Below are 44,862 nucleotides of genomic sequence, written 5' to 3' on the forward strand. Positions count from 1 at the left end.
TCTTTGGCGAAGGCGCGAACCCGGTGGGCCAGAAGCTGCGCCTGGGCAGCGTGAACTTCACGGTGGTGGGCGTGCTGCCCGACAAGGGCAACAGCGGCTTCGGCAACGCCAACAGTCAGGTGCTGATTCCGCTGAGCACCTACCTCCAGCGCTTCGCCCGCACCAATAGCGCGAGCGGCCAGCCCACCGTGAACAACGTCTACCTGCAGGCCGCCGACGCGAAGGACCTCACGCAGCTCCAGACGGACGTGACGGACCTGCTGAGCGTGCGGCACAAGCAGACCGATCCCGACAACCTGGATTTTCAGGTGCAGAACCAGGCGGACGCGCTGGAGAGCCTGAGCAGCGTGACGACCACGCTGACCGTCCTGGTGGGGGCCATCGCGGGCATCAGCCTGCTCGTCGGCGGCATCGGGATCATGAACATCATGCTGGTGTCGGTCACGGAGCGCACCCGCGAGATCGGCGTGCGCAAAGCGCTGGGAGCCAAACCGCGCGACATCCTCACGCAGTTTCTGGTGGAGGCCAGCCTGCTCTCGGTGGGCGGCGGGCTGATTGGCCTGCTGCTGGGCGTCGCTGCCGCCTACGCCGGCAAACTCTTCGGCATTGCCCCCGTCTTCAGCCTCACGCCCATGCTCGTTGCCTTCGCGTTCAGCGCGCTGGTGGGGGTGTTTTTCGGGTATTACCCCGCCGCCCGCGCGGCGCGGCTCGATCCGGTGGACAGCCTGCGGTACGAGTGAAGCCCTCAGCGTTCGGCCATCCGCCTTTTGCTTTCAGCCCCCTTAAGGAGTTCAAGATGCGTTTTTCCAAGATCAACCCGGCCCTGCTCGCCCTGCCCTTCGCCCTGACCCTCGCCAGCGCCCAGCAGGGTGGCGGGGGAACGGGAACGGGGCAGCGCCAGATGACGCCCGAGATGCGGGCCCGCATGGCGCAGATGCGGCCCATCATCGACCTCTCGCAGACGGTGCGGCTGCTCCCCGAGCTGGAGAAGAATAAGACCACGGCCGTCACGAAGGCCCAGGCCAAGAGTCTGCTCACCATCCTGACCGCCCTGCAAAAGGCGAGCGCCGTGCAGCCGAACGACGCGAAGAAATACCTGGCGCAGATCGAGGACAAGATCCTGACCGACAAGCAGCTCACGGCGATGGACACCCTGATGCTGAACGCCGAAAAGGAGCGGGCGGCGCAGCGGGCCAAGCGCCAGCAGGGCGGTCAGACGGGTCGGGCCCGCATTCCCGGGATTCCCGGCGGTCTCCTGCCCGGCCAGGGTGGACAGCGTCAGGGCGGCCAGAACGGTCAGGGTCAGAACGGACAGGGACAGCCCGGCCAGTTCAACCCCTTCAAGGGAGGGCGTGGGTCCGACGAGCTGAAAGCGTACATCTCGGTGTTGCAAAAGAAGTAGTGGCGGCAAAGGCCAGGGCCAGCGGAGAAAGCGTCCCGCTGGCCCTGGCCTTGTGCGCCGTGTTGCTACCGCGTGCGCGTGACCTTGCTCAGGAGGGGCGGCTGATCGGGATTGAGACCTTTGTGAAGCGCGAGGTGGGCGGCGAACAGGTAAAAGGCCAGGGCGCTGGGCACCGGATCGGTCAGGGCGTGGCCGGTTCCCGGCGTGTGCAGGGTGCTGCCCGCCGCCGGGCCGAGGGTCCTGAGGTCCGCGCCGCCCGATTGCAACTCTGCGTAGGCCGAGGCCGCCGCGTCCGCCGCTGCGTCGCTGGGCGCGAAACCCAGCAGGGGCACCCCCTCGGCGAGGAGGCGCTTGGGACCGTGGCTGAACTCGGCGGCGGAATACGCCTCGGCGTGAATGCCGCACGTCTCCTTGAGTTTCAGCGCTGCCTCCTGCGCCACGCCGAAGTGCAGGCCCCGCGCAAGCACAAGCAGGTTTTCCGCGAAGCGGTAGCGCTCGGCCAAGCTTTGCGCCGACTCTTCCAACCCCAGCGTGGCCTCCAGCGCGGCGGGCAGGGCCTCGAGCGCGTCGGTGAGCGCGGCGTCTCCCGTGAGCTCCGCGATCACCGGCAACAGGGCGGTCAGGCTGGCAAGGTAACTCTTGGTGGCCGCCACCGCCCGCTCCTCGCCGCAGCGCAGCGGCAACACGAACTCCGCCTCCCGCGAGAGGTCGCTGCCTTCCACATTCACCAGCGCCACCGTCAGGGCCCCGCCCTCCCGCGCCATCCGGACGTTCTCCACCACGTCCGGGCTGGCCCCCGACTGCGACACGGCGATCACGAGCGCGCCGCGCAGGTCCAGATTCGCGCCGTACAGGGTATGCACGCTGGGCCCCAGGCTGGCGACGGGCAGCGCGAGGTGGGTTTCGAGGGCGTATTTCAGGACTGTGCAGGCGTGGTCGCTGCTGCCGCGCGCCACCGTGACGGCGTAGAGGGGACGGCGCTCCCGCAGGGCGGCCACCAGCGCCGAGACGGTGGCGGCGTTCTCCGTGAGCTGGCGGCGCACGACGTCAGGCGCCTCGCGGGCTTCTTGCAGCATCAGGGGAGCGGCTTTCGGAATGGCGGACGTCAGGGGGTCAAGGTTCATGGTCGTTCCTCCAGGACGGGTTGGCCGCCCACATACACCTGCTGCACGTTCAGGTCCCGGTCCAGCACCGTCACGTCGGCGCGCAGCCCCACCTCCAGGCGGCCCCGGTCCTCCAGGCCCACAGAGGCGGCAGGTACGCCGCTCAGCATGGCGCTCGCCTCGGGCAGCGGCAGGCCCAGCGCCACAGCGTTTCTCAGGGCCGCGTCCATCGTCAGCACGCTTCCGGCCAGTGTGCCGTCGGCCAGCGTGGCCTTGCCGCCCCGCACCGTGACGTGCTGCCCGCCGAGTTCGCTCTCGCCGTCGCCCATTCCGGCGGCGCGCATGGCGTCGGTGATGATCAGCACGCGCCCGGGGGCCGCCGCCCGCGCCAGGTTCACGCTCACCGGGTGAACGTGGATGCCGTCGAGAATGATCTCCAAAAAGGCCTGTGGGTCTGCCATCAGCGCCCCAGGCGGCCCGGGAAGCCGGCCCTCTACCCCGCCCATCGCGTTGAAGAGGTGGGTGGCGCAGCCCCGCCCGCCCGCGGCGTGAACCCGGTTGAGCAGCGCCGCGACCGTCTCCGCGTCTGCCCGCGTGTGCCCGAGGCCCACCCGCACCCCCGCAGCCACAAAGGCGAGCGCCGCCGCCTCCGCGCCTGGTAACTCTGGGGCGAGCGTGACTGCCCGGACCACGCCCGCCTCCAGCACCTGCGCCACCCGCTCGGGCGTCGGGTCCACCGCGTGGGGAGGCTGTGCTCCCAGCCGTCCCGGGCTGATAAAGGGCCCTTCGAGGTGCGCGCCCACGATGTCTGCCCCACCGGGAACGCCCCCGGCGTCCATCACCTCGCGTACCCCCCATAGCGCGCCCAGCACCCGCGCCCACTCGTGCGTGATCGTGGTGGGCAGCAGCGTGGTGGTGCCGCGCTGCGCGTGCAGGCGCGCCAGGGTCCGCACCCCCTCCGGGCCGTCCATCGCGTCTCCGCCCCCGCCGCCATGCACGTGGGTGTCCACGAAGCCGGGCAGCAGGAACACGCCCTCCGGGGCCGAGTCTTCGGCCGTCACGGCCTCCAGGTGTGTGCCGAACGCCACCCGGCCGGGCCGCACACCCTCCGGCAAGACGAGTTGCCCCCGGAGCGTGCGCGTCACGCGAGGACCGCCGGGGTGGCGCTGAGGAAAACGGAAACCATATCCTGCTCCTTTGCTGAGCGCTGACCGCCGAACGCCAAGCGCTCCATCAGTACTTCTTCTCCACCACAGACTCTGCAGTTTCGCGCAGCAGGGCGTCGGCTCCCGGCAACCGGGGCAGCAGCGTGAGGTAGAGCGCCTCGATAATCAGGACCTGGCTGACCAGACTGCTGATCGCGCCCCCCGCGAGGGGCGCTTCCGGACTCGCGGTGGACAGCACCTCGCGGGCGTAGCGCGTGACCGGCGACGAGGCGCGGTGCGTGACCGCCACCGTGAAGGCCCCCCGCGCGGCGGCGAGCTTGAGGGTCTGCACCGTGTCGATGGTGCTGCCCGAACGCGTCAGTCCGATGACCACGCCCCCCGTCCGCTGGGTGGCGGCGGCCACCGCCGCGAGGTGCGGGTCGGTGTGGGCGATGGCCATCACGCCCACCCGCGCGAGCTTGTTTGCCAGAAACTGCGCCGAGAGCCCGCTGTTGCTCTGCCCCGCCACGTCGACCCGGCGCGCATCGGCGATGGCCGCCGCCACCCGTTCCAGCGCGGCCGGGTCGACCAGGTGGCGGGTCCCCTGTACGGCCTGGGTGACCTGATGGGCGGCCAGCGACAGGGGATCGGTCTCCCCCACTGCCGTCTCCCCCACCGACGTCAGGACGTCTCCCGACAGCGCGATCTTAAAGGCGTGAAAGCCGGAAAAGCCCAGGCGGCGGCACAGCCGCGTGACGGTGCTCTCCACCACCCCCGCCGCCGTCGCCAGTTCGGTGATGGTCTGGTAGATCACTTCCTCCGGGTGCGCGTTGACGTACGCCGCCACCCGGCCCAGGGTGGGCGGCAGCTGCGCCTGTTCGGCCATCAGGCGGCTCAGGGCACTTGGCCTGCCATTGCCAGTCCGGGTGGCGGCCTGGGTCCCGCTGGGTTTGGAAGTAGGGGTAGGCGGCGAAACGAACAGATCGGTCAAGCGCGGACCTCCAGAGCAGGATGCTCCCGGCGGATGACCTGTCTGGAAACCGTCTGGGATGGCTTCAGAGTAGGAATGAAAATAATTTCTGTCAAGTGGCTTGTGGATGCAATTCTTTTGCGGCAATGCCGAAACTGCTTGCGTCCTGCGCTCCTGCTTTCCAGATTTCGGGCGCACTATTACGCTATAAACGTAATAAGTCCTTTGTCCTCAGGGCTTGGCGCTCCGGGAAAACCCGGGGTCGAAAACTGTCAGGAAAAAACCGAAAGAACCCTTCGTCACCTGCGCAGGTAGGCGCGCCCGCGGTGTTCACGGTTCTCGTCTCCTTAAGGTGATGAAAGGCCGGGCAGAACAACGCGCTTCAGCGTTGTTCTGCCCGGGGGATGCGATCCGTAGGCCTACCAGGCGTAGGCCTCTGGGGCCTGGCCGCCGGGACCGGGCCAAATGGCGTCCAGGGCTTCGAGCGTTTGCGCAGACAGCGTGATGTCCAGCGCACGCACGTTTTCCTCCAGCTGCTCCAGGGTACGCGGACCGATGATGGGGGCCGTGACCGCCGGACGACTCAGGAGCCAGGCGAGCGCCACATCTGCGGGCCGCTCGCCCAGGTCGCGGCACAGGTCTTCGTAGCGCTCCAGCTGCGAACGGTGCTTCTCGATCTGGCCCTGCATCCGTTCGCTGGCGCGCCGGCCCTCACTGACTTTTTGCAGCACGCCGCCGAGCAGGCCGCCGCCGAGGGGACTCCACGGAATCAACCCCACCCCGAACGCCTGACAGGCGGGGATCACTTCCAGTTCGATCATGCGGGCATTGAGGTTGTACAGGCTCTGTTCGGACACCAGGCCCACGAAGTGCCTCGCCTGCGCGAGGGTGTTGGCCTGGGCGATATTCCAGCCCGCGAAGTTGCTCGACCCCACGTACAGCACCATGCCCTGCGCGACCAGCCATTCCATCGCCTGCCACACCTCTTCCCAGGGCGTGGCGCGGTCGATGTGGTGCATCTGGTAGAGGTCGATATGGTCGGTCTTGAGACGCCGCAGGCTGTCCTCGCAGGCCCGCCGGATGTGATACGCGGAAAGCTTCTGGTCGTTGGGCCCCTCGCCCATCTTGCCGTACACCTTGGTTGCCAGGACGATCTGGTCACGCTTGCCTGGATTTTTCTCCAGCCAGCGTCCGATAATTCCCTCGGTCACGCCCTCGCCCAGCTTCCAGCCGTACACGTCGGCGGTGTCGAAGAAGTTCAGTCCGAGGTCCAGGGCGCGGTCCATGATGCGGTACGAATCCTCTTCGGTGGTCTCGGGGCCGAAATTCATGGTGCCCAGGCAGAGCGGGCTCACCTGCAGGCCCGTGCGTCCAAGGTGGCGGTAGTCCATGGGGTTCCTCCTTCTGTTCTGGCTGACCCTACGCTCCGGCCCCCCGTCTCAACCCGGCGTCAGCGCACTTTCTGAAGGCACTCCCGCCTCTCTGGAGGCGCTGCTCATCAAGCGTGCGCCGCAGCAGCAGGCCTCTCCGCGCGCATCTGCCCATACGCCTGTCCCCAGGCAAACATGGCCTGGATGATCGGCTCCAGGCTCTGGCCCAGCTTGGTCAACGAGTACTCGACCCGGGGCGGTACCTCGGGGTAGACCTCGCGGTGCACCAGGCCGTCTGCCTCCAGCTCACGGAGTTGCAGGGTCAGCATGCGCTGGGTCACACCGCCCAGCTTGCGCTGCAGCTCGGAAAAACGCAGCGGTCCACCGAGCAGGTGGTACAGGGCCACGGTCTTCCACTTGCCGCCGATCAGGTCCACCGTGGTGGTTACCGCGCAGCCGTGGACGCAGTTGTTCGGCGCGCGGCGCTTTCGGGATTGGGTCATGGCCACAGCCTAAGGGGGTCAGTATAAAAAAGGGAAGTTCATACCTCTTGTGTGCGTACTTGCGCGGGGAGAACTGCCCACCTAGACTCCCGGCAGACGGGTCGGGAGGTGAAGTCCAGATTGATTTTCGCCTTCAGGCACGTCGTTTTTCCAAACAGAAACGAGGAGACGCATGCGAGCGATGATCATTCGGCAATACGGCCCCCCCGAGGTGCTCGAACCCACCGAGCTGCCTCTGCCCCAGCCTGCACCCGGCGAGGTGCGGGTGCAGGTTCACGCCGTGAGCATCAACCCGGTCGATTACAAACGCCGCCAGAACTGGGCGGGCCAGGCCCTGCCCGTCATTCTGGGCTGGGACGTTTCCGGCGTGGTGGACGCCCTGGGCGAGGGCGTAAAGGACTTTGCGGTGGGCGACGCGGTGTACGGCATGCTCCGCTTTCCACACGAGGGCCGCGCCTACGCCGAATACGTGACGGCCCCGGTCACCGACATCGCGCTCAAGCCCGCCTCCCTCAGCCACGAGGAGGCTGCAGCGATGACGCTGGCTCCGCTCACGGCGTGGCAGGCTTTTGAGCGCATGGACCTGCGGGCGGGCCAGACGGTCCTGATCCACGCCGGGGCCGGGGGCGTGGGGCACTTTGCGGTGCAGCTTGCCCGGGCGCGAGGAGCGCGGGTGATCGCCACGGGCTCGGCCGCCAACCGCGACTTCATCCTGGGGCTGGGAGCGGATGAGGTGGTGGATTACCGCGCCCGCCCCTTCGAGGAGCAGGTCAGGAACGTCGACGCGGTGCTGGACACGGTGGGCGGCGACACCTTCACGCGCTCTTTCGGGGTGGTCCGGCCCGGTGGGTGGGTGGTCAGCATCGTGACCCGCCCGACCGACGAGCACGCGGCACTCGCCCATGACCTCGGCGTCCGGGCGGAGTGGATTCTGGTGACGCCCTCGCGCGCACAACTGGAAGGGCTGTCCGCCCTGGCCGAGTCCGGACAGCTCAAACCGCACGTCAGCCAGACCTTTCCCCTGGCTGAGGTCACCGAGGCCCACAGGGCCCAGGCCACGGGGCGCAGCGTGGGGAAACTGGTCCTGACGGTGCGGTGACCACCCAGCGTTGACCCCGGGCTCCCCTACTGCGTGCGGTTATCAGCGGCGGGCAGCTTGAGGAATCCGGCCGAATCCCTGCCGCCACGCTGCGCACGGAACCCAGGCCAGAGGGGCATGACGGCGAGGCACTCGCCGCGCCCGGTGAACAGCCGAACGGGAGAGGACTCCGCGTGGGGAACCGCACCGCTGGGCCCCTGGGTCACCCACCGTCCGACCGCCGCGGCGGCGCGCAGGGCGCAGGTCCGGGAGTCGGTGGGGGCAGAGGTGGGGAGCGGGAGCGGCGCGACCGTCACGATCTGGATCTGGGCGGCCGGAACGTCTCCGGGGCGCAGGCCGGTGGGCATCAGGGGCGTGACCTGCGCACAGGCCACGCCTCCCCACAGGACGGCCACAATCTGGGCCGTTCGCAGCAGGCGTGAGGGGTTCATGCCCCAGTGTGGCGCGGCGGACCCTCTCGCCGGTACGGGCGGGCCTTGAGCTGCCCCACAAACTCCCTTGAGGTTGGGAACAGGAGAATCACAGGATCAGCGGCGGCGCGCTGACCCCCCCGTTGCCGTTTTTCCACATTTGCGGCCCCACCAACGTGAACGGAGCGTTACCCTGCACCCCGCGTCCCTCCCAGGAGTTCGCACGAGGAGCCTCCTTGGAAACGGTCACCATCGCGGGCGATTACCTGTACAAGCGGGATCTTCAGGCCAGGACCTATGACCTCGACGCCTTCCTGAAGGCCCGCATCTCCAATACCGGAGCGTTGGCGGCGGAGGGCGCGCAGATCATGTTCTGGTGCGCCGACGGGTACGCGCCCATCGCCAAGCTCAGCGACGTGCTGGGACAGGGGGCCTGATCGGCCGTGGCCCGACGCGCCCTACAAGGACGCGGTTCTGAAGGCCGGCGCCACCGGCAATTACGTGGTGTGGAGAAATGCCCACTCCCCGGCCAAGCCCCAACCATGGGGCGTCGAGACGGTATACATCCTGCCGGGGGACGCGGCGATCAAGAAGTGACGGCACGCCGAGCGCGGCTTCGGCGGCGCCCTGCCGAATGGTCTGCACGCCGCTGATCACCGAGGACAGCGCGCCGGAGAGCGGCGCAGGGGACGGGGCAAGTGGGCGGGACGTCCCAAAAGACGTTTTTCTCATTGGCCCCCCGTTGCTTCCAGAACGCTCACCGGACCGCCGGCAAGAAGGCCGGGGAGACTCGCAAAGCGGCGGGCCCCTCCGCCCCGGCAGGACGAGGACCGTTCCGGATTCGTGCCGTTCGGGCGGCCCTTCCCACCAGACTTCCGGCCGTCCTCGTCCTGCCGGAATCCCGGGGAATGCGCTCCGCCCCCGCTGCGGGTTGTGTTCCAGATACGGACTCCCGCCGCCGTTTACGAAATGATTCAATGCGGGCAGACCTGCAACGCTGCGAGGCAGAACAGTGGGTGCCGTCTTTGGCGTTGTCCCAGTTTGCCTGCTCTGCCGCCGGAACCCACCTTAGTTCACCTTCAGGGTGAGGCGGCGCCCGTTCACCCGCCGCGTGATCTCGTGCAGGGCCGCGCGGACGGCAGGGGCGCGGGGACGCACCTCACCGCGCAGGTACGCCCGGGTCAGTGGGCTTTCGAGCGTCAGGCGCAGCACCTCGCCTGCTGTCGCCCGCCGAACGAGGTGCAGGGCGGCCATCAGCGGCGCGTCCAGGCCCTCGTCGCCCGCGATTTCCTCCGTGGTGTGCCAGCCGCCGCTCTGCACCTGCACGGTGACGGTGGGACGCAGGGGGTGGGGACGGACGATGGCCTCCCGGACCGGAGCTCCGGGCAGCGGCGCACGCTCGCCCTTGCGCCCCGCGTTGGCGAGGGTGTGGGCCACCTTCAGGCCGCGCACCTCGCGCGAGCGGTGCTCCACCGTCAGGCGAATCTCACGCAGGTCTGCCGTCACGCGCACCGCCTGGGCCAGGCGCTCGATCTCCGCGTTGCGGCAGCGGCCCGTGCGGACCGCCTGCACGGTGCCGGTACTGTCGGTCACCACGGTCAGGGTGCAGCCCAGGGGCGCGCGGCGCACGGCTTCGAGCACGCCCCGGACCTCCGACACGCCGTTGTCATTCGTGCTGAGGGCCCCGCTGTAGTGCTTTGGGCCCGCGGGGCCGGTGATCAGCACACCCCAGCCGCCGCGTGAGCGGGCGGTGGAACCGTCGGTGAACGCGTGAATGCTCATGGTGCCTCCTCATGGCACGTGGAAAGGGGAGGGCAATGAAAAAGGCGGGGCCTGTCTCCCCGCCTGCGTCTTTTCTGTGGGTGGTGTCGCTCAGGCAGGCGGGGGCCAGAACCGGATACCCAGGGGCAGGCAGCCACCTTCGCTCGGCAGCACGGCGTTGTCCCCGGCAACGCCGTGGCAGAAGGCCAAATGGAACGAACGCTGAGTCATAGAACACCTCCCCGAGGGCACCAGGCCACCGGAGTTAGCGTGACAGGCGCAGGCAGAGAGGCGCATCGTCCGTTTGGGACAGGGGCGGAATGCGCCATATGGCGGGGCTAGAACTTACCCAGCCGTTCAGGCCCGCTGTAGACGTTGAAGCGCGCCCCCCGCGCAAAGCCGATCAGGGTGACGCCGAAACCCTGGGCCACCTCCACCGCGAGGCTGGTGGGGGCCGACATGGCGCAGACGACAGGCACGCCCGCCAGCACCGCCTTTTGCACCACCTCAAAGCCCGCGCGGCTGCTGACGGCAAGCAGATGATCGGAGAGGGGCAGGCAGCCCGCCCGCAGCGCCCAGCCGATCACCTTGTCCACGGCATTGTGGCGGCCCACGTCCTCGCGCACGGCGAGGCATTCGCCCTCAGGGGTAAAGAGGCCCGCCGCGTGCATTCCGCCCGTCGCCGTGAAGAGGGGTTGCCGGGCGCGCAACCCGCTGGGCAGACGGGCCACGAGGGCGGGCGAGAGTGGGGGACCGGACCACAGCGGAGGCCGGGCGCGCAGGGCCAGCCGCTCGATGCTGCCCGCCCCGCAGACCCCGCACGCGCTGCTCGTGAAGGTGCGGCGGGCAAGGATATCCAGGGCCGCGAAGCCGGAACGAAGTTCCACCCGCACCACGTTCGGCGCGCTCACGTCGCCCCGCCGCCAGACCGAGAGGCTCAACACGTCGTCCGCGCACGCAATGGCCCCCTCGGCGTACAGCAGGCCCAGCACCAGGTCCTCGTCCGCGCCGGGGGTCCGAAGGGTAACGCTCAGGGGCCGCTCCTCCTCGCCTTGCACGAGGCGGAGTTCGAGGGGTTCTTCCACCGCCACGTCGTCAAGATCGGCGGTGGGCGTCTCCCCCACCCAGCGCTGGACCGGACGGAGCGCGGAGCCGTCAGCGATGGGTCACCCCGTCCGGCCGCTCCATTTCCGGCTGCCCCGCCTCCTGCCGCTCGCGCAGGCCGCGCCCGAAGCCGCGCAGCACGCCCACGAGTGCGCCCAGCGCCAGGCCCACATCCGGGTCACGGGCCAGGGACAGCAGTTCCCCCAGGCCGGCCCGCTCGCCCCCCCGAACGCGGCGGGCTCCCTCACGCACGCCGTCGGCCAGCGCGCCCGTTACCGCTTCCAGCGCTTCGGGTTCGACGCTCCCCAGCAGTTTGACGCCCTCCAATCCGTTGCGAAGGGCACGGACACTGCCGGGTTCGTTCAGCACCTCCAGCGCTTGTGAGGCCAGACCCTCGCCGCCCTGCACCAGCCGAACGAGGGTATGCAGCACCCGGTGCTCGTGCAGCGCGCGCAGCAGTTCCAGCGCCTCGACGAGGGCATCGGCACTCTGGACGGTGCCCTGCGCGACACGTTCTTCCGCGGTGGGAAGGAGGGTATGGGCGTCAAAGTTCAGCGGCTTTGCCACCGGTCATTCACCTGCCTGGTCTGGCGTTTTGCAAGTCGTTTTTTCTGCATCGTCACGGCGCCCCTCTCTCCGAGCTGTGCCAGCCACCCCTTGCCGTGCAAGGCCCTCTCTGCTGGGCAGCTCTGCGAGTCCCGACGGTCAAAAGAGCTCCCATTTCTCGTCCACAGCCATCAATCGTCCCCGCCCACCGGGTCCCGCCCACCGGGGAAGCGGTAATCCGAGCGCCGCCACTTGCGCTCCACCTCCACGCCGCGCTGTGGGGTGGGGTGGCCGTAGCGGTGATTGACGCGCGGAAGGGGGTTCTCGCCCATGTCCGGCAACACTTCCATCCGCACCGCCGTGTCTTTGTAGGCGGGCGTGTGGGTGCTGAGGTCCGTGTGGCTCCCCGTGAGGCGGTTCACGGCCTGCTCGGCGTGAGGCGTGTTCATGGGCATATAGAGTTGCCGTCCCTGCACGCGGTCCGTGACGAGGACAGGCACCCGCACCGCGCCATGTCGGGAAACCAGGCGGACAAAGCGCCCACCGGTCAAGCCACGCTCCGCCGCGAGTTCGGGCGAGACCTCCACAAAACTGCCGGGCACCTTCGCAGTAATGCCCTCCGAGCGGAAGGTCATGTTGCCCTCGTGGAAATGCTCCAGCATCCTCCCGTTGTTGAAGTGCAGGTCATACTCGGCGTTCGGCGCTTCCAGCGGGGCGATGAACTGCGCCGGGTAAAGCCGCGCCTTGCCGTCGGGGAAGGGAAAACCGTCCCTGAACAGCAGGGGTGTATCCGCGCCACCGGGCGCCACGGGCCATTGCAGCGAGGCGAAGCCCTCCAGCCGTTCGTAGGTGACGCCCGCATAGAGGGGCACCAGCGAGGCGATCTCGTCCATGATCTGCGACGGATGGGTGTAGCGCCAATCCGCCCCGAGGGCGTTCGCCACCCCCTGGATAATCTGCCAGTCGGGGCGGCTTTCACCCAGCGGCTCCAGGGCGCGGTACAGGCGCTGGATGCGGCGCTCGGTATTCGTGAAGGTGCCGTCCTTTTCCAGACTGGGACTGGCGGGCAGCACCACATCCGCGAACTGGGCCGTCCGGGTAAAAAACACGTCCTGCACCACGAAGAACTCCAGCTGCTCGAAGGCCCCGTCCACATGGTTGGCGTTGGAATCCACGATGCCCATGTCCTCGCCCTTGAGGTACATGGCCTTTAGCGTCCCCGCGTAGATGGCGTCCACCATCTCGTGGTTGTCCAGCCCCCTGTTGGCCGGGAGTTCCGCGCCCCAACGGGACGCGAACTTCGCGCGCACCGCCGGATCGTCCACCGGCTGGTACCCACCGACGAAGCCGGGCATCGCGCCCATGTCAGAAGCCCCCTGCACGTTGTTGTGCCCGCGCAGCGGGTAGGAGCCCGCGCCGGGCCGCATGTAGTTTCCGGTGATCAGGAGCAGGTTGGAAATGGCGGTGGAGGTTTCCGAGCCGCCGCACTGCTGGGTCACGCCCATCGCCCACATAATGCAGGTGCCGTCCGCCTGCACAATCTCACGTGCCACCTGCCGCAGCGTGTCCGCCGGAATGCCCGTGACCGCCTCGGCGTAGTTGAGGCTGTACGGGGCGAGGCTGGCGCGGTACTCGTCCAGGCCGTTCACCCACTGCCCCAGAAAGGCGCGGTCCTCCAGTTCCTCGTCGAGGATGAAACGGGCCACCGCCGACAGCCACACGAAATCGGTGCCGGGGTTGGGGCGCAGGAACAGGTCCGCCCGCCGCGCCATCTCGTGTTCGCGCAGGTCCGCGACGATCAGGCGCTGCCCGCGCAGCTTGTGCGCCCGCTTGACGCGGGTGGCGAGCACCGGATGGGACTCGGCGGTGTTCGTGCCGATGCCGATGACGAGTCCAGCCTGCTCGAGGTCACGGATAGAGCCGCTGTCGCCGCCGTAGCCCACCGTGCGCCACAGGCCCATCGTGGCGGGCGACTGGCAGTAGCGCGAGCAGTTGTCCACGTTGTTGGTGCCCACCACCGCGCGGGCGAGCTTTTGCATCAACCACGCCTCCTCGTTGGTGCATTTGGAGGAGGCGATGAAGGACAGCGCGTCCGGGCCGTGTTTGCGGCGAATCTTGCCCAGGCGGCGGGCGATCAGCGACAGGGCTTCTTCCCAGCTCGCCGGACGGAAACGCTCCCCCTCACGGATGAGGGGCGTGGTCAGCCGCTCGCCGCTGTTCACGTAGTCCCAGCCGAACTTGCCCTTGACGCAGGTGGAGACGCCGTTTGCCGGACCGTGCGCCGGTTCCACCTTCAGGAGGTGGCGCTCCTTGGTCCACACCTCGAAGGAGCAGCCCACGCCGCAGTAGGTGCAGACCGTCTTGGTCCGCCGGATGCTCTCCTCGCGAATGGCCGCCTCCGCGTCCGAGAGGCGCAGGATGGGGCCGTAGCCCACGCTGGGCTCGGCGGCCTTGACGAGGCTTACCGCCGACTGGAACACAGGGAGGGGCAAGTCGGTCATCAGCCCGGCCTCGCCCAGCATGGACTTTTCCATCAGGGCGTTGCAGGGGCAGACGGTGACGCAGTGGCCGCAGCTCACGCAGCTTGACTCACCTGCCGGCGCGCCGCCGTCCCACAGCACGCGGGGATGGGGGTCTTCCCAATTGATGCTCAGCGTCTCGTTGACCTGCAGGTTCTGGCACGCCTCCACGCAGCGCCCGCACAGGATGCACTGGTCCGGATCGTAGCGGTAGAAGGGGTGGCTCTCGTCTTTGGGATAGGGCTTGGGGTGGTAGGGCGTGTCCTGATGCTCCACCCGCAGCAGGGCCGTGGCGTTGTGCAGGGTGCAGTTGCCGTTGTTGTTGTCGCAGACGGTGCAGTAGAGCAGGTGGTTGCCAAGGAGGCGGTCGAACGCTTCTTTCCGGGCCGTGCGGGCGGCGCCGGTCTCGGTACGGACGGTCTGGCCCACCGTCACCGGGGTGGCGCAGGCGCGTACGAGTTCGCCGTTCACCTCGACGAGGCAGGTGTCGCAGGTCTGGAGGGGACCGAGCTGGGGGTGATAGCAGACCTGGGGCAGCTCCAGGCCGTGGCGGTTTAAGACCCCGATGAGGGGCTCGCCGGGTGACGCGGCTTGCGCCGTGCCGTTGACGAGGACGTGGATGGGGGGGGTGGGCAAGGGCAGGGTCCTCCAGGGAAAATCGCAAGCGCGGCGTAAGCGGGAACAGAGCCTATTGTGCCTGCCAGGCCTCCATCTCTCCACCCTCCGGAGCAGTCCCCAGGAACGTGTTCCCAGGAAGGCCAAAGGGGAAACCCGCCGGCCCGGCCCACAACGGCGAGGCCGCCCCACCTTCGCCGAGAAGGAGGAGCGGCACACCCTACGGAAAAATCAGGACTTCGGCTGGGTCTGGGGAGCTTGGGTCTGGGGCCAGCTGGCGTCCACCTGCAACTGGGGATCAACGCGGGCGACGACCTGCGCAGCGGAGCCGGTGGTGTGCAGCTGGGTCACACCTGACGTGGCAGCGGGTCCCCGCGCTTCTCCGTGCTCCGCGCCGCCCCGCAACTTCGCGGTAATGCCCGGGCGGATCTGCTCGGCGGCGTCGAGGACCTTCTCGCGAAGCTGGGGGGTGCGCCAGACGTAGTACCCGGCTCCGGCCAGCAGCAGCAGGGGCCAGGGAAAACCTCCTCCCCGGCGACGAAGGTGGCGGTTCATGTACCGCAGGTGCTTGTTGAGCTGGTCGAGCGCCTCCCGCTGCTGCTCGAACTGCTCGCTCAGCCGACGTTCCAGCACCTCGTGGTCGTGGTCCACGTGGCGGTCGAGATGCCGGGCGATTTCCGATTGCACGTAGGCCTGTACCTCGGGGCGGCGGGGCACGTGGCGCAGCTCCGCGCGGGCCTCGCGAACCTTTTGGGCGCGGGCTTTCACCTGGTCTGCAGCCTGTTCTGCCACCTTTTCCAGCTTGTGCAGCGCCGCTTGCTCATCGCGGGCTGCGTGGTCGCGGTGCAGCAGGGCGGCCAGGCGCGACCTGGCGGCAGCCTCGTTCGTGTGGGGGTGATGTTCAGTCATGGAATTCTCCTTGTGGTTAGAGATGGCGGGTGGAGCGGCTTCAGACGGCTTCCACGTTATTCCCCACTGAATGGAAAGCATGACCGGGCTCTAAATGGAGGTTGAGAGTCCGGCCTTTGGCCGTCAGGCCTGTTCTGCCCGGGGCCGCTCCCGCATCAGGCCCCAGCCCACCGCGAGCATCACCGCTCCCCAGCCCGGAAAACCGGTGTCATAGGCGAGCTGATGTGGACCGGGGCGCATATTCCGAGCAGCTGGTGGTTGACCAACCCCTCCACGCCGCCCTGCAAGCCCCAGCCAACAGCAGGGTGCCGGTGAAAGCCGGGGTCCTCAGGGCCGCGTGTCGCCGACGGGTACCGCTCCACAAACACGCCAGCCCCACCGCCGTGAAGGCGCAGGTGGCGGCGTGAAAGAGGCCGTCCGCAAGCGTATTGACCTTGAGGTTGTGCACCGTATTCGGCAGGTACCTGCTGCTTACGAGGTGATGCCACTGCAGGATCTGGCGCAGCACCACGCCGTCGAAAAACCTGCCGAGGCCCAGCCTTAGCAGCACGCCGCCCCATTTCCAGCGGTGGAAGGAAAGGAGGCAGGGCGGTCATCCCGGGGAGTTTAACCGTGACCCTGGGGGCCTTGGCTTAGCGGTCGTGGGCCAATCCTTCATTGGGGCTGGCCCGGGTGGCCTACACTCCGCGAATGCCCGTTCCGCCTTTACTGCAAGTTCTGGACGCCACCCGATGACCCAACTGTTACCTCCCGCCGACACCTCCAACCGCGCCGTGCTGCGCCTGCCCGAATTCCGCGCCATGCTGCTTGCCACCGTGTGCAGCACGCTCGCCGGCCGGGCCGTGGCGCTCACCGTCGCGTACCAGCTCTACCAGCTCACGAAAAACCCCCTCACGCTGGGCATCCTCGGGTTGGTGGAAGCCATTCCGGCCCTGAGCCTGGCGCTGCTGGGGGGCGTGGTGGCCGACCGCAACGACCGCCGCCGTATCCTGCTGCTCACGACGGGGCTGGAAGTGCTGTGCGCCGCGCTGTTTTTCCTGTATGTGCCGCGCGCGGCCTCCCTCGGGCCCGTGCCTATCCTGGCGCTGATCTTCCTGCTGGGCACCGCGCGGGGCTTTTCGGAGCCTGCCCTGCCCGCCTTCGAGGCGCAGGTGGTGCCGCGTGAGCTGCTGCTGCGCGCCTCGGCGTGGCAGTCGAGCGCGTGGCAGGCGGCGGCCATCATCGGCCCGGCGCTGGGCGGGGTGCTGTACGCGGGCGTAGGGGCTGAAGGCTCGTACCTGTTTGCCACCGTGCTGTACGCGCTGGCGCTGGGATGCCTGGCCTACGTAAAGGCCAAGCCGCGCCCGGCTTTTACGCCGGGCGAGCCCGTGTGGGACAGCGTCAAGGCGGGACTGGCCTTTGTGATGCAGAGGCAGGTCCTTGTTGGCAGCATGGCGCTGGACCTGTTCAGCGTGCTGTTCGGGGGTGCGGTGGCGCTGCTGCCGGTGTTTTCCTCGGACATCCTGAAGGTGGGCCCGCAGGGACTGGGCGTGCTCGCGGCGGCCCCCAGCATCGGGGCGCTCGCGGTGATGCTGTACGCCACCCGCCGCCCCCCCGGCGCAAATGCCGGACGCACCCTGCTGCTGGCGGTGGGGGGCTTCGGCGTGTGCATGGTGATTTTCGGGCTGTCGCGCAACTTTGCCCTCAGCGTGGCGGCGCTGGTCTTCGCCGGCCTGTTCGACGGCATTTCCATGGTGATTCGCAAGGCCACACTGCGCCTCAAGGCCCCGGACCACATGCGTGGGCGGGTCAGCGCGGTGAGCTCCATGTTTATCGGGGCCAGCAACGAACTCGGGGCCTTCGAGAGCGGCCTCGCTGCGAGCTGGCTGGGGACGGCGCGCAGCGTATGGGCGGGCGGCATCGTCACGCTGCTCGTGGTGGCCGCCACCGCCTTTCTCGCCCCCGAGCTGCGGGCGATGGACTTGGGTGACGTGGTGGAAGACCAGCCAGGGTAACGCTGGCCCCCTCACTCCACCGTGAATTCACCCACCAGCAGGCGGTCTTGCTCGTCCTTCAGGCGCAGGGTGATGAGTTGCTCGCGCTCGCGCGGGGTGCCGAAGGCGGTGATGACCCTCGCCTGCAGCGTTACCGGCCCCGTCACCGCCTGCTGGTGGTTGCCGTAGTAGTCCACCTCCATACGGTAGCGGCCTGGCTTGGCCTCCTTCAGCGAGAACACCTCGGGGCCGTAGCCGCCGGTAAAGTCGCGCGAGAGGCGGCCCCCCTGGGTGCTCAGCGGCGCGCCGTAATACGCCCGGTCTCCATTGGGATCGGTCACCCATAGGTCCAGGTCCGTGTTGTCGGCGTCCCAGGTCACCACCACGCGCACGTCGAGGGGATGGGCCCTGCGCAGGCGCGGGTCCAGGAAATCGGCGTGGACGGGCCGCCGCCCGCGGCTGAGAATGCCGTTGATCTCGGTCAGGGCCAGCAGCTCTACCTGCGGAAAGCGCGCGTCCCAGGTGCGGCGCACCACGGTATAGAGCGTTTCCACCGCCTGCTGTTCGTCGCCCGCCGCCGCGTAGGCCAGGCCGAGGTCACGGTAACTCTGCGGCTCGTTCGGCGCGAGGCGTTCCACCTGCCGCAGGACAGGCAGGGCGAGGTCCGGGCGGCCCGCTTGCAGAGAGCGGTAGGCCAGAATTCGCAGCACCGCGCGGTTTTCGAGTTGCAGCTCCGCGAGGTTGCTCAGCACCCGCAGGCCCAGGGCCTTTTGCCCGCGTTCCAGCAGCACGTCCGCCACGTCCAGGTAAAAGGCGGGGCTACGGAGGTACGGGGGCCGCTCGTCAAGGTAGATGCGGTAGAGGTCCGCGTCCGGCGCGGCGCGCAGCCGGGCGGCATAGGGCGCGTCAGGCATCCAGCGCTGAAGCTGCACGGTGACGGCGGCCGTTCCGCCCGTGCTGGGGGCTGGTTTAGAGGTAGCCTGGGAAGAGGCCGCGCCGGACGCGGCTCCAGTGGCTTGGGGGGACACGGGGCTGGGCGCAAGCGCCGCCGGAGAAGGAGCGGAGGTGACCCAGGACTCGGGGGTGGTCACACGGCCCTCCACCGGGCCCGGCTGCGTGCGAGACGGCGCGTCTGGCAACCCTTGGGGCTCCGGCTTCGTTTTCGGAAAGTCGCGCTTCCACCAGGCGTCGTACTCCTCAAACATCCGCAACACGCCGGCCTGGTGCGCCGCTTCCTTCTCGGCCGTGTCGGCCTCCCGGGCCCGCGCCAATGCGCGGTATTCCTTGAGCAGCTCGGCGGGTGGCGTCACTCCGTAGCCCAGGTAATCCTCGGCGCGGTCCAGCACGAGCAGGGACGTGCCGGGCGTGACCAGCCGGAACTTCTCGCCCAGCCGCCGAGTCTCCGCGCGGTTGAGGTCCGGCTCGGCCTGCAGGTCCTCCACCATTCGGGCGGCCCACAGGGAAGGAACGAACGCGCGCCCGGGTGCGTCTCCAAGGGGGAACCGGACCTGCGTTCCGTTCGGCAGCTGGGCGCGCAGGATGGCCGCGTTCCCCGTCAAGCGGCCCGCAATGGTCCAGTGCGTGGCGTGCTCCCGCACGGTGAGGTGATCCGCGGCGTCCGCCTCCACCTCCAGGGGCGTGCCCGGGGCCCCAGTCAGGGCCTGTGCCGCCTGTGCGGGGGACAGCCGCGCCAGATTGAGGCTGACGCCACCCGAACGGGTGGCGAGGGCGTTGAGGCGGGCTGCGTCGTTGCTGACCGCACTGTTCACGATGTGCAGCGGTACGGGCGAGGGACCCAGCCGGACGCTGCCCAAGTTGTCGAGGCCGTCACTGAACAGCAGGCGCTCGGTGACGCCCGAGCAGGTGGTGGGCGTGCAGGCGAGGGCGTCGAAGTTGGTGCCGCCGTCGTACACGGTTCGTTCCAGCTCGCGCCGCAGTGCCCGCCAGTCGCCGCTCTGTACGGTGAAAGTCAACGCAGGCTCGGGAACGTCCCGAAAGCGCATGAGCCGTACCCGAACATCTGGAAAAGCCGCGAAATAAGCGTCAAGCAGCGCCAGTTCCCGCGTGTGGTTGTGCCCCGCAGAGCCTGAAGCGTCCCACAGCAACTCCACAGCCTGCACCTGGCGGCGGGCCGTAGGCGCGGCGGGCTTGGGCAGGGTGGTGAGGAAATAGCGCTCGTTGCCGAACGTGCCCGTCACCGTCTGCGCCACGCGCGGCCCGGACACGCGGACTTCAAGGGTGCCGCTGCCCCCGTAGGCGGCGCGGTCTACCCGCGCTTCCCTCAACCCCTGTGGATCAAGTTTGAGAGGCACGTCTCCCAGGGCCGGAAAGCCTTTCAGGGCCGCCTCACCGTTTACGCTGACGTTCAGCCGCAGGTGGGGGCGGTCCGCGAAGGCAAGGGGCAGGCGGTAGAGGCCGCCTTGCAGGGGTTCGCTGACCTCCAGCCGCACCCGCCGCACGCCCCGGGCGGGCAGGGGATACACCCGGACGCGGTAATTGTTGCCCCGGGTGACTTCCAGCACCGCCGGGTCCACCCCCACCCGGGCCACGTCCTCGAAGACCTGCTGGGCGCGGGCCTTTTCCACCGGCACAGCCTCACGCCAGTGGCCACCGAAGTTCAGGGCGAAGCCCGTCACCACCTGCCCCTCCAACAGCGGGAACTCCAGGCTGCCCTCCAGCACGCGGGCGTTGGGATTGAAGAACTCAAACTCCAGCGTGGTGCGCGCAAAGCCGGGGGTCAGCTCGGCAGAGACCTCCACCGCCCGCAGCCGCACGTGCTGCTCGGCCGCCGGCGTGACCAGACGGGGCGGCAGCGCTGGCTGGACCTGCACGGACGCGGGTGCGTCACGCTGCGCCAGGACCGGCTGTCCCTGCGTGTGGGTGGACGGCGAGGCCGTCAGCAGCGGCAGCAACCAGAGCAGGTTTACGCGCATGTGAAACGATTGTAGGCGCTGGGTTCCGGGAAGACCGGCGCAAGTGGGGGCACGCGGCGGCGCTCCGCCCATTTCACCAGCGCCAGCCAGGTTCTCAGGCCCCCACCACGCCGTCGGCGATCAGGCCCACGCTGCTCTGGAAACCCTGACACCCGCCGTGCCGCTACCGAACGCGCACTCCACGGTCACGCTGTAGCCCCAGCTGCGCAATTGACTCTGCACGGCGCCGGGAATCAGGCCCAGGATCATCAGCATTCCGTATCGGCACATCCTGCCCTCTCCCGCCTGCCCTCCAGCAGTTTCCGGTTGATAAAGATTCCGGTTGATCAGTGATGCAACAACTGATCAACCCGGGCGGAGCGAGCAGGAAAAACAGTGACGGAGCGAAGCGGAGGGGCCATGACAAATCATCCGGAAACCGTTTAAGCGGTGTCGGTTCCCGCGGGTGGGCCTCAGGCCACACCTGAGGCTCGGGTGTGGTGGGCTTGTGCAGGGCGGATCCGCCGCTACTCGCCGCAGCCTGGCGGATCGGCGCCCATCCGCCAGCCGCACCAGCGGCCGCGTTCGCCGCGCTGCGCCGCGAAACCCGTGAAGGTCTGGGAGGTGGTGTCGAAGCGCAGCAGGAAGGCGGTGGCCACTTCTCCCTGCGTCACGCGCCCGTTGAGGGTCAGCACCGGAGCGCTTCCGCTCAGGGTTCCGCGGATGGTGCCCCCCGGAAAACCGGTCCGGTCCGAGGCCAGCACCCCCCGTACGTGACGGCCCTGCACCTCAAGTCTCAGGGTGCCGAAGGTGTGCTGCCAGGTGCCCTCAACGGGTGAGGCCGGGGTGATGTCCTCCTGTGCAGGCTGGGCCGGGGGGCGGACCGGAGCCGGGGCGGGTTCGGTGGAAGGAGCAGGGCCACGCTGCACGAGGGGTACGAGGGGCACGGTCAGCGTCGTGCGTTTGCCCCCGGCGCTCAGCACAAAGACCTGATCGCCCCGTGCCGCCAGGGTCTGCACCCTGCCTTGAGGCGGAAAGGAGCCGTCGGGATTGGGACCGCTCAGGCCGGCGAGAAACACCTTGGAGACTCCGCCCACGTCCCAGGTCAGGACCGCACGTTCTCCGGGGTTCAGGGTGGCGGGCAGGGCGCTGAACGCACGAACCTGAGCGGTGGCTGCAGGCGCACGAACCGGAGCGGTGGCTGCAGGCGGACGAACCTGAGCAGTGGGGGCAGGCGCACGAACCGGAGCGGTGGGCGCAGGCTGGGCCGTCTGAACGCGCACCCTGACTTCGGCCCGCTGTTTTCCTGCGACCAACACGTAGGTCTGATCGCCAGTGGGCCGCAACGTCACGCTGCCCTGGGCGGGGAAGAGACCGTCCTGGGGCCCGCGTAGCCCTGGGATACGGACTCGGCCAGTGCCGCTCACCTGCCAGCGCAGCGTGGTGCTCTCACCTGCTTGCAACGCCGCTGGCGCGGCGCGGAAACTCAGGATGCGCGGTTGGGGCGCAGACCGAGCCGGCGCTGGAGAAGCCGGAGCGGGGGGGGATGCCGAGACCTGTCGAGGAAGCTGGGCTTTGGGGGAAGTCTGCACTTGTGCAGAGGTCTGGGCCTGTGGAGGCGTCGGGGCGGGTTTTGCAACCGCGGAGACGCGTTCGGGGTGAGGTGCCGGGCGGGTGGTCGGCGGAGGCGCAGAAGGCGGGGCAGGTTGCGTGAGGGTGATGGCGGGAGGGACGGCCCACTTCAGCGTCCGCACCTGCTCCACGCCCTGCCCCTCGGCGTTCCGGGCCACCAGGGTCAGACGCTTCACGGTGGGCGGCACGGACAGTCCCAGCTTGCCCTGGGGAGGCAGCGTGCGGCTCCCGCCGTTCCAGCGCAGCTTGACACCCACGCTGCCCGCCGTATTCCAGCGCAGGGGCAGCGGCTGACCGGGAACCGGAGCGGAGGCCAGCACCTCAAAGGCCGTGATGCGGGGGGGCGGCGCATGTACGTGAACCTCGGCGCGCGCGAGAACTTCCTGCTCTCCACTGCTCGCCTTCAGGACGAGGGGACCGCTCTCGGTGGGCACAAACGTACGCTCGCCCGAGGCAGGCAGGTTTCCCAACGGCGCGAGGCGCACGGTGCGGGCACTCCGGACCTGCCAGCGCAAGGTGACCGGCTGCCCCCGCACCACCACCGGCGGCTCTGCCCGAAAGCGCTCGATGCGGGGCGCGGCGAGTGTGGCGCGTATGCTCCGCTGGAGCACACCCCGCCCGTCCAGGTCCTCGGCCACCGGGTCACCGGCGGTCAGTTCGAAGGCGGTGCTGCGGGTCAGTGGGAGGGTTCTCGTCCCCTCGGCGGGCACGTCACCAAAGGGCGCGAGGGTGACGTGGGCAGCGTGGGCCACCCTCCACGTCACCCGCACCCTGCTCCCCACAGGTGCGTTCCGGGGCGTGACGTCGAAGCGGACGATCTGCGGGGCCTCGCGCACGGGCCAGACAGTGATCTGGCGTGAAGCGCTCGTCAGACGGCCCTGAGCCACCAGGGTGTAGGTCTGGGGCTGGTCCACCCCCGGCACCCGCAACTGGCCTTGGGCAGGCAGGCGGCGGCCCGGCAATTCCCGGATTCGCACGGTGCGCGCGCCGGGGACCTGCCACCTCAGGGCGAAGGGAACGCCCTCTCCGGGCTGGGTGTCCGAGGCGTTGAAGGCGGCGATGCGCGGCGGCAGGGCCAGCGACCCCAGCCCCGCAAGCACGGCAGCCAGCGCAGGCAATCCCGCCCAGAGCGGCAGGGCGGGCCGCTGCAAGAAGGTGGCCCTTGCCTCCAGCGGCCGGGTTCGTCCTTCCGGCGAGCCCCACGGGCGGCCCTGCGCGAACACCAACACCCGGCGGGGCCGGGCCGGGCCCCACACCGGCGGACAGCGTACGGCAAAGGTGGTCCGGTACTCGCCCCCGGGCGGCAGGTCCAGCTCGCGCGGCGGGGGCTGCCCCACCCAACGGCTCCCGGTGGGGAGGGTGTAGTCCAGCCGGTAATGCTCAGGCACGTCACCCCGGTTGGCAAGGTGCAGCGCCACGGTCCCCCCCGAACGCCCGGGTTTGGCCATCAGTTCAAGGTACCCCTGCTCGAACGGCAGCACCTCCAGCGGCAGGGTCAGGCGGGCCAGTTCTTCGGCCCCGTGGTGGCGGGCGCTGTCGGAGGAGGCTGCCAGAAAGCGGAATTCAGCCGTATGGGTTCCCGGTTTCACGCTTGCGGTGCGGGGCACCGCCACCCGGACCGCAAGCGGTCCGTCCGCCTGGGCCTGCGCGGGAAGGCTGACCCATTCCGAGGGAACGCCGCCCACCGCCACCCGCAGCGCCCGCCCTTCCCCCACTGCGCCGGGATGAAGCTGGACACCGCGTGATTCGCCCAGCATCAGCCGCAGGGCCGCAGGCTCGGCCACCGGGCCGAGCCCCACCCGCCCGATATAGGTGCGCACCTCGGCCAGTTGCGCGGCCAGGGCGTCGGCCCCGCTGAACTCCCCACTTACGCAACTCCGGATCACGTCGCGCAACGCCGCAGGCAGGGCCGCCAGCCTTTCTGGTGATGGGGGAAGGTCGACCTTCTGCCCCAGAAGTTCTTGCAGTCCACCGCACAACATGACCCCGGCAGCGTGAAGGTCCGCTTGAGACTCTGCGGGCCGTCCCGCCCGCTGTTCGGGCGACAGGTACGGATTTGCCGCCTCGGATGGGCGCAGCGCGCTCCAGCCGAAGTCGCTCAGCCAGACGTGCATGCCGCCCTCGTGGGGGTGCAGCAGCACATTTTCCGGCTTGAGGTTGCCGTGGACCTGTCCGCCCGCATGGGCCTCAGCCAACCCGCGCGCCACCTGGGTCAGCAGGTCCAGCAGGAGATCCACGCTCAGGGCCGCGTCCGCCGTCCGCGCTGCGTCCAACCAGCTGCGCAGCGAGCCTCCCTCCGCCAGGGCCATCGTGTAGAACAGGTGCCCCCCCTCGGCCTGAGGCAGCGTGACGGGCAGACGGTGGGCGCCCTCCTGCCGCGCCGAGGGACCGAGGAGGTCCACGATCTGTCCCAGCTGGGCGATGCGCTCGGGCGCGATCAGGCGCAGGGCCACCTGCCGCCCGCTGCTGGATTCCCGCGCCTCGTGAACCTCGCCCAGCCAGCCGCCGCCCAGCGTGCGGACAAGCTCAACCTGTCCGGGCGGCGTCCACACGAGCGGCGGAGTGGAGGGAGCGTCGGGCGTCGTCATGGGGAAGGGGTGGGTCCAGGGGGAGGGGCCCGCAGCGACATTATCACCGGGCTCCTCCCCCGAACGCGGAATTTCTCACCTGCTTCCGCTTGTCCCGGGCCGCCGCACCCGCCCTCAGGGCAGATTGTTCAGGAAGGTGCGGTGCGCGCCCGAGAAATTCAGGCCGTCGGCGCGGTCCCAGTTGATGGACCAGCTCATCAGGCCGCGCAGACTGGGGGCCGTCTTGGCGGGGCGGTAGGCGCCGCAGTCCACGGCGCGGGTCAGGCAGTTCAGCGCCTTTTGCACCTCGGCAGGAGCCGTATAGCCGCTGCTCGCTGAGCGCGTGCCCGAAGGCAGGCCAATCGCCACCTGATCGGGGCGTAGACCGGGGAAGACATTTTGCGGGTTGCCCCCCAGCGCGAAGCCGGTGATGAGCATGTCGGTCATGGCGACGTGGAAGTCTGCCGTGCCGGGCGTGTAGGTTCGCCCGTCGGTCCCGACCAGTGAGCCCGTGTTGTAATGCTGCACTTGGAGCACGGTCAGTTCGTCGCGCAGCTTGTGGATCAGCGGCAGGTACGCACCCCAGATCCCGCCGTAGCTGGAGTACCCGCCCTGAACGTAGGCGGTCTCAGGGGCCATGGTCAGGACGAAACCGGACCCGAAGCGGGCCTTCAAGGACTTCACGGCAGCGATCAGGTTGACCACGGCGGGCGTGGTGGGGTTATTCAGGTCCGTGTCGCCGGAATTCAGCGCCAGCGAGCCGCCCTCAAGATCTATGTCCAGCCCATTGAGGCCGTAGCGCGAGATGATGTCGCCCATCGTCCGCACGAAGTTGTCGCGGGCCAGCGTGGTGTTGAGCTGAATGTGCGCGTTCGCCCCACCCAGGCTGATCAGCACCTTCTTGCCCTTGGCCTGCTGCCCCCGGATCCCCGCGATAAAGTCGGCCTCGCTCTCGGCGTTGGCTCCGCACGAGGCGGGCGGACAGAGCGTAAAGGCCACCTCGCCCTCCGCCCCGCCGGGTTTGTTCTCCGCGAACGACAGGTTGATGATGTCCCACCCCGGGTCCACATCCTTCATACGGACGTAGCCGCTGCCGTTGTCGAAGTTGTGCCAGTAGCCGATCAGCGCGTGCCGGGGCAGGGCGCCCGTGCCGGGGGTGGTGCCAGCGATGTTAACGGTGACGTTGGCGGAGGCGGACCTGGTATTTCCGGCGGCGTCGAAGGCTTTGGCCACGTACGTCTGCGTCCCGTTCTGCGCCGAAGTCACGCTGTCCGCCGCCGTGTAGGGCGAGGTGGTGTCGGTGCTCAGCAGGATTGCGCCCCGGTAGAACTCCACTTTCGTCACCCCCACGTTGTCGCTCGCCGCCGCGCTCAGGTTCACCGTTCCGGCCGCCGTCACGCCCGTCGGGTTGGCCGTGACGCTGACCGTGGGAGCGGTGGTGTCTGCGGGGGGGGTGGTGCCGTCGCAGGGATTGCCGTTGAGGGTGCAGGTGTTTACGCCGCTGAAGGTGCCGGTGCCGTCGTAGGAGACGGTGACCGCGCCTCCAGCGGGGATGGTGTCGCCGCCCCAGGTGTTGGGGGTGATGGCGTAGAGGCCGGTACTGTCTTTGGAGACGGCGCCGCCGGCACCCCAGGGGGTACCGGTGAGGGCGGCGTTGCCGTTGAACCTGAATTTGAGGGTCCAGCCTTTGATGGCCGTGGCGGTGGGGTTACGCAGGGTGATCACGCCGCCAAAGCCGCTGTCCCACGCGCTGCTCGTGCTGAACGTCGCTGTCGGTGTCGTGCTCGCCTGCGCTTGTAGAGCCGAACCCCCCGAGCGTGTGGAAGAGACTTGGGCGGTGTTCTCCTGCCCACAAGCGGACAACAACAGACCGAGAGCGAGGATCGAGCCGAGACGGGTACGCATGCTGGGCCTCCAAAAGACAAGGTGAGGGCGAACCCTCCTGTTCTGGAAGGTCCTGTTCGTTGGAGCGAGGAGCACCTTTATGAAAATAAAAATCACCCTTATTGTCAAGGGAGGAAAATCCTTTCCTTCTTCGGTGAAGAATTGGGTCTGTCTTCCGGTGGCCCCCGGCAATGGCTTTCCGCTGGTCTTGGGGTGAAGGCGAGGTCCCGACACCGCGTGGTCAGGATCAGCAGTGCCAGCGTGGCCCTCGTCTCAAAGCTCCTGCCGAAAACCCTGCAGCGGTCTGCCCCTCTCTCCCCTTCTTGCCTCAGGCCCTTTACCCCGCCGTCAAAGTTTCAGACGACCATAGGCTCAGCGCGGCCCGCGAGCATGCCGGGCAAAGGCTGGACATCCGACCTCACCCTTCCCGTACTCGGTGCTGCCCCCCACGACCGTTCGTGCGCGACCGTCGCTCACTGGGGGCTGAAGCAGGTGGGCAGAGCTCGGGGATCCGGCGTCAAAGAGGGCGGGCCCGTCTTTGCCCGTTGCCCCTCGCCTCTTCCCAATACTCCTTGCTGCACCGACGCCTCAGGCGGCCACCGTGCTGCGGTTGCGCCCGTCTGCCTTTGAGGTGTATAGGGCCCCGTCTGCGCGCTGCATGCAGGAATCCAGTGTGGTGTGAACAGCGTTGCTGAAGGCCGCTACGCCGATGCTGAGGGTCACTCGGATGGGCTGTCCAGCAAACTCAATCCGGAGCGCTTCCACCGCCTGACGCAGTTGCTCGGCAACGGCGGTGGCCTCGGCGACGTCCGCGCCGGGCAGCAAAGCGACGAATTCCTCGCCACCGTAGCGCGCGAACAGGTCTGTCGGGCGCAATCTCGACTGACAGGTGCGGGCCACCTCACGCAGCACGGCGTCACCCGCCGCATGACCATGGGTGTCGTTGATCCCCTTGAAGCGGTCAATGTCCAGCATCAGCACCGACAGGGTCAGACACTCGCGCCGCGATTGCGCCACCTCCCGCTCGGCCCGCTCCAGGAAGTGCCGGCGGTTGAACACGCCGGTCAACGCGTCTATCCGCGCCAGGCGCTCAAGCTGCCGCTCGGCCTCCCGGCGCTCGGTCACGTCGAACAGCACCACGGCCTGCCCACCGTCGCGTCCCAGCCCGCCTCCAATCGGCGAGCGCTGTACCGAGAAGTGCAGGGTGGTCTCCCCCCGCGTCAGGGTGAGTTCGTCTCCAAACACCTCGCCTGCTGAACCGAGGTTCAGTCCCTTCAGGACATCCGCGGGCCGTGCGCCAACCACCTCTGCAGCCGGCAGGCCGAACAACGCCTGGGCAAAGGGATTGAGGTCCACGATGCGGCCAGCGGGGTCCAGCACCACGATGCCGGCCTGGATATGGTGAATGACGAGGTGATGCGCCACCGGCACCAACCGCAATCCGTTGTAGCGAAACAGCGCCAGCGCGAACAGCACTCCCGAGAACAGGAAGAAAAAGATCACCTCATCCACCCTGGGCAGCAGGTCCAGGCCGAAGAGGTCCTCGGACATCCGCCCCGCCAGCGGCACAAAGCCGCCCAGCGTCAGCAGCAGGCCCTGACGGCGAAAGAGGGGCTGAGCGGTGCGGTAGAACTGGGCGAACAGGCCCGTGCTGATCAGCATCAGCAGGTAGATGCCCGCGGCGTAGACCCAGAAGTACGCGCCGTGTTTCGTCTGCAGTTCGGGGAGGCCGGGTTCCAGGCGCAGATCCGTCCACATCAGGCCGTGTGCACCATTCGTCCACACCACCCCCAGCGTCAGCAGGGGCCAGAAGGTCAGCGCCCCCCGGAGGAAGGGACGGCGCAGCCAATCCGCGCGTCCTGTGGCCTGCAGGCAGAACACAAACCACAGCGCGGGAGTGGGGGATGCCCCCAGGTATTTCGCCATCACCCAGAGGGACTTGCCCTCTTGCGTCGGGCTGCACAGTTCCAGGACGTAGCACAGCGTCCAGACCGATAGGCCCACCATCAGGGCGCTGAAGGTCCGTGCCGCCGCTGTCTGCCGCCCGGCCGCGACGAGCGCCAGGCCCACCGTGAGCATGAAGGAGGCGAGGAAAGGCAGGGCGGTGGGGGTGAACTCCAACATGGCGTCTCCTGTGGGCGGACCGGGCCTATGGGTCGAAATCCAGGGTGATGTTCAGCGTGCCGCGGTACAGTCCAGCTGGAACGAGCTGGCCTGCCGGAAGGGTGAGGGTGGCGGTGAGCGGAAAGCTCTGCACGTCTCCCACCAGCCCGCTGAGCACGAGGGGAAAGGTCACGCTGCCCGCTGTGCCGTCGCCCCAGCGCTGGCTGCCGACCAACAGCGAGTAGCGCAGCGCCGGGCCGCCGGGCGCGCCGCCCTCGTACAGGGCGCGAACCGAGGGGGAGCCGTCCAGCCGGGCGTGCGCCGTGACCGCCGTGCCGTCCAGCGTACAGGTCACGGTGCCGGGCGTGACCACCAGGGTGGTGGGGGCAGCATCGGTCCACAGGTACGCTGTGGTGAGCGCGACGTTCTGGGCGGTCAGCACGCAGGAAGTCGCGCCCGCCCATGAACCCAGGGCGAGCAGCGCCAGTGTTTTCAGGAACCGCATGCGGGCACCTCTCCTTTCGGTCCAGTCACCACGTGGCACCTCTGCGTTCCGTCCTCTGAACGCAGCAGGGCGGGCACACCCGCCGGCAGGGGCGGCAGCAGCGCGGCACCTTCATCGTCGGCAGTGAAGACCTGCCCAGCCACTTCCAGCGTCGCTCCAGCGGCGGAGTGTCCCTCGGCCCACCGCAGGGTGACCCACCGCGAGACCGTGAAGTTCTCCCGCCAGTCCAGTTCGTTCACGCCGGCGCGGTCGGGCAGCAGGCCCACCCGGTCTTGCCGGTAACCCACCTCGATGGGCAGCTCCGAGGGATCAAACGAGAGCTGAAGCGGCAGCCCAGCCCGGAAGCCGGTGAGCACCACATCACCCGCCGCGTCGGTGCGGCCCTGCGGCTGACCGTTGACCCGCAGCGTCAGTCCCGGCACCCCCGTCTTCAGGAACAGGACCGATCCGTCACGCGTGCTGTTCCACGTGAGCTGCCCAGCCACCCGGCTGACGCTGCCTGTCACCGAGACCGCGCCCTGCCCCGAGCTGTTCACCGAGGCCGTCGCCGAGATGCCCCTGTTCAGGGTGTAGGTGCCTGCGACGTAGGGAGCGAGGTTCTGCACGTTCAGCCGCAGCAGGTCATTGTCGATGGCCTGCGTGTACTCCGCCGCGAAGCCCGGGCCGGGGCGGCCCTCTACCGCGACCGAGCGGCCCGAGCCGAGCATGAAGCGGCCCCGCACACGGAAACGCACGCCCTCCCGGCCCATGTCGGCGGAGGCCGAGAGCAGGGCAGCGGCGGTGGGACGGTAATCCAGCCCCACACGGCCGGACAGCTCGCGGCTGAGGCTGTAGGCCACGCTGGCGTACATCTCCAGGGACGAGCGGTTGTACGCGGCCACCAGCCGGGCCTCACTGCGGCGTGGGTCCGTTCCCGCCGGAGTCACGGTCCACGTGGAACTCAGGCCGAACGTCACGGGTCCGGTCCGGGCGGCGTAGCCCGCCTGCACCCTCGTTCCTACACCCTCGGCAGAGGGTGCCCCGGAGGGGCGCACCCCGAAGTCGGTGGAGGCGTTCAGGTTGGCTCCCTGTTCCCCGTCCTGCCACACGGCCCCCAGAGAGGCGCGGGGAGTCCCGTTTGACTGCTCGAACCCCGCCTGAAGGCTCACCTGGGGGGTCAGGACGTAGCGCCCCTCCACATTGGCTTCCAGTCCGGCGCGGGTGTTCCAGGCCACCTCGCCCGTTACGCCGAAGGAACCCGGTTGCAGCGCGCTGGCCTGGCGGTAGGGAAAGGTGCTCTGGCCCTCGCGCACACCATCGGTCCAGCGGACAGCCACCGTGCCGCTGGTGTATTTGGCCCGGACATCGGTCAGAACGAGGTGCCCCGCCGGAGCCAGGAAGGCGGTGCGGGTCTCGCCGTCCACCGTGACCTGCACCTCCGCGTCGCTGGGAAAGTCGAGTTCGATGGGCCCGACATCGCGCAACACCAGCCGCGACAGCGACGAACGAACGCCGAAGCGTTCCTCGCCGCTTCCAGCGTCCGCGAACGCGCCCACCTGCCAACTTGGGCTGAGATCGTAGTCGGCGCGCGCTCCGTAGACTGTACCGGGCGTGCGTCCCTGCCCCCCCGCCAGCCGCGCGCTGCCCTCCAGGCGCAGGTTGCCCCGCCAGTACTGCACGGCCACCTGCATCGCCGCAGTGTCCACGCCACGCGAGACGTCGGCGGCGGCCGCCACGCTGTAACTCAGGCGCAGCAGAGGCAGGTCGCTCGCGTAACTGACCTGGCCCGTCCCCACCCGGTAGGTCGTGGTGCCCAGCAGGGCGGGGTTGGCCTCTACCACCAGCGAGAGGGCCTGCCCGTCGAGCCTGGTGCGGAGCGTGGGGTTGAGCCGTACGAAGGCCACGCCGTTGCAGTCCTTCTGCGCCGCCACGTACCCTGCCTCAGAAGGGGTCAGGGCCGCCGCCTCCACCCACAACGCCTCTCCCTCCGGGTACACCAGCCGGGTGCCCCGGTTGCGCCCGCCGACCTCCAGCTCCACGTACAGCTCGAGGTCCTCGGTGCAAAAGGTTGGAGCGGTGGGGGGAGTGGCGACCAGCGAGGCTGTTTGCGTGGCGGTGCCGCTCTGTGCTCCCGAACTCCCCAGCAGGCCGAGGGTGAGCGCCAGCAGGGCCGGCCGAACGAACGGCGACGCGCGGAAGGTCATGCCCGCACCGTCAACGCGCTTCCGGAAGGGTCAGGCGTTGGGGCTGCGTGCCGAGCTGGTAGCTCAGGTTCACCGCACCCGTGCCAGGCAGGCCCGTCAGCGGCAGGCGTAGGGTGCCGCCCGCGAGCACCGTGACGCTTCCGGGCACAAGCTTCGCCTCCCCCACGGCAATGTTCACGTCCTGCAACGTCACGAAGTGTGTTCCTACGTTCTGCGCCACCAGCATCCGCTCGCCCGCCGTACCTTCCAGCGAGAACTTCAGCTCCGGCTGGCCGAGCTTGGGGTATGTCAGCAGCGGGACGCCCGCACGGTACAGCGCCTGTACCTGCATCCCCGCCGCCGCGTTGGGACTGCTCGCCGCGGGCAACTCCTGGATGTACACGCGGTAGGCCTTTTCGCCACTCCCCGGCGCGCCCCGCCACCCCACGCGAATCGTCTGCTGCTGTCCGGGTTTCAGGGTAAAGGACGTGGGATTGACGATCAGGTCGCGGCTCAGGGTGTAGCGGTCCGCGCCGTCCTGCGTCCAGGCCGCAAGTTCCACCTTGAAGCTGACCGGTACGGCCGTGTCATTGCGGACGCTGGTGGCGGTGGTGCGCGCCCCTCCTTCCAGCCGCAGCGAGGTGGGGGCGATGACGAACGAGGCGGCCCCGGCAGCCGAGCACAGGGTGACCGAAACCAGGGCACCCAGCAGCGGGAGGAGGGAAAAGGGACGGGACGCGGAGAGCATTCGTGGCACAGCGGCTCCTGGGACGGAAGGGAGAAGCGGGAAAGGAGCGGGAAGGGGAGCCGCGCGGACGCTCCTTTGCAGAAACGAAAGCGCAGCCCCGGGGGAAGTCAGAGTGGGAAATCCACCTTGACAACGATGGGGTAGACATAGACCCCAGCGGGCTTGTTTACGTCCACGTTGGCAGCTGGGAGCGTGATGGCGATGGTAAAAGTCTGCGCGGCCGTGCTGGTGTTATCGAACGCAAAGATTCGGCGGTCCGATCCCTTCATGGGCGATCCCATGACATTCACGTCAAAGGCTTTGGTCTCGTTGTCCGTCTTGTTCAGGGCGAGGCGCGCGCCACTGTCCTGGGGGTCTCTGGGGTCGAGGACCGCCATAGAGACCCGCGTGTCCCTGGCGACGCCTCCCGTCAGGTTGCACTGCAAGGTAAAAGAAGTGCTGCCCGCCGTGGTGCCCGTTCCAGTCCAGTACACAGTACCCAGGTCCACATCGGCAGCCTTGCTTAGGGAGCAGGCATGGCCGAGGGTGGCCCCGACGGTAAAGGTTTCGGAGGTGGACACGGCTACGCTCGTGGACGGATCGAAGGTGCCCGTACCCGCCGAAGCGGACGAGACAGCACTGAGGCTGAACAGCAGTAGGCTGATTTTAAGAAGGTTCACGTCAGTTCCTGTTGGCTCTTTAGAAAGGAAAGTCGATGGAGATGGTGACAGTGCCCTCATAGACACCTGCCGGGTGGTTCTCCCCAATCTGGCCGGCGGACAGGGTGGCCGTGACCGTGAACGTCTGCGGCGCGGTGTTCGTCTCATCGAAGTCGAAGCCGAAATCAATGTTGAGCGGTGATTTGGTGAGGTTCACCGTGAGCTGGTCGGTGTCCTCCGGGGGATCGGACGCACCGACGCGGACCAACGTCACGCTGTCATTGGGGCTCATGGACAGATCCAAGCCTGAGAAAAACCCAGTGTTGTTCGGCTCGTTGCACTGCACCGTGAAGGTGGTGCTGTCCGTAACGTCGGCAGTGCCAGTCCAGTAGATGGTGGAGAGAATGATGTCCGCCGGTTTACCCAGGACGCAGGCGCGGCCCACCGTCACAGATACTTCCGACTGTTCTGAGGTGGAGGTTTTGGCATTCGTGCTGGGATCGAAGGTGGCCGTCCCTGCGCCCGCCACCGAAGCAGCCGACAGGATCAGGCCGAGTAAGATTCCCGGCCAGGCCCTCATGGCGTGAAGTTCACCGCTACCGTGACCGTGCCCGTGTAGGTTCCGGCAGGCTTATCCACAGTCACTTGGGAGGCGGGGAGGGTGGCACCGATAGAAAAGCTCTGGGCGGCGGAGCTGGTGTTGTCGATGGTCAGGTTGCTCGGCGCCACGTTGACTGTGACCTGCTCGGCGCCGCCGCTGCGGGTCAGGGCCAGGGTGGTCGAGGGCGTGACGCTGAGGGTGGGGACGCCGCTCGTGCCCACGTTGCACTGCACGGTAAAGGTGGTGCTCTTGGTGCTGCTGCTGGTGCCTGTCCAGTACAGGGTACCGAGGTCGATGTCCGCGGGCTTGCTCAGCACACAGGCATGGCCGATGGTCGCCTTGACCAGAAAGGACTCGGAGGTCCCCAGAGCCGCACTCGTACTGGGATCGAAAGTGGCCGTCCCGGCAGAGGCGAGGGGTGAGGCGAACACGAACGCGGACAGCAGGGCGAACTGGACTTTCTTCATGGGAACTCCTGTTGGCGGGCCGCTCTCAACCTGACCGTGGGGTCAGGCATGGGCCAGACAAAAATGTTTCTGACGTGAGATCAGAGTAAGAGGACCTTGTTAAGATGTTGTTAACTTCCTTATGCTCCTCGTCCGCCCTCCCACCCACGCCGATCAAGGACGAAAAAGTCGCCATCCAGACGCATGAAAACCATACTGATCGTCGATGACAAACTGAATCTGGTCCGCCTGCTGCAGGACTACCTGGGCAGCGTGGGCTACCAGACGGTGGCGGCCGAAAACGGGCACAGCGCGCTCTTTGCGGCCCGGCATGCCCGGCCGGACCTGGTGCTGCTGGACCTGATGATGCCGCAGCTCGACGGCTTCGGCTTTCTTGAACGCTTCCGGCAGGAGTCGGGCGTTCCCGTTATTGTCCTGACCGCGCGCGAACGGCGCGAGAACGCAGTCCAGTGCCTCTCGCTGGGGGCGGACGATTACGTGACCAAACCCTTTGACCTGCCGGAGCTGGAGGCGCGGATCAGCGCTGTATTGCGCCGGGCAGCCCGCCAGGCCCCGGAGAGCCAGCCGCTGCGCGTCGGGGAACTGACCCTCGATCCAGTGTTGCGGACCGTGACGCGCGGCAAAGAGCCGCTTCCCCTGACGCCCGCCGAGTACGCGGTGCTGCACCGCCTGATGCTGGCCCCGGGGCGCGTGGCGAGCCGCTCGGAACTGCTGGGCTGCATTGAGGGAGACCGGGAGCGTTCCAGCCTGGAACGGACCGTGGACGTACACGTTCGCAAACTGCGCCTCAAGATCGAGTCGGACCCCGCGCAACCCCGCTACCTGTTGACGGTGTTCGGCGCGGGCTACCGCCTGAACCCGGACGCCCTCCTCGCACCCGCGTGAACCTGCACCCGGCCCGTTCCCTGCAACTGCGGCTGGTGCTGTGGCTGGCGGGGGCAAGCCTGCTGAGCCACCTGCTGTTTGCGGCGCTGACGCCCACGATTCTGCTCCAGCTCTACCGTCAGGAGCTGGTGCAGGAACGGACCGAGCGCACCGCCACCCTGGCGCTGACGCACTACCGCCGCGCCGGGTCCTGGCGGGGCTTTGCCTTCCCGGCGCCGGCGGTTTCTTCCGCCTCCCCCCCGGCGCGAACGCGGGGGAGCGTCAGACCTCCCCTGCTGCTGGACCCCCGGGGCAACGTGGTGGCGCACGGAGCGGGCGAGGCACCCGCACGTGTAGACCCCCGTGCCGTGCGAACCCGGCCCCTGACTTTGAATGGGCAGACCGTGGGGTACTTGGTGCCGGGCAGTCCGCCTCCCAACCCCCCTGAGGAGCGGGCCGTCATCTCCGCCATGAGCCGCAGCATCTTTCTGGCAGCCCTGTCACGGCTGCTCACCGTCGTACTGCTGACCGCGCTGCTCACGCGGGGCGTGCTGCGCTCGCTGGAGCGGCTGACGCAGGCGGCCCGGCAATTTACCCTGGGCCAGCCCTACCGCCCGGTCCCTGTGCGCGGTCAAGACGAGGTGGCGGTCCTGGCAGAGACGTTCAACGAGATGCAGGCCGAGATCGCGCGCGCAGACGCTGGGCGACGCCGGATGCTCTCCGATATCGCGCACGACCTCAGTACCCCGCTCACCATCGTTCACGGCTACGTGCAGGCGATGGCCTCCGGACGGCTGCCTCCCACCCCCGAGCGGCTCGCCACTGTACAGGACGAATTGGACCTGATGCGCAACCTGGTGGAGGACCTGCGCTTTCTCTCGCTGGCCGACGCGGGGGAGGTCCGGCTCAGCCGCGAGTCGCTGAGACCCGGCGATGTTCTGGACGCCCTGGCCCGCGCCTTTGCCCAGCGGGCCGAGCGCCAGGGCGTTGCCCTGAAGCTGGAGGTGGCGCCTGGGCTTCCCAGCGTCTCACTGGATCCTTCGCGGGTGCGGCAGGCTCTCGGCAACCTGACGTCCAATGCGCTCAACCACACGGGCCAGGGCGGTGAGATCACCTTGACGGTACGGGCCCGTCCCCCCTTCCTGGAGTTCGAGGTCCGGGACACGGGCCTGGGGATTCCGGCAGACGCCCTGCCCCTGGTCTTTGACCGCTTCTACCGTGTGGCCCCCGAACGGAGCGGCACCGGCACCGGCCTGGGACTGAGCATCGCCCTCAGCATTGCTGAGATGCACGGCGGCACGGTCACGCTGGAAAGCACCGAGGGCGTGGGCACCCGGGCCACACTGCGGCTCCCCCTGCAGGAGGGCACGCACTCAGAAGACGCAGGAACCGCAAAATTGACAAGTCGTTGACAGATTGTGATCATACCCACAAAAAGCGTTGTCGGAGTTCCAAGTGCCGGCCGCCATTCCTGGCACCGGTCCACCCTTCTTCATGTCGGTTCTCTACTGTCTTCGGCAGATGCCCAGAGACCTGGGAGCCTTCCTGGGCCTGATTTATGCCCTCGAGTTTTTTCCCAACATCGGGGAATTCTCACTGTCCTCTCACGCGGGCAGCTGGGTTCCTTGCTGATCTACGTCGCCGTCCAGTTCATCGTGACCGCGCTGCTCAGCCCTTCCACCCAGAAGCTGAATCCTGGACGCCGCACCCCTTCAAGGTCAGTCCTGGGGTGCGGCGGTGGGCTGGCCCGCGTCGGCCAACCGACTCACCTGGGCCGCCACGGCCCTCGCCGCGCTGCTGCTGGTCCTGGCGGTGCTGCGGCCCGCCTGAGCGGAACCAACAAATGGGGCACCCGCGAATGTCGGTGCCCCCATTTTGTTTGCCCTTGCGACCCTACACCACTTCCGGCACCGCCAGCGGCGAGCGCCCTGGGGCCTCCCCGGTCTGAAGCGCGTGCGCCACCGCGGCCAGGTGTGCGGAGCGGTAGCCGTAGGTCACCAGGGCCGGGAGGGGCAACGCGCGGGCGTGTTCGGGGTTCCACAGCGCCAGGTGCAGGCCACCGCGCTGGGCGATCAGGGCAGCGAGTTCGTGCTGCGCGGGTGTCAACTCCCAGCGCGTCGTGGTGGCGAGGAGGACGGTGGCATCCGGATATGCGGTCAGCAGGGCGCGCGCCGCGGCCGTATCCGTGTCACCGTGCAGGGCGTGGCGCAAGTGGGGAAAGTGGGCACGCAGTGCGGCGGCCAGGGCTTCGCCCCCCAGGCTGTCGCCGTAGGGCCCACCAATGCCGGGCTGCTCGGGCGCGAGGAGCAGGACCTCGGCGTCGCGGGAGAGCCGGGGCACCGCGCCCTGCCGGGTGACGCTGCCCCGGGCCCAGGCGCGCACCTGCGCCTCGTCGGTCTGCTTCTGGCCCGAGGAATAGGGCCGGGCCGCACCTGGAAAACGGCTGGCGGCCGCGTCCAGCCGTTCCAGAGCTTCATGCAGCCGCTCCTCGGAAAGGGTTTCCCCCGCCAGCGCCCGCTCCAACGCGACGAGGTGCTCGACGTGCGGCGTCAGGTCGCCGTGGCCGCAGCTCAAGACCGCGTCGGCCCCCGCCATCAGGGTCAGCGGCGCGCCTATACCGCGCGGATACCGGTCCGAGATCGCCCGCATGTCCATGGCGTCGGTGACCACCACGCCGCTGTAGCCCCACTCGTCCCGGAGCAGGCCGGTCAGGACCGTGTGCGAGAGGGTGGCCGGATGCAGCGGGTCCAGCGCCGGGTACAGGATGTGGGCCGTCATCACGCTGCCCACCCCGGCGCGCACCGCCGCGCGAAAAGGCAGCCACTCGCAGGCTTCGAGCGCCGCGCGCGACTTGTCCACTGTGGGAAGCCCCAGGTGGCTGTCCACGTGCGTGTCCCCGTGCCCAGGAAAGTGCTTGACCGAACTCAGCACGCCCGCCGCCTCGCTGCCCAGGGCCCAGGCGACGCCCAGTTCAGCCACCAGCGCCGGATTGGCCCCAAAGGAACGCTCGCCGATCACAGGGTTTTCGGGGTTCACGTTCACGTCCAGGCTGGGCGCGTAGTTCCAGTTGATGCCGAGTTCCAACAGGCCGCGCGCCGCCACCGCCCCCGCTTCAAAAGCTGCTGCCGGGTCGCGCAGCGCCCCCAGGCCCATCGGCGTGGGCGGCTGCGGACTGTCCAGCCGCCGCAGCACCGCGCCGCCCTCCTGGTCGGTGGCGATAAGCACGTCGCGGCCCAGGGCGTCACGGATGTCACGCACGAGGCGGGCCGTACGCTCCGGGGTAGAGATATTGCGGGCAAAGAGGCACACGCCGCCGAAGCCGTAGCGCGCGAGAAAGAGCCCTTCCTCGGGGGTGAGGTCCGGGCCAGGCAGATCGACGATGAGGGTACGGGCGGGGTTCATAAGGGCTCCTTGGAGGTGCGGCGGTCCTGGCGGTCACGGGTCATCCAGGTCACGCCGGGCTCGGATTGCCAGGAACGAAAGCCGTGCCCGGCGTAGAAGTGGGCGGCACGGGCATTGCTCGGGTCCACCCCCAGGTGAACCCCCACGCGCCACAGATGCCCCAGCGCGTGCCGGAGGAGCCGTCCCCCCGCCCCCTGGCCCTGCGCACGCGGCAACAGGTTGAGGTGCAGGTGCGCGGGCCAACCGGCGAGCAGGGCGGCCGGTGTTACGCCGGGGAAGCGCAATTGCTGGGCGAGCGCGGCGTCAGCAGTGGGCAGGTCCGGGGTGTCGGGGACGGGGGGCAACACCCGCAGCCGGGCAGCCTCATAGCGGGCGGTGTCGTGGACGGTCAGCACGTAACCGCATACTCCCTGCGCGTCTTCGAGGACGAAGGCGCCCTCGGGTTCGAGACGCAGGTAAGGACGGACATACAGCCAGGCGAGGCGTTCGGGGTGGGCGTAGGCAGCGCGGGCGTCTTTCCCGGCCAAGCCGGTCTGCACGCAAATCTCTTCCAGCGCCGCCCCGTCGCCGGGAAGGGCCGGGCGAATCAGGCTCGCGCCCACCGGCGGACCCTCCCCATCATTTGACCGCGCCCTCCATGCCCTTCAGGAACAGGCGTTGGGCGAACAGAAACACCAGAAGCACCGGCAACATCATGATCAGCGAGCCCGCTGCCACGTTGAAGGGGTCATAGTTGAACTGCCCCTTGAGCTTGAGGACCGCCACGCTCAGCGGGGCCTTGTCGGGCGTGGCCGACAACACCAGCATGGGCCAGAAGTAGGCGTTCCAGGTGGTGACCAGCGTGAAAATGCCCAGCGCCGCCAGGCTCGGCCGCGTGAGGGGCAGCATAATTCGCGTCAGCACCGTCATCTCGCTGGCACCATCCAGCCGGGCCGCTTCCAGCAGCGCCCTGGGCACCGACAGGAACGCCTGACGCATCAGGAAGATGCCGAAGGCGGACGCGACGAGGGGCAGCACGACGCCCGTGTGGGTGCCCAGCAGGTGCAGCTTTTGCAACGTCAGCGTGTTGGGCAAGAAATTGGTCTCGGTGGGCAGCACCAGCGTCAGCACGATGATCGAAAAGATCAGGTTGCGCCCAGGAAACTGGAAGCGCGCCAGTGGGTAGGCGGCCAGCGCCGAGACCACCAGCGTGCCGATGATGGTGAGTCCTGTGATGGAAATGCTGTTCCAAACGTACTTGCCCAGGCTGAAGGTCTGGTAGACCTGCGAGAAGTTGTTCAGCGTGATCTTGGTGGGAAACAGACTGGCCGGGAAGTTGTAGATGCTGCCGCCCGCCGTCTTGTCGGTCAGCGCGATGGCGAGCGTCCACAGGAAGGGAAACACCGCGAACAGCAGCACCATGATCAGGAAGGCGTAGCGCAGCACGAGCGGAAGCACGCGGCGCGGGCGGCGGCGCACCACGGTGGTGCGGTTGCGGGCAGGACGGGCAGTTACGGCACTCACGCTTCACTCTCCCCTGAGTCACGGAACAGGCGGAAGTTGACGAGGGACAGCGCCAAGGCCACCAGCGCCACCACCAGACCTGCCGCGCTCGCCAGGCCGTAGTCGAAATTGAATCCCTGAAATGCCTTGGAATACACGTACATCAGTGAGGTGAAGGTGGAGTTCAGCGGTCCGCCGCCCGTCAGCACCAGCACCTCTTCCAACACGCGGAGCGCCCCAATGGTGGACAGCAGCGTACACAGCAAGATGGTGGGCCGCATCATGGGCACGGTCAGTTTCCAGAAGCGCTGCCAGGGCGAAGCTCCGTCCAGGCGAGCAGCTTCCTCCAGCTCCGCGGGAATGTTTTGCAGGCCCGCCAGGTACAGCACCATGTAGTACCCGAAGCCCCGCCAGAACGTGACCAGCATGACCGCGAAGAAGGCCGTGGCCTCGTTGTTCAGCCAGCCGAAGGCCTGTTGCCGGGGCAGCAGGTGCAGGCTGCTCAGCACCCAGTTCAGCGTGCCCTCGCGGTTGTAGACCCACTCCCACATCACGGCGGCCAGAGAGATGCTCGTCACCACCGGCACGTAGTACGCGGCGCGAAAAAACGCCATACCCGGCAACTCACGGTTGACCATGACGGCCACCGCGAGCGAGGCGAACTGCAGCGCGGGAACCACCAGCAGGTACTTGACGCTGTTGATCAGCGAAGTCACGAACAGCGGATCGGCAAAGAGGGTCTTGAAGTTTTGCAGTCCGATCCACTTGGGCCCCAGACCCTGCCCGAAGCGGGCCCCGTTGTACTCGGTAAAGCCCAGGTAGGTGCCGTAGGCCAGCGGATAGAAGGTAAAGAGGGCCAGCAGCACGAGCGCCGGAGCCAGAAACGTGTACGAGAGCAGGGTATCCCGCCAGGAAGGGCGCATGGGGTCTCCTTTGGGAGAGGCGAGGGTGAGCAGGGACAGGGGCCTGAGAAAGCGCGTGGCCCACCCGGGAAAGGGGGCGGGCCACAGGGGTGGGAGACGGCTCAGCAGCTCAGCCGCCCAGACCGCCTTACTTCTTCATGTTGGCGTTCCAGTAGGTTACGGTGTCGTTCAGCGCCTGCTGCGCGCTCTTGCGCCCCAGCATCGCGGCCTCGATGTTGTCGTTGAGGTTCTTGTACAGGTCGTCGCTGTTGCCGGGGGCCTTGTAGCCGGGGTTGATCAGGCGGCCCGAGGCACTGACGCGGGCGGTGGCTTCCAGGATGGGATCAGGGCTGTTCACATTGCCCTTGATGTTCTGCGCGCCCCGGGTGGTGGGCACGATGGGAACCACCTTGGAAAAGGCAATCTGGTTGGCGTTGTTCGTAAAGAATGCCGCGAGCTTGGCCGCTTCCCTGGGGTGCTTGCTGGCGGTGGGCACCACGAGGGCCATGCTGCCGCCAGTCTGCACGCCCGCCTTGCCCAGGGGCGGGTCCGTCACCTGGGTCTTCCCGTACAGGCCGGGGTTCGTGTCCTTCACGCGGGTGAGCGCCTGCGGCCCACCGATGATCATCGCCACACGGTTTTGCGCGTACATCTCGGTGGCGGCCTGGAAGGCTTCCCTGCGCAGCACGTCTTCGGGAATATAGCCGCCCTTGTACAGGTTCACGAACTCCTGCAGCAGCGCTGCGTGGGAAGGCGAGTTGAACACGGCCTTGCCGTCCGCCGAGTAGATGGGCAGGCCCTCGTCGTAGAAGTAGCCCAGGAAGGACGAGGTGTTGGGGTCCTTGAGCGCGGGTACCCAGCCGTACGCGCCGGTCTTGTCCTTGATGGTGCGTGCAGCGGCGCGCATCTCACTCATGGTGCGGGGCGTCTTGGTGATGCCCGCCTTCTTCAACAGTTCCGGGTTGTACAGCAGCACGCCCTGGTTCAGCCAGCCGTACCACGGGTAGGCGTAGATCTTGTTGCCGCTGGTGAAGTTCTTCAGGCTCTGCGGGTAGAAGGTGGCCGCAAGGCTGGCGGGGCTGGTCAGGTCGCTGGCGGCGCGCAGGAAGCCGTTCTGTGCGGCCTTCTGCACCTCGTCGATGTTGAGGTTCACCACGTCCGGGGCGTTGCCGAGGTTGATGGAAGAGATGAAGTCCTGCACCATCGAGTCCTGCTTGTCGAACCATTTGACCTTGATGTTCGGGTTCTGCTTCTCGAAAGCGGCGATGGTGTCCTTGATGTAGGCGTCGAATTTGGGGCTGAGGTACCAGGTCCAGAACTGGACTTCCACCGGCTGCTGGGCAGCGGCGGTGCCAGCGGCTCCGGTGGCGAGGGCGAAAGCGAGGGTCAGCAGCTTCAGCTTCTTCATGGTCTCTCCTTTGTGGTGGGGCCCTGGGGCCAGGTCCTGTGGAGTGCTAGTACTTCTTCTCGACGACAGATTCGGCGGTCACGCGCAGCATGGCGTGCGCCTCCGGACGGCGGGCAAGCACTGCCGCGTAGAGCAGTTCGAGCATCAGCGTCTGACTGCTGAGCGTGGCAAGCACCGAATCGCGCAGTGGGTCTTCCTGGGCAGCCGTGAACAGGACGGCCCGGGCATAACGGGTGACGGGACTGCTGCCCCGGTGGGTCAGGGCGACGGTGAAGTGGCCGTGGTTTTGCGCGAGGTGCAGGTGCTGTACGGTGTCGATGGTGCTACCGCTGCTGGAAATCCCGATCACCACACCGCCCCGCGGCAGGGTGGAAACGCTCACCGCCGCGATGTGCGGGTCCGTGCAGGCCACGGCGGTGATCCCGATGCGCATCAGTCGGTGGGCGAAGTACTGGGCAACGAGGCCGCTGTTGCCCTGCCCGGTCAAGTCCACCCGGGGCGCGCGGGCAATGGCCTGCGCCACATCGTCGAGCACCGCCGGATTAAGCAGCTGCGCGGTGTCTTCCAGGGTGCGGCAGGTCTGACGAACGAGGTGGGTGGTGGGGTCGAGGGTGCCGCTGCTGGGAGGCAAAGCCTCACGGCTGGCGACGTCCGAGGCGAGGGCGATCTTGAAAGCGTGGAACCCCGCAAAATTCAGCTTGCGGCACAGCCGAGTGATGGTCGCCTCGCTAACCCCGGCGCTGGTGGCGAGTTCGGTGATGGTCTGGTGAACCACGCTATCGGCGTGGCGCACGACGTACTCGGCAACGCGTTGCAGCGTCGGAGAAAGGGGAGCGGCCTGTTGACGGAGACGCCCGAGCGCACCACCGGGCGCGGCGGGTTGAATCACGGTCTGTGTCACGAATGACTCCTGTTTGTGATGGACATAGGGTACTCCTGAAAAATTATTTCTGTCAAGCACCAAGTGGGGGCAATTCTTTTCACCACCGTGGGAGAGGCTGCCGATTCTGCCCGTCGCCTCTGCTGCATGAAGGAGTACACAGTGTGTGGCCCAACGGGAATCAGGAGGAAAAGCTCCATTGACGACAGTCTTCCCGGAGCAGCATAAGCGCGATTCACTCGGCTCCTCCTCCCCCTTTCGATTGGTTTTCACATTCCTTCTCATTTTCACCCAAGCATGCTTGGGATGAAAATGGGCTTGCTGGGCTGGGTCGAGAGGACCGCTGTCCGCCGTTCCTGGCCTCCCCCGGTCTGGAAAGCCGGAGACGCGAGCCGCTGCAAGCCCGGTCAGGAGCCCGCTGCGGCGGCAAGGACGGGCCGATAAGGGCGTGGGGCGCGTTTCCCATCTTGTTGCGTCCGCCGCTATTCTCGCTGCCTTGCCTGTTTGGCCATGAAGTGGTCAATCTGGGCGAGCGTGGCCTCTGGCCGCTCCAGCTGCGGCAGGTGTCCGGCGCGCGGGATAACCTCGAATTGCCCCTGTCGGAATGCTGCGGCGTAGGCTGCACCATACGCTGGAGTGACGATGCGGTCGCTTTCACCCCAGAGCACCAGCGTCGGCACGGACACCTCGCACAGTCGGCCCAGCAGGGTGGGATCATGCATGTAGGGCTCGCCTGCAAGCCGCCGCATGGCGTCCAGGTTGCCCTTCTGGCGGGCCACCTGCTCCTGGGTCAGGTTGGCTGGATCCACGAAGAAGCGGTCCGGGGCGTGAAAGGACAGCTCTGCCAATCCACGTGGCGACAGGGCAAACACGTCCTGAATCGGTTCGCCCTCCACCTTCACACCCACCGCGTTGATCAGGACCAGGCCGGTGATGCGCCGTCCGCTGTCGGCCAGGGCCATCTCCGCACCGATCCAACCGCCGAGCGAGGAACCGACCACCAGGACGTCCCGAAGCTGCCGGTCTTCCAGCAGCTGCAGATAGACCCGCGCGAGGTCTCGCACCCGCGCCAGATGCTCGGGCCGGGGGGTGCCGTTCCAGCCCGGATGTGTGGGCAGCAGGGTACGTGCAGCGGTAGAAAGTTGCGCAGCCAGCCCAGTGACGGTCAACGGCCCCCCGCCACCGTGCAGGATCAGTGTGGACCGTCCGGCTCCCGCCTCAGTCAGCGTGAGCGGCAGGTCCGGCGTGAGCAAGGCCGTGTGCGGTACAGCTTGAAGAGAGGTCATACCCCACATTATATAAATATGTTGATATAAGCAAGTTGCGATAGAATAGGTCATGTCGATAGACCTGCTGACCCTGGGCCGGATGATCAAGCGGGTGCAGTATGGCCACCACCGCGCCCTGGATACGCGGCTGACGGCTATCGGCACCACCCTCGTTCAATGGGACGCCCTGCGCGCCATCAAGGCAATGCCGGGGGCCTCAGCGCATGAGCTCGCCGTCGCCTCGTTTCAGAGCGATCAGGCCTTCGGTACGCTGGCCGGACGGCTCGCGGCGCAGGGGCTGATTGAGCGGCGGCCCGGCAGGGGCAAACGCATCGAACACCACCTCACCCCGTCCGGTACCCAGGTGCTGGAAGCTGGCCGTCCCCTGGCCGAAGCCGTTCTGGCCACCTCGTTTGCTCCCCTAAATGGGCAGGAGCGGGCAACGTTGCACGCGCTCCTGCAGCGGCTCACGCCGGGAGCCGCTGGGGAGGAAACGGCGGCATCAGGACGGGGGAACAAAGGCAACGGGCAGTCCTCCTGACGCCGCTTTCCTCCTGGCTCTTAGACGCCCATCGAGATGAACTTGGTTTCCAGATACTCTTCCAGCCCCCAGTGTCCACCCTCGCGGCCTACACCGCTGTTTTTCATACCTCCAAAGGGGACGTGGGGCGCGCCCGCACTCGGTACTCCGTCGTTGATTCCCACGATGCCGTATTCCAGTGCCTCCGCCACCCGCCAGGCGCGCGAGAGGTCCCGGGTGTAAGCGTAGGCGGCCAGGCCATACTCAGACGCGTTGGCGAGGCGCAGGCCCTCCTCCTCGGTATCGAAGACCACCACGGGGGCCACGGGCCCGAAGGTCTCCTCACGCAGAATCAGTGAGTCGGGGTGAACGTCGGTGAGCACCGTGGGGCGAAAAAACAGCCCTTCCTGAACGCTGCCGCCCACAGTGGCTTTCGCCCCACGCGCAAGGGCGTCTTCCACCTGCGCGTAAATCTTATCCAGGCCTGC

Annotated in this window: 39 protein-coding genes (2 of these 39 only partly in view); 8 read left to right on the forward strand and 31 right to left on the reverse strand. The window is 67.9% G+C overall.

The genetic code is table 11. The features are described from left to right. Together B9A95_RS02900 and B9A95_RS02905 are read left to right on the forward strand one after the other, a co-directional pair. A protein-coding gene (locus tag B9A95_RS02900; RefSeq protein ID WP_084045444.1) for an ABC transporter permease crosses the window boundary here: on the forward strand, window positions 1-740 show its 3' portion. 568 nt of this gene lie to the left of the window's left edge; the window shows 740 of its 1,308 coding nt (coding positions 569-1,308); its start codon lies beyond the left edge, outside the window; it ends in the stop codon at window positions 738-740. Between the two features lie 56 nt (window positions 741-796). Beyond that, window positions 797-1,402, forward strand: a complete 606-nt coding sequence (locus B9A95_RS02905) for a hypothetical protein (RefSeq protein WP_084045445.1) — start codon at window positions 797-799, stop codon at window positions 1,400-1,402. A 65-nt stretch (window positions 1,403-1,467) separates the two neighbouring features. Here B9A95_RS02905 and B9A95_RS02910 read toward each other — a convergent pair whose 3' ends face one another. The 5 genes from B9A95_RS02910 to B9A95_RS02930 all read right to left on the reverse strand — a co-directional run bounded on the left by B9A95_RS02910 (window position 1,468) and on the right by B9A95_RS02930 (window position 6,493). Next, window positions 1,468-2,526, reverse strand: a complete 1,059-nt coding sequence (locus B9A95_RS02910; RefSeq protein ID WP_139806419.1) for an SIS domain-containing protein — start codon at window positions 2,524-2,526, stop codon at window positions 1,468-1,470. Continuing rightward, window positions 2,523-3,650: an N-acetylglucosamine-6-phosphate deacetylase gene (nagA, locus tag B9A95_RS02915; protein WP_084045446.1), complete on the reverse strand. Its 1,128-nt coding sequence runs from the start codon at window positions 3,648-3,650 to the stop codon at window positions 2,523-2,525. The genes B9A95_RS02910 and nagA overlap by 4 nt, the downstream gene beginning before the upstream one ends. A gap of 88 nt (window positions 3,651-3,738) precedes the next feature. Further along, on the reverse strand, window positions 3,739-4,641 hold the full coding sequence (locus B9A95_RS02920) for a MurR/RpiR family transcriptional regulator (RefSeq protein ID WP_245808109.1): 903 nt from the start codon (window positions 4,639-4,641) through the stop codon (window positions 3,739-3,741). A 398-nt stretch (window positions 4,642-5,039) separates the two neighbouring features. Further along, window positions 5,040-6,011 (reverse strand): aldo/keto reductase, encoded by a 972-nt coding sequence (locus B9A95_RS02925; RefSeq protein ID WP_084045448.1) that lies wholly within the window; start codon window positions 6,009-6,011, stop codon window positions 5,040-5,042. 107 nt (window positions 6,012-6,118) lie between these two features. Continuing rightward, window positions 6,119-6,493: a winged helix-turn-helix transcriptional regulator gene (locus B9A95_RS02930; RefSeq protein ID WP_084045530.1), complete on the reverse strand. Its 375-nt coding sequence runs from the start codon at window positions 6,491-6,493 to the stop codon at window positions 6,119-6,121. A 172-nt stretch (window positions 6,494-6,665) separates the two neighbouring features. Here B9A95_RS02930 and B9A95_RS02935 point away from each other — a divergent pair, with 172 nt between their 5' ends. Continuing rightward, entirely contained in the window at window positions 6,666-7,592 is a 927-nt protein-coding gene (locus B9A95_RS02935; RefSeq protein ID WP_084045449.1) for an NADP-dependent oxidoreductase, read from the forward strand. 26 nt (window positions 7,593-7,618) lie between these two features. Here B9A95_RS02935 and B9A95_RS02940 read toward each other — a convergent pair whose 3' ends face one another. Continuing rightward, on the reverse strand, window positions 7,619-8,023 hold the full coding sequence (locus tag B9A95_RS02940; protein ID WP_084045450.1) for a hypothetical protein: 405 nt from the start codon (window positions 8,021-8,023) through the stop codon (window positions 7,619-7,621). 215 nt (window positions 8,024-8,238) lie between these two features. On the opposite strand from B9A95_RS02940, the gene B9A95_RS02945 reads away from it, so the two are divergent. Further along, a complete protein-coding gene (locus tag B9A95_RS02945) occupies window positions 8,239-8,439 on the forward strand; it encodes a hypothetical protein (protein WP_084045451.1) in 201 nt (66 codons plus the stop codon). A 631-nt stretch (window positions 8,440-9,070) separates the two neighbouring features. Here the strand turns inward: B9A95_RS02945 and B9A95_RS02950 are convergent. The 6 genes from B9A95_RS02950 to B9A95_RS02975 form a co-directional block, all read right to left on the reverse strand. After that, a complete protein-coding gene (locus tag B9A95_RS02950; RefSeq protein WP_084045452.1) occupies window positions 9,071-9,784 on the reverse strand; it encodes an RNase H family protein in 714 nt (237 codons plus the stop codon). A 317-nt stretch (window positions 9,785-10,101) separates the two neighbouring features. Then, window positions 10,102-10,887: a formate dehydrogenase accessory sulfurtransferase FdhD gene (fdhD, locus tag B9A95_RS02955; RefSeq protein WP_084045453.1), complete on the reverse strand. Its 786-nt coding sequence runs from the start codon at window positions 10,885-10,887 to the stop codon at window positions 10,102-10,104. Window positions 10,888-10,918: 31 nt separating this feature from the next. Beyond that, on the reverse strand, window positions 10,919-11,434 hold the full coding sequence (locus B9A95_RS02960; RefSeq protein WP_084045454.1) for a helical membrane plugin domain-containing protein: 516 nt from the start codon (window positions 11,432-11,434) through the stop codon (window positions 10,919-10,921). Window positions 11,435-11,604: 170 nt separating this feature from the next. Beyond that, the gene (fdhF, locus tag B9A95_RS02965; RefSeq protein WP_084045455.1) at window positions 11,605-14,568 is read right to left on the reverse strand and encodes a formate dehydrogenase subunit alpha; all 2,964 of its coding nucleotides are present in this window, start codon (window positions 14,566-14,568) and stop codon (window positions 11,605-11,607) included. A 210-nt stretch (window positions 14,569-14,778) separates the two neighbouring features. Further along, the gene (locus tag B9A95_RS02970; protein ID WP_084045456.1) at window positions 14,779-15,456 is read right to left on the reverse strand and encodes a hypothetical protein; all 678 of its coding nucleotides are present in this window, start codon (window positions 15,454-15,456) and stop codon (window positions 14,779-14,781) included. 208 nt (window positions 15,457-15,664) lie between these two features. Then, window positions 15,665-16,006, reverse strand: coding sequence for a DUF2243 domain-containing protein (locus B9A95_RS02975; RefSeq protein WP_342744553.1), 342 nt, complete (start codon window positions 16,004-16,006; stop codon window positions 15,665-15,667). Window positions 16,007-16,187: 181 nt separating this feature from the next. On the opposite strand from B9A95_RS02975, the gene B9A95_RS02980 reads away from it, so the two are divergent. Beyond that, window positions 16,188-17,450 carry an MFS transporter gene (locus tag B9A95_RS02980; protein ID WP_084045457.1) on the forward strand — a complete coding sequence of 421 codons (1,263 nt, stop codon included), beginning with the start codon at window positions 16,188-16,190 and terminating at the stop codon, window positions 17,448-17,450. Window positions 17,451-17,461: 11 nt separating this feature from the next. Here B9A95_RS02980 and B9A95_RS02985 read toward each other — a convergent pair whose 3' ends face one another. The 11 genes from B9A95_RS02985 to B9A95_RS03030 all read right to left on the reverse strand — a co-directional run bounded on the left by B9A95_RS02985 (window position 17,462) and on the right by B9A95_RS03030 (window position 33,648). Then, entirely contained in the window at window positions 17,462-20,362 is a 2,901-nt protein-coding gene (locus B9A95_RS02985) for a VIT domain-containing protein (protein ID WP_170928391.1), read from the reverse strand. A gap of 120 nt (window positions 20,363-20,482) precedes the next feature. Further along, window positions 20,483-20,632, reverse strand: a complete 150-nt coding sequence (locus tag B9A95_RS33155; RefSeq protein WP_170928392.1) for a hypothetical protein — start codon at window positions 20,630-20,632, stop codon at window positions 20,483-20,485. A gap of 236 nt (window positions 20,633-20,868) precedes the next feature. Then, window positions 20,869-24,561, reverse strand: coding sequence for a protein kinase domain-containing protein (locus B9A95_RS02990; protein WP_084045459.1), 3,693 nt, complete (start codon window positions 24,559-24,561; stop codon window positions 20,869-20,871). 114 nt (window positions 24,562-24,675) lie between these two features. Further along, window positions 24,676-26,445, reverse strand: a complete 1,770-nt coding sequence (locus tag B9A95_RS02995) for a chitinase (protein ID WP_084045460.1) — start codon at window positions 26,443-26,445, stop codon at window positions 24,676-24,678. Between the two features lie 567 nt (window positions 26,446-27,012). Then, window positions 27,013-28,548 (reverse strand): histidine kinase N-terminal 7TM domain-containing diguanylate cyclase, encoded by a 1,536-nt coding sequence (locus B9A95_RS03000; RefSeq protein ID WP_084045461.1) that lies wholly within the window; start codon window positions 28,546-28,548, stop codon window positions 27,013-27,015. Between the two features lie 25 nt (window positions 28,549-28,573). Then, a complete protein-coding gene (locus B9A95_RS03005) occupies window positions 28,574-29,032 on the reverse strand; it encodes a spore coat protein U domain-containing protein (protein ID WP_084045462.1) in 459 nt (152 codons plus the stop codon). Next, window positions 29,020-31,215, reverse strand: coding sequence for a fimbria/pilus outer membrane usher protein (locus tag B9A95_RS03010; RefSeq protein WP_084045463.1), 2,196 nt, complete (start codon window positions 31,213-31,215; stop codon window positions 29,020-29,022). The genes B9A95_RS03005 and B9A95_RS03010 overlap by 13 nt, the downstream gene beginning before the upstream one ends. Before the next feature lie 10 nt (window positions 31,216-31,225). After that, window positions 31,226-31,942 carry a fimbrial biogenesis chaperone gene (locus B9A95_RS03015; RefSeq protein WP_084045464.1) on the reverse strand — a complete coding sequence of 239 codons (717 nt, stop codon included), beginning with the start codon at window positions 31,940-31,942 and terminating at the stop codon, window positions 31,226-31,228. A 107-nt stretch (window positions 31,943-32,049) separates the two neighbouring features. Beyond that, window positions 32,050-32,601 carry a hypothetical protein gene (locus B9A95_RS03020; protein WP_084045465.1) on the reverse strand — a complete coding sequence of 184 codons (552 nt, stop codon included), beginning with the start codon at window positions 32,599-32,601 and terminating at the stop codon, window positions 32,050-32,052. A gap of 19 nt (window positions 32,602-32,620) precedes the next feature. Further along, window positions 32,621-33,160 carry a Csu type fimbrial protein gene (locus B9A95_RS03025; RefSeq protein ID WP_084045466.1) on the reverse strand — a complete coding sequence of 180 codons (540 nt, stop codon included), beginning with the start codon at window positions 33,158-33,160 and terminating at the stop codon, window positions 32,621-32,623. Beyond that, on the reverse strand, window positions 33,157-33,648 hold the full coding sequence (locus B9A95_RS03030) for a DUF4402 domain-containing protein (RefSeq protein WP_084045467.1): 492 nt from the start codon (window positions 33,646-33,648) through the stop codon (window positions 33,157-33,159). The genes B9A95_RS03025 and B9A95_RS03030 overlap by 4 nt, the downstream gene beginning before the upstream one ends. A 183-nt stretch (window positions 33,649-33,831) precedes the next feature. Between B9A95_RS03030 and B9A95_RS03035 the strand changes: the two genes are divergently transcribed. Both B9A95_RS03035 and B9A95_RS03040 read left to right on the forward strand, forming a co-directional pair. Beyond that, window positions 33,832-34,533, forward strand: coding sequence for a response regulator transcription factor (locus tag B9A95_RS03035; protein WP_084045468.1), 702 nt, complete (start codon window positions 33,832-33,834; stop codon window positions 34,531-34,533). After that, the gene (locus B9A95_RS03040) at window positions 34,530-35,924 is read left to right on the forward strand and encodes a sensor histidine kinase (RefSeq protein WP_084045469.1); all 1,395 of its coding nucleotides are present in this window, start codon (window positions 34,530-34,532) and stop codon (window positions 35,922-35,924) included. Before B9A95_RS03035 ends, B9A95_RS03040 begins: the two co-directional genes overlap by 4 nt. A 481-nt stretch (window positions 35,925-36,405) precedes the next feature. Here B9A95_RS03040 and B9A95_RS03045 read toward each other — a convergent pair whose 3' ends face one another. From B9A95_RS03045 to B9A95_RS03075, 7 genes are all read right to left on the reverse strand, one after another. Continuing rightward, window positions 36,406-37,914 carry a glycoside hydrolase family 3 protein gene (locus B9A95_RS03045; protein WP_084045470.1) on the reverse strand — a complete coding sequence of 503 codons (1,509 nt, stop codon included), beginning with the start codon at window positions 37,912-37,914 and terminating at the stop codon, window positions 36,406-36,408. After that, on the reverse strand, window positions 37,911-38,516 hold the full coding sequence (locus tag B9A95_RS03050; protein WP_084045471.1) for a GNAT family N-acetyltransferase: 606 nt from the start codon (window positions 38,514-38,516) through the stop codon (window positions 37,911-37,913). Before B9A95_RS03050 ends, B9A95_RS03045 begins: the two co-directional genes overlap by 4 nt. Before the next feature lie 16 nt (window positions 38,517-38,532). Further along, complete coding sequence (locus B9A95_RS03055; protein ID WP_084045472.1) at window positions 38,533-39,417, reverse strand: carbohydrate ABC transporter permease; 885 nt, start codon at window positions 39,415-39,417, stop codon at window positions 38,533-38,535. Next, window positions 39,414-40,319 (reverse strand): carbohydrate ABC transporter permease, encoded by a 906-nt coding sequence (locus tag B9A95_RS03060; protein WP_084045473.1) that lies wholly within the window; start codon window positions 40,317-40,319, stop codon window positions 39,414-39,416. The genes B9A95_RS03055 and B9A95_RS03060 overlap by 4 nt, the downstream gene beginning before the upstream one ends. 127 nt (window positions 40,320-40,446) lie before the next feature. After that, a complete protein-coding gene (locus B9A95_RS03065; RefSeq protein ID WP_084045474.1) occupies window positions 40,447-41,706 on the reverse strand; it encodes an ABC transporter substrate-binding protein in 1,260 nt (419 codons plus the stop codon). Between the two features lie 46 nt (window positions 41,707-41,752). Next, entirely contained in the window at window positions 41,753-42,607 is an 855-nt protein-coding gene (locus B9A95_RS03070; protein WP_245808110.1) for a MurR/RpiR family transcriptional regulator, read from the reverse strand. A 461-nt stretch (window positions 42,608-43,068) separates the two neighbouring features. Next, entirely contained in the window at window positions 43,069-43,872 is an 804-nt protein-coding gene (locus B9A95_RS03075) for an alpha/beta fold hydrolase (RefSeq protein ID WP_084045476.1), read from the reverse strand. Window positions 43,873-43,924: 52 nt separating this feature from the next. Between B9A95_RS03075 and B9A95_RS03080 the strand changes: the two genes are divergently transcribed. Further along, complete coding sequence (locus B9A95_RS03080) at window positions 43,925-44,395, forward strand: MarR family winged helix-turn-helix transcriptional regulator (protein WP_084045477.1); 471 nt, start codon at window positions 43,925-43,927, stop codon at window positions 44,393-44,395. A 20-nt stretch (window positions 44,396-44,415) separates the two neighbouring features. On the opposite strand, the gene B9A95_RS03085 is transcribed toward B9A95_RS03080, so the two are convergent. Beyond that, a protein-coding gene (locus B9A95_RS03085; RefSeq protein WP_084045478.1) for an NAD-dependent succinate-semialdehyde dehydrogenase crosses the window boundary here: on the reverse strand, window positions 44,416-44,862 show its 3' portion. 1,002 nt of this gene lie beyond the right edge of the window; the window shows 447 of its 1,449 coding nt (coding positions 1,003-1,449); its start codon lies beyond the right edge, outside the window; its stop codon occupies window positions 44,416-44,418.

It is taken from the genome of Deinococcus hopiensis KR-140 (genome assembly GCF_900176165.1).
Lineage (GTDB): Bacteria > Deinococcota > Deinococci > Deinococcales > Deinococcaceae > Deinococcus > Deinococcus hopiensis.

Excerpts from the sequence above, each read along its gene's own strand:
- B9A95_RS02905 (WP_084045445.1), top strand. The coding sequence starts at position 797 with ATGCGTTTTTCCAAGATCAACCCGGCCCTGCTCGCCCTGCCCTTCGCC.
- B9A95_RS02910 (WP_139806419.1), bottom strand. The coding sequence starts at position 2,526 with ATGAACCTTGACCCCCTGACGTCCGCCATTCCGAAAGCCGCTCCCCTG.
- B9A95_RS02925 (WP_084045448.1), bottom strand. The coding sequence starts at position 6,011 with ATGGACTACCGCCACCTTGGACGCACGGGCCTGCAGGTGAGCCCGCTC.
- B9A95_RS02930 (WP_084045530.1), bottom strand. The coding sequence starts at position 6,493 with ATGACCCAATCCCGAAAGCGCCGCGCGCCGAACAACTGCGTCCACGGC.
- B9A95_RS02935 (WP_084045449.1), top strand. The coding sequence starts at position 6,666 with ATGCGAGCGATGATCATTCGGCAATACGGCCCCCCCGAGGTGCTCGAA.
- B9A95_RS02940 (WP_084045450.1), bottom strand. The coding sequence starts at position 8,023 with ATGAACCCCTCACGCCTGCTGCGAACGGCCCAGATTGTGGCCGTCCTG.
- B9A95_RS02950 (WP_084045452.1), bottom strand. The coding sequence starts at position 9,784 with ATGAGCATTCACGCGTTCACCGACGGTTCCACCGCCCGCTCACGCGGC.
- B9A95_RS02970 (WP_084045456.1), bottom strand. The coding sequence starts at position 15,456 with ATGACTGAACATCACCCCCACACGAACGAGGCTGCCGCCAGGTCGCGC.
- B9A95_RS02980 (WP_084045457.1), top strand. The coding sequence starts at position 16,188 with ATGACCCAACTGTTACCTCCCGCCGACACCTCCAACCGCGCCGTGCTG.
- B9A95_RS02985 (WP_170928391.1), bottom strand. The coding sequence starts at position 20,362 with ATGCGCGTAAACCTGCTCTGGTTGCTGCCGCTGCTGACGGCCTCGCCG.
- B9A95_RS33155 (WP_170928392.1), bottom strand. The coding sequence starts at position 20,632 with ATGTGCCGATACGGAATGCTGATGATCCTGGGCCTGATTCCCGGCGCC.
- B9A95_RS02990 (WP_084045459.1), bottom strand. The coding sequence starts at position 24,561 with ATGACGACGCCCGACGCTCCCTCCACTCCGCCGCTCGTGTGGACGCCG.
- B9A95_RS02995 (WP_084045460.1), bottom strand. The coding sequence starts at position 26,445 with ATGCGTACCCGTCTCGGCTCGATCCTCGCTCTCGGTCTGTTGTTGTCC.
- B9A95_RS03000 (WP_084045461.1), bottom strand. The coding sequence starts at position 28,548 with ATGTTGGAGTTCACCCCCACCGCCCTGCCTTTCCTCGCCTCCTTCATG.
- B9A95_RS03005 (WP_084045462.1), bottom strand. The coding sequence starts at position 29,032 with ATGCGGTTCCTGAAAACACTGGCGCTGCTCGCCCTGGGTTCATGGGCG.
- B9A95_RS03010 (WP_084045463.1), bottom strand. The coding sequence starts at position 31,215 with ATGACCTTCCGCGCGTCGCCGTTCGTTCGGCCGGCCCTGCTGGCGCTC.
- B9A95_RS03015 (WP_084045464.1), bottom strand. The coding sequence starts at position 31,942 with ATGCTCTCCGCGTCCCGTCCCTTTTCCCTCCTCCCGCTGCTGGGTGCC.
- B9A95_RS03025 (WP_084045466.1), bottom strand. The coding sequence starts at position 33,160 with ATGAGGGCCTGGCCGGGAATCTTACTCGGCCTGATCCTGTCGGCTGCT.
- B9A95_RS03030 (WP_084045467.1), bottom strand. The coding sequence starts at position 33,648 with ATGAAGAAAGTCCAGTTCGCCCTGCTGTCCGCGTTCGTGTTCGCCTCA.
- B9A95_RS03035 (WP_084045468.1), top strand. The coding sequence starts at position 33,832 with ATGAAAACCATACTGATCGTCGATGACAAACTGAATCTGGTCCGCCTG.
- B9A95_RS03045 (WP_084045470.1), bottom strand. The coding sequence starts at position 37,914 with ATGAACCCCGCCCGTACCCTCATCGTCGATCTGCCTGGCCCGGACCTC.
- B9A95_RS03060 (WP_084045473.1), bottom strand. The coding sequence starts at position 40,319 with ATGCGCCCTTCCTGGCGGGATACCCTGCTCTCGTACACGTTTCTGGCT.
- B9A95_RS03065 (WP_084045474.1), bottom strand. The coding sequence starts at position 41,706 with ATGAAGAAGCTGAAGCTGCTGACCCTCGCTTTCGCCCTCGCCACCGGA.
- B9A95_RS03075 (WP_084045476.1), bottom strand. The coding sequence starts at position 43,872 with ATGACCTCTCTTCAAGCTGTACCGCACACGGCCTTGCTCACGCCGGAC.
- B9A95_RS03080 (WP_084045477.1), top strand. The coding sequence starts at position 43,925 with ATGTCGATAGACCTGCTGACCCTGGGCCGGATGATCAAGCGGGTGCAG.